We start from the raw sequence: 56722 nt of genomic DNA on the forward strand, positions 1-56722 counted from the left end.
CATGACAACCCCCGTCGCTCGATTGGACGTAGAGCAGGCCGAAGCAAGGATCGCCTGGGTGGCCCAGGCCCGATGCAAGGAAGTGGATCCCGATCAACTATTCGTCCGCGGCGCGGCCCAGCGCAAGGCGGCGACGATCTGCCGGCACTGCCCGGTCCTGATGGAGTGCGGGGCGGACGCTCTGGACAACAGGGTCGAGTTCGGGGTGTGGGGTGGTATGACCGAGCGACAGCGGCGAGCGCTGCTCAAGCAGCATCCCGAGGTGACCTCGTGGTCGGACTTCTTCCACGCGCAGCGCCAGCATCAGGTGGCTATGTAAATCAAATCCCTATTGGACTACCGACCGCCGGGCACTCGAGATTTCGAGTGCCCGGCGGTTTGCCCGGTCGGGGCGAGCGGAGCCGGGCCCGGGCTGCTCAGCGGTCCCCGGCGGTCTGCGTTCCGGCCAATTGCGCCCCGACCGCCCGCAGCGCGGCCAGATCGGTCACATCGAACGGCAGCGCGGTCACCGAGACGATCGGGACCCGGGGATGCGCGCCCGTGAACCGGTGCAGCAGATGCTGTTCACGCCGTGCGGTCGCGACCCGCTGCGCGTGGACTCGCAGCACCCCTGCCGATAGCGGATCCGAATCATCGAGGCGGTCGGCGGCCGTGAGGGCGTGATCCGAGGGCAGCGAGCACAGCACCGGATGGGTCCGATTGAGTACCAGCCCGGCCAGCGGCATCTGCTCGGTGGACAGCCGGTCCACGAAGAACGACGCTTCGCGCAGTGCGTCGGGTTCCGGCGCGGCGACCACCAGGAAATGGGTACCGGGCTTGGCCAGCATGGCGAATGTGCGGTTGGCTCGCTCCTGGAAGCCGCCGAACAGCGATTCCAGCGATTGCAGAAAATTCGAGGCGTCCTTGAGCATCTGGCCGCCCACGATGGTCGACACCCCGCGTACGGCCAAGGCCATGGCGCCCGTGACGAACCGCCCGACGCCCCGGCCGGGAGCCATGATGACCCGGATCATCCGGCCCTCCAAGAAGGTGCCGAGCCGTTTGGGGGCGTCGAGGAAGTCCAGGGCGTTGCGCGAGGGCGGGGTGTCCACGACGACCAGATCCCATTCGCGGCGCCCCGCGAGTTGGCCGAGCTTCTCCATCGCCATGTATTCCTGGGTGCCGCCGAACGAGGAGGCCACCGCTTGATAGAAGGGGTTGGCGAAGATCTGCTCGGCCTTCTCGGCGGTGGTGTGCTCCAGCACCATCTCGTCGAAGGTGCGCCGCATGTTCAGCATCATGGCGTGCAACTCGCCCTTGGCCTCCGGTCCCAGCTCGACCCGCTGCGGACTGTTGTCCAGGTCCCCGACCCCCAGCGACTGGGCCAGTCGGCGAGCCGGGTCGATGGTGAGGACGACGACCTTGCGTCCCTGCTCGGCCGCCCGCAATGCGATCGCCGCCGCCGTGGTGGTCTTACCGACGCCGCCGGAACCGCAGCACACCACGACGCGAGCCGCCGGGTCGGCGAGGATGGTCGAGATGTCGAGGGGGGCCGGACCGGCCGGTCGAGTGCTCATCGGACTCCCTGCTCGCTCAGATGGGCGGCCAGTTCGTAGAGGCCGCCCAGGTCCATACCGTTGGGGAGGGCGGGCAGCAGCAGCCGGGCGACCTCCAGATCGAGGAGTTCGGCCGCACTGGTGTCCTGGGCGCCGAGGGTGGCCGAATGTTCCACTGTCTCGGTGAGCAGCCCCGCGAAGTCGGCGGCGGACAGCGTGATCCCGGCGGATTCCAGGCCGGCGCGGATGGCGTCGGTATCGAGTTCACCCGCGGCCGCGGCCGCCCGCGTCTGTGCGCTGAGCGGGCTGTGTGCGGCGCGATTGACGATCACGCTGCCGATACGCAAATCTTTTCCGCGCAGTTCGGCGATGGCGTCCAGCGTCTCCTGGACGGGCAGCGCTTCGAGCAGTGTCACCAGATGGATCACCGTCTGGTCCGAATGCAGCAGTTTGGACACTCCGTCGGCCTGGGCGGCGATCGGGCCGCCTTTGGCGAGTTCGGCCATGGCCTGGGTGACGTCGAGGAAACCGGCGATCCGGCCGGTCGGCGGTGCGTCGACGACCACCTCGTCGTAGACGGGCCGCCCGGTCCTGTCGGACCGGACCACACATTCCTTGATCTTGCCGGTCAGGATGACATCGCGCAGGCCCGGCGCGATGGTGGTGACGAAATCTATGGCGCCCATCCGGCGCATCGCCCGGCCGGCGAAGCCGAGGTTGTAGAACATATCGAGGTATTCCAGGAACGAGTGCTCGATATCGAGTGCCAGGGCCACCACTTCGCCGCCGCCGTCGGCGGTGGCGATCTTCGTTTCGGTCGGGGGCAGCGGCGGCAGATCGAACAACTGGGCGATCGACTGACGGTTCTCCACCTCGACCAGCAGCACCCGCCGCCCCCCGGCGGCCAACGCCAGGGCCAGAGACGCGGACACCGTGGATTTACCGGTGCCACCCTTACCGGATACGTAGTGCAGGCGGGCGTTCGTCGCGCTGTCGGGCCACCCCGTCTTCAGGCCCGGTTCGGCCGATTCCGACATCGTCGTTGGTTCTGCCACGGTCGCGAGCCTATAACTCGGACTGGACGTATGCCCGCATACTGCGGTAAGTGCGGATGTGGTGTACCAGACACCGGGGCCGGCCCTCTATCACCGCACCCGCGGTCGCGCCGTGGGCCTCGCGGACGGCACCCAGTAGGCTCCGTGCGCATGAGCGATGTGACCCAGTGGGAATACGCGACCGTACCGCTGCTGACGCATGCGACCAAACAGATCCTGGATCAGTGGGGCGCCGACGGGTGGGAGCTGGTGACCGTGCTGCCCGGGCCGACCGGTGAGCAGCATGTCGCCTACCTCAAGCGCCCGAAGCAGTAAGCGCCGTGGCGGAATCCGAAACGAACCGGCCCGTGACCGAATGGCGGGCCAATCTCGACCGCCTGGGCTTGACGGTGCCGCCCGTGGTGGCTCCGGTGGCCGCGTACGTGCCCGCGCTACGCACCGGCAACCACGTCTACACCTCCGGACAGCTGCCGTTCGTGGCGGGTGAACTGTCGGCGGTCGGGAAGGTCGGGGCCGAGGTCTCGCTCGACGAGGCGGTGACCGCCGCCCGCTGGTGCGCGGTGAACGCGCTGGCCGCCGTCCACGACCTGGTCGGTCTCGACGAGGTCGTGCGGATCGTGAAGGTGGTCGGGTTCGTCGCCTCGGCACCGGGATTCACCGATCAGCCGCTGGTGATCAACGGCGCCTCGGAGTTCCTCGGTGAGGTGTTCGGGCCCGCGGGCGCGCACGCGCGCTCGGCGGTCGGCGTCTTCGAACTGCCGAAGAACACCCCGGTGGAGGTCGAACTCATCGCCGAGGTGCGCTGAGCAGGGCGGACGCTCCCGGTTCGGCAGACCCGCCGCGTTGCCCATAGATTCGAACGGGCGACTTTCGAATTGGAGGTGTTGTGGTGACACTCACCCATCCGGCCTATGGGCAACTGCGCGTGGTGACGCCGTCGGCGTCGGTACTGCTCGCGAACAATCCGGGACCGATGACTCTGGACGGCACGAACACCTGGATCCTGCGATCACCCGATCGCGCGGACTGTGTGGTGGTGGACCCGGGCCCCGACGATCCGGCGCATATCGCGGCGATCGCCGAGGTGACCGGTGGTGCGGTGGCGCTCACGCTGATCACCCATCGGCACCCCGACCACACCGGCGGAATCGACGAGTTGGTGCGGCTGACCGGGACACCGGTGCGGGCCATGGATCCGGAGTTTCTGCGTGGCGATGTGGCGACGCTCACCGACGGTGAAGTGGTCGAGGCCGCAGGGGTGCGGATCACAGTGCTGCACACTCCCGGGCACACCGCCGATTCGGTGAGCTTCCTGCTGGAGGACGCGGTCCTGAGCGGGGACACCATTCTCGGCCGCGGCACCACGGTGCTCGACCGCGACGGCACGCTGCGGGACTACCTGGGGTCGATGGACCGGTTGCTCGAAGCCGGGGTCGGACGGGCCCTGCTGCCCGCGCACGGTCCGGATCATCCGGATGTGGAACCGGTAGCGCGGTATTACATCGCGCATCGGCACGAGCGGCTCGCGCAGGTCCGTACGGCCCTGGCCGAACTCGGGGCCGACGCGGACGCCATGGATGTGGTGCGCACGGTGTACTCCGACGTCGACGAGAGCCTGTGGCCGGCCGCGCGCAGCTCGGTGGAATCGCAGCTCACGTATCTGCGGTCGGAGCGGGACACGCAGAACTGAGTCGAGCGAATTCGGCGACGGGCGGCGCTCCGAGAGGCAGATAACCCTCGGAGCGCCGCCCGTTCTACGCAGCAGCGCCGCAGATACCGAGCGCGCCGGCGGGTGATCCGCCCTCCGCAATCGGGCGGACTCCCGAGCCGTTCGTACGGAGGTGTCAGCGAGCCCGGCGGGCCAACCGCTCGGAGTCGGAGATCAGCACGCTCTTGCCTTCGAGGCGCAGCCAGCCGCGGTGCGCGAAATCGGCGAGCGCCTTGTTGACCGTCTCGCGGGAGGCGCCGACGAGCTGGGCGATCTCCTCCTGGGTCAGGTCGTGGGTCACCCGCAGCGCGCCGGCCTCCTGGGTGCCGAACCGCTGCGCGAGCTGCAGCAGCGCCTTGGCGACCCGGCCGGGCACGTCGGTGAAGATCAGGTCCGCGAGGTTGTTGTTGGTCCGGCGCAACCGGCGGGCGAGCACCCGCAGCAGCTGTTCGGCGATCTCGGGGCGCTGATCGATCCACGCCTTGAGCGCCTCCCGGTCCATGGTCACGGCGCGGACCTCGGTCACCGTGGTGGCGGTGGAGGTACGTGGGCCGGGATCGAAGATGGACAGCTCACCGAACATATCCGACGGACCCATGATGGTCAGCAGATTCTCCCGGCCGTCCGGGGAGCGGCGGCCCAGCTTCACCTTGCCGGACGTGATGATGTACAGCCGATCACCCGGTTCGCCCTCGTTGAAGATGACGTGGCCGCGAGGGAAATCCACGGGCTGCAGCTGTTTGGCGAGCGCAGCCACCGCGGTGGGCTCAACGCCTTGGAAGATGCCTGCTCTGGCGAGGGCCTCGTCCACGAATGTGCTCCTTAGGGAAATGGCTGTAGTCGTCGGGCGGACCGATGCGGTTCGGCCGACAGTGCAGTCTACGCGGCCTTATCGACGCGCAGTGACAGACACCACGTAAGGAAGGTTAACCGTGGGCGAGTCGGGGCGGTCCGGCCGCCCGCGCGATCGGCCCGCACGGGCGTTGTCGATCAGCTCGCACGGGCGATGTCGACGGTCTCGCGCGCCTCCTCGCTGCGATTACGGCGGCGGCGCATACGCGCGACCGCCGCCGGTAGTCCGAGCTTTGTCAGCTCGTTGACCTCGGCGTTGCTGGCCTTGTCCAGGTAGGCCTGGACTTCCTCGTCGGGCTCGAGAAGTTTGCGCAGACGGTTCTCCACCCGTTCCATGCCGAGTGCGAACAGCATCAACACCACTGGGAAGAGCACCACAGCGAGTCCTTGCATGCCGGGTAGTTAACACTGTCGAGGTCTCAGATGGAATACGGGAGTAGAACTGAGAAGACAACGTTGTCGGACGGTTCCGTATGGTGGACGGGTGCGTACCTCCCCCTCAGAAACCGTCGGAAGCGACATTTCCGGCACTGTCGAGGCGGCTGTCGTGCGCCCGGCCGCCGGCGGGGCGCGCACCCGTAGATCCAGTACTCGACCGGCGGAAACGCGTTTGGGTCTGGTGCGTCGCGCCCGCCGGATGAACCGGCTTCTGGCGCGCGCATTTCCCGACGCTCATTGCGAGTTGGATTTCGGTACTCCGCTGGAACTCGCGGTGGCCACGATCCTGTCCGCGCAATGCACGGATGTGCGAGTGAATATGACCACTCCAGCTCTGTTCGCCGCCTATCCCGACGCCCGGGCCTATGCCGAGGCCAACCGTGCGGAGCTGGAAGAACTCATCCGTCCCACCGGTTTCTATCGCAACAAGGCGAATTCACTCATCGGCCTCGGACAGGCACTACTCGAACACTACGACGGTGAATTACCTCACACGATGGCGGAACTGGTCCGTTTACCGGGCATCGGCCGAAAAACCGCCAATGTGATTCTCGGTAACGCATTCGGAATTCCGGGTATCACCGTCGATACCCATTTCGGCCGGTTGGTGCGTCGATGGGGGTGGACCACCGAGGAGGACCCGGTAAAAGTCGAACACGCGATCGGTGCGCTGATCGAGCGCAAGGACTGGACGATGCTGTCGCACCGGGTGATCTTCCACGGGCGCCGGGTCTGTCATGCCCGGAAGCCGGCGTGCGGGGTCTGTCTGCTGGCCAAGGACTGCCCCTCGTTCGGGGCCGGACCGACCGGTCCGGAAGCGGCGGCCAAACTCGTGAAGGGACCCGAGGCGCCGCATCTGCTCGAACTGGTGGGCCGTTGAGTCGCGTACCGGTTTTCTGGAAATGGGCATTGACGGCGGTAATCGTGGCATTGGCGGCCGCGATCGCTTTCTGGCCGCGCGGTGGTTCGGAAAACGCCGGAACCGCCCCGCAGCACACCCGGACGATCGATCCCGCGTTGCGAGCGGCGTCGGGGGCCGCCCAATGCCCCACCGCCTCGGCACCGGCGGAGCCACCTGGTCCGCTGACGGATCTGGTGCTGAGCTGTCTGGCCGACGCCGCACCGGCGTACCCGGGCCGCCTCACCGGCCGGCCCGTGGTGCTCAACCTTTGGGCGTACTGGTGCCAGCCGTGCCGCACCGAACTACCGCTCTTCCAGGAATACGCCGACCGCGCGGGCTCCGCGGTGCAGGTCATCACGGTGCACAGTGACCCGGACGAGGCCAAAGCGCTGGCGCTGCTCGCCGCGCTCAACGACGATCTGCGGGCGCAGGGGCGCGCCGAACTGCACCTGCCGGGCCTGCAGGACCCCGATGCCCGGGTCCGCGCCGCCGCGCAGGCGCCGACAGCCCTGCCGATCACCGTTCTGGTCCGCCCGGACGGTTCGATCGCGGACTATGTCGCTCGTCCGTTCCGCGATGCGGACGATATCGCCGCCAGTGTGGCCGCCGCACTAGGAGTCACCGCGTGATGCGTTACCTCCGCCTTCGCTTCAGCCTCCGCGGATCGTATGTAACCCCCTCGAGGGAGGCCCTGTGAGCGAAGATCGAGTACCGCCCTGGCTGAGTGGGGCGGCGGGGCCGGGCCGGCCCGATTTCTCCGACACCCTGGGCCGGACGCGGAGCCTGCGGCGCGTGGTGGCGGGCAAGGTCCGCGAGGCCGCGGTGCTGGTGCTCTTCGCGGGTGATCCGGCCGGCGACCCGGCCGCGCCCGGCGGCCTGCCTGCCGACGCCGAGATCCTGCTCACCCAGCGCGCGTCCACCATGCGGCAGCACCGCGGGCAGGTGGCGTTTCCCGGCGGCGCCGTGGACCCCGGCGACGACGGTCCGGTCGACACCGCGTTACGGGAGGCATGGGAGGAAACCGGCCTGGACCGGGCCGGCGTGCAGCCGGTCACCACACTCCCGAAACTGTTCGTCCCGCCGTCGCGCTTCGATGTGACCCCGGTCGTCTCCTATTGGCGGACGCCGAGTGAGGTGCGGGTGGTGGACCGGGCCGAAACCGATCGCGTGGTGCGGGTTCCGATGGCGGAACTCCTTGATCCGGCCAACCGGTTCCTGGTGCGCAGCGCGCTCGGGTACCGGAGTCCGGCCTTCCAGGTGGACGGAATGTTGGTCTGGGGGCTCACCGGCGGCATACTGGCCGGACTCATGACTTCACTGGGCTGGGAATCGGAATGGGACCGAACCGACGTGCGTGATCTGGAAGAGGCCTTGGCCGCGGTGGGGATGGTGTTGTGAGCTCCTCGGCGTGGCTCGATATAGCGGTTGTCATATTGGCGCTCCTGGCCGCCTCCTCCGGGTGGCGGCAGGGCGCGGTGGCGTCCGCACTGGCTTTTCTCGGGGTGGTGCTCGGCGCGGTTGCCGGAATCCTGATCGCCCCGCACATTCTCGTGCACATCGATGAGGGCCGCAGCCGGGTACTGGCCGGGGTCCTGCTCATCGTGCTGCTGGTGATCGTCGGTGAAGTAGCGGGCATGGTGCTGGGCCGGGCGGCGCGCAGCGGGATGACCCATCCGTTCGCGCGCGGTGTCGACAGTGTGGTGGGCGCGGTGCTGCAGACCGGCGCCGTGCTGGTGACGGCCTGGCTGCTGGCGCTTCCACTGGCGACCTCGTCGCAGCCCGCCATCGCCTCGGCCATCAACAGTTCCCGCGTACTCGCCGACGTCAACCGGGTCGCCCCGGACTGGTTGCGCCAATTGCCCAACGAGTTCTCCAAACTGCTCAACACCTCGGGCCTGCCGGATGTGATCGGCCCGTTCGGGCGTGCGCCCATCGCCGCGGTGGAACCGCCGGATCCCAGCGTGCTGGCCAGTCCGGTCGCCGGCTCCCTGCAGCAGAGCGTGCTGCGTATCCGCGGTGTGGCACCGAGCTGCCAGCGGGCGCTGGAAGGTTCCGGTTTCGTGGTGGCGCCGGAGCGGGTGCTGACCAACGCGCACGTGGTGGCCGGAACCACCAGCGTGACGGTGGATTCCGCGGCCGGGCCGCTGGATGCCACGGTGGTCGAATTCGATCCGTCCATGGATATCGCGGTGCTGTCGGTGCCCGGGTTGGTGGCGCCGGTCATTCCGCAGGCGCCGGAGCCGGCCGTATCGGGTGAGAGCGCGATCGTGCTCGGCTACCCCGGAGGTGGCCGGTACACGGCGAGCGCGGCCCGGGTGCGCGAGACGCTGGACCTGACCGGTCCCACCATCTACCGGGACGGCACGGTGGAGCGTGAGGTGTACACCGTGCGCGGGTCGGTGCGGGCCGGGAATTCGGGTGGACCACTGGTCGATACCGAGGGCAAGGTGCTGGGTGTGGTGTTCGGTGCCGCCGTCACCGACGACGACACCGGTTACGTGCTCACCCTCGACGAGGTCCGGGAGCGTATCGATATGGCGCCCTCGGCCGGTTCGCCGGTGGATACCGGTCCCTGCGTACTGAGCTGATGGCCGGCGGCGGCCCGGCCGGGTGCCCTGCCGCAGCCCGAGTTCCGGTCGCCCGGCTGCGCCGGATTGCGATGGTCCTGCCCGACTGGCGCTCATCCGGAGTACCCCCGACCACGCTCCCGCCATACGCGGGTCCCCGACGGGCGCCTGCCGCGCTCACGTTCTGCCGTGCGTCCGGTCGTGGTTATGCACTGCCGGGCCGCGCGTTTCAGGCAGGGCGGCCCGGTTTTCGCCGGTCCGGCCCGGCGAGCAGTTTCGCGATCTCCGCGGTGACCGCGTCCGGGTTCTCCAGATGCGCGAAATGCGCGGCGTCCCGAATGGTGACCACCCGGCGGTGCGGCGACAGCTCCGGGCCGCGATGCACGGTGGCGGGCAGGATGTAGCGGTCGGACTCGCCGCGCATGGAAACCACCGGGATATCGATCGGCCGGCGCATCACCGCCATGAACCGGCGACCGTCGGCCCGCCACTGGCTGCGGAAGGCCCAGCGCCGGTATTCCAGCCCGCAGTGGGCGGCTCCGGGAATCCGGATGGCCGAACGCATCCGGTTCGCGCTGTCGGCGAATTCCGCGGTCCGGGCCCAGGACCGCGCGCCGCGGTCGGCCAGGATCCGCACGGCTCCGGCACCGTCGTCGCGGGTGAGCCGGTGCTCGGGGTAGCGGGGGAGCTGGTCGCGCAGGAAGTCCGGCAACCACGCTCGCCGCTGGCTGCTGTCCCGCAGCACCGAACTCTTCAGGGCCGCCGGATGCGGCGAGGACACCACCGCGATCGACCGGACCAGCCGTGGGTGCAGGACCGCGGTCGCCCAGCAGACCAGGCCACCGTCGGCATGTCCGACCAGGGTCGCGCCGGTGTGCCCGAGTGCGCGGATCAGCCCGGCGATATCCCCGGCCAGCGTCCAGCCGTCGTAGCCGCGCGGCGGTTTGTCGCTGTCGCCGTAGCCGCGCAGATCGACCGCGACCACATGGTTGCCGAGTTCGGCCAGCGCGGTCAGCTGGTGGCGCCACGACCACCAGAAGTCCGCGAACCCGTGCAGCAGGACGACCAGCGGCGCATCCGGATGCTCCGGCCCGGCACTCGCGATATGCAGCCGTATCCCATTGGCGTGCACATCGCGGTGCGTCCAGGGGCCGCCGAAGCGCACGCTGGACGGGTCCGGTGGAAAGTTCGACGCCACGTCGTCCGAGCGTAGTGAACGCCGGGACATCACCGTGTGGCGGTCCTGCCTACCGCTGCGCGGTCTTCTCCAGCGCGCCGGGCTCGTCGTGGCTGCCGAACCCGGAGGGCAGGACCGTACGGGTCTGCTTGAGCGAATCGATCGTCTTCTCCGGTGCGCGCAGCTTCTTCACCTTGCGGTAGCCGAGGAACGCCAGCAGCGAGGTCACCAGGATCATGAGCGCGAAGACGATCCAGAACGCGGCCCACCGGGTGAGCCAGATATCCAGGGTCTCGGCCACGGCGAAGAAGAAGAAGAAACTGCTGAACAGCAGTACGGTCAGCGCGCCGATGAAGTAGACGCTGCCCTGCACGCCCTTCTTGATCTCACCGGTGACCTCGGCCTTGGCCAGGGCCACCTCGGCGCGGACCAGGGTCGAGACCTGCTCGGAGGCGTCGCGGACCAGACTGCCGAAACTGGCCGATGCGTGCGGGTCGATCTCGGACAGCGGAATCGAGGTGACCGTGCCGCCTCGTACACCGTCTCCGTTACCGCCCTGTGTGACACTCACGTGGTCGACCCTCTCCCTGTCCCGATCCTGCTCGGTCTTACTGTTCTGGTTCTAGCGCATCCGCGTCGCGCCGTGCTCGGTGGACACGCCCACGCCGCAACAGTAGCGCCGAACCGGCCAACGATGCGGCCATGGACGTCACCAAAACCGCGGCCTTGGCGAGTTCGGCGGAATCGGGATAGTTCTCCAGTGCCAGTTCCGCCACCAGCAGGCTAACGGTGAACCCGATCGCGCCCAGCACCGACAGGGCGAACATGTCCCGATAACCCAGATGCGCCGGGCGTTCGGCGATTCCGGTGCGGACGGCCAACCAGCTGATCCCGAAGATGCCGGTGGTCTTGCCGATGAGCAGACCGAGGATGATCGCCAGCGACAGCCGGTCGGTGAACAGATCGCCGAAAACTTCCGCGTTGATCGGTACTCCGGCCGCGAAGAGCGCGAACAGCGGCACGCACAGCCCGGCCGAAACGGGTTGGAAACGGTGTTCCCAGCGGGTGGCGGGGGCTTCGGCTTCGCCCTCGTCCGGGCGGACCCGGGTGAGCAGACCACAGGCCACCCCCGCCAGCGTCGGATGGATATGCGCTTCGTGCAGCGCGTACCAGCAGATCAGGGCCAGCGGGAGGTAGATCAGCGGGGAGGTCCACCGTTTGTGCTGCGCGAACCACCAGCCCGCGCAACAGGCCAGTGCGGCGGCCAGCCAGGTGAAGGCCAAGCCGGTGGTGAACAGTACCGCGATGAGCACGATCGCCATCAGATCGTCGACCACGGCCAGGCTCAGTAGAAAAACTCGTGCGCTGGCCGGGATCCGGGAACCGGTCATGGCCAGCACCGCGAGGGCGAAGGCGATATCCGTGGCGACCGGAATCGCCCAGCCGCGGTCCATTCCGTCGACCCCGAAACCCACCGTGTAGGCGATGATCGCCGGTGTCACCACCCCGCCGGCGGCCGCGATGATGGGGAGCGCCGCACGTTTGGGGTCGGCGAGTTCGCCCACGACGAGTTCGCGTTTGAGTTCGAGACCGGCCACGAAGAAGAAGACCGCGAGCAGTCCGTCCTTCACCCAGTCGGCCAGGGTGAGATCCAGATGCAACAGCGGGACGGCCAGATGGGTTTCGGTGAGCGTGAGGTAGCTCTGGCCCCACGGCGAGTTCACCCAGAGCAACGCGACCGCGGCCGCGATGAGCAGCAGTGCGCCACCGACGGTTTCGGTCCGCAGATATCGGGCGAGTTCCAACCGGGGGTTGGTGACCACGGGGAAACCTTTCGGTCGCATGGACGTTACCGCGCCCGCCGTGAAAGTTTCCTTCCATAGACGCGCGCCCATCTCGCCGACCAGACTTCCCGGCACACCTTCGGTAATTCTATTGGCGGCGCCCCCGCGCCGCGAGTCGGGCCCGCCCACGCAAGCCGGCCGGCGAAGGCCGTGGGTTCGCGTGGGCGGGCGCCCGGTTCCGGTCAGTCGGCCCGACCGGCCCGGATGGATTCGAAGACCTGCGGATCGACCAGGGTCGAGGTATCGCCGAGTTCCCGGCCCTCGGCCACATCGCGCAGCAACCGGCGCATGATCTTGCCGCTACGGGTCTTCGGCAGTTCGGGCACCACGTGGATCTCCCGCGGGCGGGCGATCGGACTGATTTCGCGGGCCACCTCGGCCTTGAGTTCGTCGACCATCGTGGCCCCGGTGTCGGTGGCCTCGGCGGTGAGGATCACGAAGGCCACGATGCCCTGACCGGTCGTCTCGTCGGTGGCGCCGACCACCGCCGCTTCCGCCACACCGGAATGCCCGACCAGCGCCGATTCCACTTCGGCGGTGGAGATACGGTGACCGGAAACATTCATCACGTCGTCGACCCGGCCCAGCACCCAGAGGTCGCCGTTGACATCGAGTTTGGCGCCGTCTCCAGCGAAGTACCAGCCCTGCTCGCCGAAACGGTCCCAGTAGGTGGCCCGGTACCGCTCCATATCGCCCCAGATACCCCGCAGCATCGACGGCCACGGCTGGTCCAGGACCAGATAGCCGTTGGCCTCGGTCTCGCCGCGCCGCACGGCCTTGCCCTCTTCGTCGACCACCGCGGCCGAGATACCGGGCACGGGCGTCATGGCGGCACCCGGTTTGGTCGCGGTGATACCGGGCAGCGGCGAGATCATGATGGCGCCGGTCTCGGTCTGCCACCAGGTGTCCACGATCGGGGCGGTGCCGGAGCCGATCACGTCCCGGTACCAGCGCCATGCCTCCGGGTTGATGGGTTCGCCGACCGACCCGAGTACGCGGATGCTGGACAGATCGTGCGCGTCGGGGATCTGGCGGCCCCATTTCATGAAGGTGCGCACCAGCGTCGGCGCCGTGTAGTAGATCGTGACGCCGTATTTCTCGATGATCTGCCAGTGCCGGTGCTCGTCGGGGAAATTCGGCGTGCCCTCGTAGAGCACCTGGGTGGCGCCGTTGGCCAGCGGGCCGTAGACGATATAGCTGTGCCCGGTCACCCAGCCCACATCGGCGGTGCACCAGTACACATCGGTTTCGGGTTTGTGGTCGAAGACCACTCGGTGGGTGTAGCTGGTCTGGGTGAGGTAGCCGCCGCTGGTGTGCAGGATGCCCTTGGGCTTTCCCGTGGTCCCCGAGGTGTACAGGATGAACAGGGGATGTTCGGCGTCGAAGGCCTGCGCCTCGTGGACCGGATCGGCCTGCGCGACTGTCTCGTGCCACCAGAGGTCGCGGCCCTCGGTCCACTCGACCTCGGTGCCGACCCGGCGGACCACCAGGACGTGCTCGACGCTGGAGGGCACATCGCCCTTGGCGTACAGCGCCTCGTCGACGGCTTCTTTCAGCGGCGCGGGATTACCGCGTCGCCACTGACCGTCGACGGTGATGACCAGCCGTGCTTCGGCGTCGTCGATCCGCTGGCGCAGCGCGGTCGGCGAGAAACCGGCGAAGACCAGTGAATGCGGCAGCCCGAGACGGGCGCAGGCCAGCATTGCCACAATGGTCTCGGGGATCATCGGCATATAGATCGCCACCCGGTCGCCCGCGGTCAGCCCGAGTTCGGTCAGGTAATTGGCGGCCCGGCTCACCTCGGCGAGCAGATCGGAATAGGTGATGGTGCGGGAATCGCCCGGTTCGCCCTCCCAGTGCAGCGCGACCTTGTCACCGCGCCCCTCCAGCACATGGCGGTCCACGCAGTTGTAGGCGACATTGAGCCGGCCGCCGACGAACCATTTCGCGACCGGTGCGTCGGTCCAGTCGAGTACCCGGCTCCACCGCTCGTGCCAGTGCAGGTGATCGGCCTGCTCGGTCCAGAACGCCTCGCGGTCCTGCGTGGCACGCTCGTAGATACCGGCATCGACATTCGCCGCGGCAGCGAACTCCGCACTCGGCGGGTAGGCGTCCGGGTGATCGGCGGTTTCGGTCATCTGAGTCACTTCCTTCGCGTTACCTGCACCATAAGGGGCCATCTGTGACCCTAGACTCTCGCTCCGGCCCGCCGGGGTGATCCCGGGACGAATGGTCGCCGGTACCCGGTGAGCGGCAGGCGGCGGCCGACGAACGGCCAACCCGCGGCACGGTCGCGGCGGCCCGGCAGTCGCTCCGAGAGTCCACGAACCCGGCAGGATCGCGCAACGGGCCCTATAGTCTGCTGACAACTCTGCGGGGTGCCGAGGCCGTGGTCGTGACGAGCCGGGAGGGTGTGTGAGGGGATCGTCGTGGGTGCTGCGGACGGCCGCACTGGTACTGGTCCTGGTCGGCGCGACGGTACTGCCGTCCTGCACGGTGACGCCGGCCCTCGGCGAATCGATCGCGGTCAACGGTTCCGAACCGCAGAACCCGCTGGTCCCGTCGAATACCAACGAGAACGGCGGCGGGCGCATCGTGGACCGGTTGTTCGCCGGATTGCGCCGCATCGCGGCGGACGGCAGCCTCCACGACGAGGTCGCCGAATCCATCGAGACCACCGATCAGCAGTTCTACCGGGTCCGGCTGAAACGCGGCTGGACGTTCTCCGACGGTTCCCCGGTGACCGCGCATTCGTTCGTCGACGCCTGGAACTACGGCGCCCTGGTCACCAACGCGCAGCTGCAGAGCTATACCTATGCGCCGATCACCGGGTTCGAGGACGTGCAGGCCGACCCGCCTCGGGCACAGACCATGTCGGGGCTGCGGGTGCTCGACGATCTCACCTTCACCGTCGCGCTGAAAGAACCCACCATCGACTTCCGGACGAGGCTGGCCTATGCCCCGTTCTATCCGCTGCCCGCGGCGGCGTACGCGGATATGGAGGCGTTCGGGCAGCGACCGATCGGTAACGGCCCGTACCGCTTCGCGACCGCCGACGCCTGGCGGCACGATGTGAAACTGGACCTGGTGCCCAACGACAGCTACCGGGGTGGGCGTCCGGCCCGTAACAAAGGCCTGACCTTCGTGTTCTATTCGGACTTCGATGCCGCCTACGCCGATCTGCTGGCCGGCAATCTCGATGTGCTGGATACGGTCCCCGCCAGCGCGCTGACCGTGGTGGACGACGATCTGGGGGAGCGGGCGGTCTCGGCGCCGACCGCGCAGAACCAGTGGATCGGTACCCAGCCCGGCCTGCCGCATTTCGGCGGCGAGGAAGGCCGGCTGCGCCGACACGCGATCTCGATGGCCATCCAGCGGCAGGCCATCGGCGACAAGATCTTCCGGGGCACCCGGGCCGCCGCCCGCGACTACACCTCGCGGGTGCTCCCGGGCTACGACGGCGATCTGCCGGGCGCGCAGGTGCTGGACTACAACCCCGACGAGGCGCGCCGGCTGTGGGCGAAGGCCGACGAGATCTCGCCGTGGTCCGGGCGTTTCGAGATCGCCTACAACGCCGACGGCGACCATCAGGCATGGGTGGACGCGGTAGCCAACAGCATCAAGAACACCCTCGGTATCGAGGCCGTGGGCGCGGCCCTGCCGACGTTCAAACAACTGCGCGATCAGATCACCGGCCGGAGCGTCGGCAAAGCGTTCCGGTCGGGCTGGCAGGGCGACTATCCGACCATGCTCCAGTTCCTGGAGCCGGGTTTCCTGAGCAACTCCGAGACCAATGATTTCGACTACCACAACCCGGAATTCGACGCGCTCGTCGCGGCGGCCGAGGCGGCGTCGACCGAGGCCGAATCATGGGCGCTGGTGGGCCGCGCGCAGGCGCTGCTGCTGCGCGATATGCCGACAATCCCGATCTTCGACTACGTCAACTCGGCCGGGTACTCCGAGCGGGTGCGCGGTGTTGTCTTCGGCTGGAACGGCCTGGCCGATTTCGAGAACATCGAGCTGATATGACCGCCGCCCGCGAATCCTCGCCCCGACCGCAGGAGTGCCCATGGCGTGGTATGTAGTGCGGCGTCTGCTGCAGATGATCCCGGTGTTCTTCGGCGCGACCCTGCTCATCTACTTCCTGATCTACAAGATCTCCGGCGGCTCGGTCGCGGCTCTGGCCGGTGACCGCACCCTCACGCCCGCGCTGGAGGCGCAGCTGAAGGCGCGTTACCACCTCGACCGCTCCTTCCTGGTGCAGTACCTCTACTACCTGAAGGGCATCTTCACCTTCGATCTCGGCACCACATTCTCCGGACGGTCGGTGAAAGATGAACTGGCCCGTGCCTTTCCTATCACCCTCCGGCTCGCGGTACTGGCGCTGGTATTCGAGGCGGTGTTCGGGCTCCTGTTCGGCACGCTGGCCGGATTGCGCAAGGGCAAGCTGTTCGACACCACCATGCTCGTGCTGAGCCTGGTGGTGATCGCGGTGCCGGTGTTCGTCCTCGGTTTCCTCGCGCAGTACCTGCTGGGCGTCGAATGGGGGATCGCGCCGGTCACCGTCGGCGCCGATGCGAGCTGGGGTCGCTTGATCGTGCCCGCCCTGGTGCTCGGCTCGCTGTCCTTCGCCTATGTACTGCGGCTGACCCGCAACGCCGTGGCCGAGAACCGGGACGCCGACTATGTGCGTACCGCCACCGCCAAGGGGCTGCCGCGACGCCGGGTGGTCCGGGTGCACATCCTGCGCAATTCGCTCATTCCGGTGGTCACCTTCCTGGGCGCCGATCTGGGCGCGCTGATGGGCGGTGCGATCGTGACCGAGGGCATCTTCAACATTCCGGGTGTCGGCGGCACGCTCTATCAGGCGGTCGTCCGGGGAGAGGCCCCGACGGTGGTCTCGTTCGTCACGGTCCTGATCGTGGTGTTCCTGCTCGCCAACCTGCTGGTGGACCTGTTGTACGCCGTGCTCGATCCGCGGATTCGCTATGCCTGAACAGGAGTGCGGTCATGTCCGATGAGAAGCCGGCCCGCCCCATCAGGCCCGACCGGCAACGCTGGGTCGCCGCCCCGGACGCGGTGACCGTCGAAACCACCGATCGAGTGCACGTGGCGGGCGCACCGCTGGGGTTCTGGGGGCAGGCCTGGCGCGGCCTGCGGCGCAACCCACTCTTCCTGATCGCGATGGCGATCATCGCCCTGGTCCTGGTGGTCGCGGCCTTCCCGGGGCTGTTCACCGATCAGGACCCGCGCTACTGCGTGGTCGACAACAGTCTGCTGCCGCCCAGTTCGGCGCACTGGTTCGGGTTCGACCTGCAGGGTTGCGATATCTATGCCCGCACCGTCTACGGGGCGCGGGCCTCGGTCCTCGTCGGCGTCGGTGCGGCCCTGCTGTTCGTGCTGATCGGCGCGACGCTCGGCGCGCTGGCCGGTTACTACGGTGGGTTGCTCGATTCGGTGATATCGAGGATCTCCGAAATCGTCTATGCCGTACCGCTGATGCTCGCCGCCATCGTGCTCATGCAGCTGTCGACCACGCGCACGGTCGGGCTGGTGATCGTCACCCTCGCCGGTTTCACCTGGCCGCAGGCGGCCCGGATCGCCCGTGGCGCGGTGATCGCCGCGAAGAACAGCGAATACGCGCTCGCGGCCCGGGCGCTCGGCGTCTCCCGGCTCGGCATCCTGGCCCGGCATGTGCTGCCGAACTCGCTGGGCCCGGTGATCGTGGTGACAGCGATCTGGCTCGGGGTTTTCATCGTCACCGAGGCCACACTGTCGTTCCTGGGTGTCGGCCTGCCGCCCACCGAGGTGTCCTGGGGCGCCGATATCGCCACCGGTCAGCAGCAGTTGCGCGGCGGTTCGCTGATCCTGTTCTATCCGTCCACCGCGCTGGCGCTGACGGTGCTCGGTTTCATCATGCTCGGTGACGCACTCGGCGACTCCCTGGATCCGAAAGGGCGGGCGGCGAGGTGATCACCACGGACCGGGGAGCGGATATGACCGACGTGCAGAAGGAGCGGCCACTGCTGCGGATCCGGGAGCTGCGGATCGCGTTCGGGGAGGGCGACGACAGGGTGGACGCGGTCCGCGGTGCCGACCTCACGGTGTACCCCGGGGAGACGGTGGCGATCGTCGGCGAGAGCGGGTCGGGGAAATCGACCACCGCGCACGCGATCATCGGCCTGCTCCCGCGCGCCGGTCGGATCGTCGGGGGCAGTATCGAATTCGACGGGACGGAACTGACCGGCGCGGCCGAATCGCGCCTGGTGGAACTGCGGGGCAAGCGAATCGGTTTCGTTCCGCAGGACCCGATGTCGAACCTCGACCCGGTGCACAAGATCGGATTCCAGATCCGGGAAACCCTCGCGGCCAACGGTATCGCCCGTGGCCGCGCTGCCCGGGACCGGGCGGTGGAACTGCTGCGCTCCGCGGGGATACCCGATCCGGAGCAACGGGCCGACCAGTACCCGCACGAATTGTCCGGTGGCCTACGGCAGCGTGCGTTGATCGCGATGGCGTTGTCGGGGCGTCCCGGGTTACTGATCGCCGACGAACCGACCTCCGCTCTCGATGTCACCGTGCAGCGCCGGATCCTCGACCATATCGAGAGCCTCACCGCCGAATTCGGCACGGCGATGCTGCTCATCACCCATGATCTCGGCCTGGCCGCCGAACGCGCCGAACATCTGGTGGTGATGTATCGCGGCCGGGTGGTGGAATCGGGGCCTGCGCTGGAACTGTTGCGCGATCCGCGGCACGAGTACACCCGCAAACTGGTCGAATCGGCGCCCTCGCTGGCGGCCGCCCGGCGCCCGGAACGCGTTCGTGAACTCGCCACCCGGGATGCCGTGCTGGTGGCCGACCGGCTCACCAAGAAATATCGGACCCGCGGTTCGGTGCCGTGGCGATCCGGGGAAGCCGTTGCCGTCGAGGATGTGTCGTTCACGCTGCACCGCGGGCGCACCACCGCGCTGGTCGGGGAGTCCGGGTCCGGCAAGTCCACGGTCGCGCAGCTGGTGCTCGGTCTGCTGGAACCCAGCTCCGGGTCGGTCGTGTTCGACGGCGGGGATATCGGTCGCCTGAAGGGGCGCGAGCAGATACGGTTCCGACGCCGGGTGCAGCCGATCTTCCAGAACCCGTACGCCTCGCTGGACCCCCTGTACTCGATCCATCGTTGTATCGATGAACCGCTGCGCACCCATGGGATCGGCACCCGCAACGAGCGGGAGAGCCGGGTCCGCGAACTGCTGGAACACGTCGCGCTACCCAGCAGCGTGCTTTCCCGCTATCCCGACGAACTCTCCGGCGGCCAGCGGCAGCGCGTCGCCATCGCACGCGCCCTGGCTCTGGAACCCGAACTGCTGGTCTGCGACGAAGCGGTTTCGGCGCTCGACGTCCTGGTCCAGCAGAACATCCTCGATCTGCTCACCCGGCTCCAGGACGAACTGGACCTTACCTATCTGTTCATCACCCATGATCTGGCGGTGGTCCGTCAGCTCGCCGACGAGGTCCTGGTGATGCATCGGGGCCGGATCGTCGAAGCGGCACCGGTAGGGAAGATCTTCGATTCGCCGCGCGAGGAATACACCCGCCGCCTGCTCGAGGCCATCCCCGGCCGCGACCTGCTCACCGGCTGAACCGGCCGCAACCGTCGTCGGCGGCGGGGGTCGGGTCCTGCCTGCGGGGCTGGCGCTCGCGCCGGGATCCGGCGGCGGTAGCGTGCTGATCCGTGACCGATCCGCTCGCGCCGCTCATCGAACTGCCCGGGGTCCGGGCCGCCGCCGACAAGGCCCGCGACGCACTGGCCGAGGTCCACCGGCACCGGGCGAACCGTCGCGGCTGGGCAACCACCGCCGCCGAGGCCTCGGTGCGTGCCGCCCGGTCGTCGGCGGCGCTGGAGGGCGGTAGTACGGAGTTGCCGGCCGACGGCGCGATCACCGACCCGATCCTGGCCGGTGCGCTGCGGGTGGGCCAGGCGCTCGACGGCGACGCGCTGCGCAACCTGGTCGGCATCTGGGAACGCGCACCGCTGCAGGCACTGGCCCGGCTACATCTGCTGGCGGCCGCCGACCTGGTCGCCGAGGAGAACGAATTGGGTCGTCCCCGCGCCGACGCCGGCGTCGCGGACCGCCTGGACATGCTGGCGCAGACGCTGCTCACCACCTCCGCTCCCGCCCCGGTCACCGCGGCTGTGGTGCACGGTGAGCTGCTCACCCTGAAACCGTTCGGTTCGGCCGACGGACTGGTCGCGCGGGCCGCCTTTCGGCTGGTGACGGTGGCCAGCGGGCTCGATGTCCGGTCGCTCGGCGTGCCTGAAGTCTTCTGGCTGCGCCGACGACAGGCCTACCTCGACGCGGCGGCGGGGTTCGGGTCCGGGACCGCCGACGGTATCGGCGGGTGGGTGCTGTTCTGTTGTGGTGCGCTCGAGGACGGCGCGCGGGAAGCGACATCGATAGCGGACGCTGCCGGCTGAATCAGCGAGCGCCGGCGGGCGATTTCCCCCGGAACGTCAAAGCGGGCGGCGTGGTCGTGAGACCTCACCGCCCGCGAGCACGGACTACCTGGTTACCATGCGTGCTGGTTTGGGTTGTGTTCTCCGGCCTCGGCGTTCCTCCGGGCTCCGCAGCAGCTCATCCCCGCGGCTATGCGAGGCCATCGCCGGCAACGGACCGGATTTCGCAGGCCCACAACGCTTCTGCCCTTGTCGCGGCGAGCTCCGCGTGGGTACCGGGTGTCCGTACTGGGAAGGGTGGGTTGGGAGACTGAGCCTTCTCTTCCGGCTCCGCCTTGGCCTTCCTTCCTTCCGTGCCTCCATCTTTACACTGTGACCGCACTCACATCAAGGGCTGGCGCAACTTCGTGGAACAAATGGAAAACGGGCACATCGGTCGGAGTCATATGCTATAAGTCCAGTTCGGAATGGTATTCATCGTCGTCGCAGCAGTCGGTAGGTCACTGCTCCCGCAACGAACGCACCGACCGCGACGGCGAGTCCGGTGGCCATGGTTTTCGACGGTGCCTGAAAGCGTGACCACAGTGAGACCGGGTTGGAGAAAGCGAGCACGGGCCAGCCCTGGCTCGTTGCCTCGCGGCGTAGACCGCGGTCGGGATTGACCGCGGTGGGGTGGCCGACCGCGGTGAGCATCGGCAGATCGGTGATCGAATCGGAATACGCGTAGCAGCGCGCGAGATCGTAACCCTCTGCCGCGGCGAGCTTCTCGATCGCGGTGACTTTCCCTTCGCCGTAGCAGTAGAAGTCGACCGCCCCGGTGTACTTGCCGTCCACGACCTCCATCCGGGTCGCGGCCGTATGGGTGGCGCCCAGCGCTTCGGCGATCGGGGCCACCACCTCCTCGCCCGAGGCGGAGACGATCACCACATCGTGTCCGCGAATACGATGGTCGGCGATGAGGTCGACGGCCTCCGCGTAGATCAGTGGATCCACCAGCTCGTGCAGGGTGTCCGCCACGATCGACCGGATCTGGGCGACATCCCAGCCGGCGACCATATCGGTGAGGTGCGCCCGCATCCGCTCCATCTGATCGTGGTCGGCCCCGGCGAGCAGGAACATGAAGTGCGCGTAACTGCCCTCCAGGACGGCACGCCGGTTGATCAGCCCCTGATCGAAGAAAGGTTTGCTGAACACGTAGGTGCTCGATCTGGCTATCACCGTCTTGTCCAGATCGAAGAAGGCGGCGACGCGGCCGTTCTCGTGGTGCCGATCGCCGGGAGGCGGTGTCGTTTTACCGGAGCCCGTCACCGTTCCAGGATAGGCATCAGCGCGACGCGTGTCGTGCCCGCTACGCGCCCGCATACATGCTGACCAGTGGTTTTCCCATCAGAAGGGGAGTGAGGGTGACCTGTGGAACTTCTTTGCCGCCGGGCTTGCGTTCCGGCCCGTTCTTGGGTGTAGTATTGCTGGCACCTGGACATGTTCCAGGCGTGTTCAGCCCGACCCCCCGGGGCTGAACCCCGACGGCCCCAGCCTCCTCCCCCCCCGGCTGGGGCCGTCCTCTATCCAGGGGACGGTCGCCGGCTTCGAAAAGTTCTCCACAGCCCGCGAGTTGTCCACAATCGCCGCAGTCACCGGTTCCGGCAGGTCCGGACGGGCGACGCTGGGTCCATGGATCACGACGCGACACCCACCACCGGGGAGCCACCCGCGGTGCTGGTGCTCATTCGGGACGAGCGGTTACGCGAGGAAGTTCGCCGGGTCGCCGCCGCGGCCGGCCGGCGAATCGATGAAGCCGAGGCGCCGGCCGGCAGGCACCCCTGGTCGGCGGCACCACTCGTGGTGCTCGACACCGAGGCCGCCGTGGTGTCCGCGAGCACGGCGCCCCCGCGGCGCAGCGGCGTGGTGACCGTCACCGACGGTGAACCCGGATTGGCCGATTGGCAGGCGGCCGCGGTGATCGGAGCCGAACGGGTGATCGCGCTCCCGGCAGCCGCGGTCGACCTCATCGAGAAATTCGCCGAATACGGGGAGCAGCGCACCGACGGCGGAGTAGTGATCGCCCTGGCCGGTGCGGGCGGCGGTGCCGGGGCGTCCGTTCTCGCCGCCGCGACCGCGCTGCGCTCGGCCACCGCCGGGTTCCGGCCGCATACGGTGCTGGTCGACGGCGCCCCCCGTGGCGGCGGCCTCGATCTGCTGCTCGGTATCGAGGGCGCACCCGGCCTACGCTGGCCGGATCTGGTCGTGGACGACGGCCGGGTCGCCGCCGCGGAACTGCGCAATGCGCTCCCCGCCGCGGGCGGCGGCCTGTCGGTGCTGTCCAGCGGCCGGGGCAGGGGCCGGACCGGCCCCATCGGTGCGGCCGCCGTACACGCGGTAGTCGAAGCCGCGCGCGGCGCGGGCGATCTCGTGGTCTGTGATATCTCCAGCGAGCGCGGACCGCATACGGACCGGATACTCGACGCCGCCGATCTCGTGGTGCTCGTCGTACCCGCGCAGCTGCGCGCGGTGGCGGCAGCCGGTGCCGTGGCGGAATGGATCGCGCAGCGCAACCCCAACCGTGGCCTGGTGGTGCGCGGTCCGGCGCCCGGAAATCTGCGCGGCCACGATATCGCCGCCGTGCTGGAACTGCCGCTGCTGGCGGCGGTCCGGGCACAACCAGGCTTGGCCGCGCGGCTCGAACGCCGGGGTCTGCGGCTACGGCGCGGGCCCCTGCGGGACGCCTGCGACGCGGTACTGGCGGTGCTGAGCCCACCCGACCCGCGGCGGGCCGGATGAGCCCGGGCACCGGACACTCCGGGGTGGTGACGACCGAACTGCTGGAGCGGGTCCGGGAACGGCTGGCCGGAGACCGCGCGGAGCCCGAACCCGCACGGGTCGCGGCGGCCATCCGTGCCGAAGCCGGGGGAATGCTGGGGGATACCGATCTGCTGCGGGCCCTGCGGTTGCTGCAGACCGAACTCACCGGAGCCGGCGTCCTCGAACCGCTGCTGCACGATCCCGCGGTCGCCGATGTTCTGGTCACCGCCCCGGACGCGGTGTGGATCGACCGGGGCCGCGGGGTCGAACGAACCCCGACGACCTTTCCGGACGAGGCCGCCGTCCGGCGGCTGGCGCAGCGCCTGGCCCTCTCGGCGGGCCGCCGCCTCGACGATGCCCAGCCCTGGGTGGACGGGCAATTGTCCGGCCGGGAGCTGGTACTGGGCCACAGCTTCGGCGTCCGGCTGCACGCCGTGCTCGCCCCCATCGCTCGCGGTGGCACCTGCCTGTCGCTCCGGATACTCCGTCCGGCGACCCAGGGGCTGGATGCGCTCGCCCGATCCGGCGCGGTGCCATCCGACGCGAAAGCCCTACTGCAACAGATTGTTCGCGCTCGATTGGCCTTCCTCGTGGTCGGGGGCACCGGCGCGGGGAAGACCACCTTGCTCTCCGCGCTACTCGCCGAGGTCGCCCCGGTTGAGCGCATCATCTGTGTCGAGGACGCGGCCGAACTCGCACCTCCGCATCCACATGTGGTCCGGCTGGTGGCACGGCCGCCCAATATCGAAGGGGCGGGGGAGATCACATTGCGTGATCTGGTCCGGCAGGCGCTGCGTATGCGTCCCGATCGCATAGTGGTCGGCGAAGTGCGCGGTGCGGAGGTCGTCGACCTGCTCACCGCGTTGAACACCGGGCACGACGGCGGCGCGGGAACGATCCACGCCAACTCGATCCGGGAGGTGACCGCACGGCTCGAGGCATTGGCCGGGCTGGGCGGAATGGACCGGCCGACGCTACACAGTCAAGTGGCCGCTGCCGTGCACGTGGTACTGCACGTCCGGCGGCGCGCCGACGGGTTCCGGTATCTCGCGGAAATCGGGGTGGTGCAGCGGGACAACGCCGGCTGGGTGGAGATCCGCCCGGCCTGGCGCGCGACCGGCCCGGCGCCCGCCGCCGAGTTGCTCCAGGCCGTGCTGGCGGAACGGGCCGGGTGATGACCCCGATGGTGACAGCAGTCGGCCCTGTCGCGACGGCCCTGGGATGCACGGCTCTGGCCCTGGTGCTCACACCGGGGCCTGCGGGCAGGCGGCGATTCGGCAGGGTGTTCGAAGTCCGGACGGCACAGTTTCTTCCGACGCGGTGGGTGATACGCGGGGCGGGCGGTATCGGGTGTGCGTTGGCGTTGGCGCTGGGGAGCGGCGGCACGATGGCCGCGCTGCTCGTCGCGGGCACTGTGGCGGTGCGGCTGCGCCGTTCCCGCCGGGCTCGTCTGCACCGCGTCGAATGCGGACACCTCCTCGACTGTCTCGAGGCGGTGGTCTCCGAACTCCGGGTGGGCGCGCACCCGAGTGCCGCGGCCGCGGTCGCCGCCCGGGAGAGCGGCGGTATCGCGGCGGCGGCCTTCGCGGTCGGTTCGGCGCGCAGCAGGCTGGGCGGGTCCGGTGCGGAGGGATTGCTCCGTCCCGACTCGGTGATCGCCGCCGAACTGGGCCGAGTGGCCGATGCCTGGCAGGTCGCCGAGCTGCACGGGCTGGCGCTGGCCGAACTCCTGGCGGCGGCCCGCGCCGACCTCGCCGCCCGAATCAAATTCCGGTCCCGGACCGACGCTTCGCTGGCCGGTGCTCGCGCTACCGCGGCGATTCTGGCAGTACTGCCGATGCTGGGAGTGGGTCTGGGGCAGTTGATGGGTGCCCATCCACTCCAGGTGCTGTTCGTCTCCCCGGCGGGTCGCTTTCTGCTGCCGCTCGGCGCCGGCCTGGCCTGTGTCGGGTTGCTGTGGGCAGACGAGATAACCCGCCGGGTGGCTCCGCGATGACCCCGCATATACCGCGCGACAACCCTGCATATACCCGCCGACGCCGGCCGCCGTGCCGCCGCGGAACGGGGACACCCGGCACGCGTAGCGACGCCCCGGACAGACCCGCCGACCCTGTTACGGCAGCCGCCGCCTGCACCGGATCGGTGCCCATCGGTTCGGTTACCTCGAACAATGCCGAAAGGACACGCGATGGCGATCCACGGCTGGCCGTTCCTCCTGCTCTCGGCAGCAATACTGCTGGTACCGGCCCCGGCGCCGGCGGTCGCCCGATTGAGCCAGGCCACGGCTCACCGGCGGGTGCGGTCCCGGAAACCCACCGCGGTCGCCGACCCGGTCGCGCTCGCGACGCTGTTCGATCTACTGGCCGCCTGCCTGCGGGCCGGTTTGCCGACCGCCGCCGCGCTGCGTGCGGTCGCGCCGGCCGCACCCGATTCGCTATCGGATCGGCTGCAGCGGGCAGCCGATCTGCTCGCCCTCGGTGCCGATCCGGCTGTGGCGTGGGCTCCCACCGAAGCCGGCGGCCCCTACGCTCCCGAATTCGACGCGCTCGCCCGGCTGGCGCGGCGCTCGGCCCGCTCGGGCTCGTCGCTGGCCGCGGCTATCGGCGATCTGGCCGAGGAGCGTCGCACCCAGGTGGAGGAAGCGGCGACCGCGCGGGCCGAACGGGCCGGCGTCCTGATCGGCGGCCCCTTGGGGCTGTGCTTCCTACCGGCGTTCATCTGCCTCGGCATAGTGCCGGTGATCATCGGCCTGGCGGGTGGGGTGCTCGGCGAGGGCCTGCTGTGACTCCGCGGCCGGCGGCGGATACCGAGATGTGCTCGTACGGAACGGCTGTGCGAGCCCAAAAGAGAGGGGGTCGGGGTGCCGATGAGCCGAACGACGACGTGGAATGCATCGAAGCTGATGCGGGGAGCACGGCGAAGCGCGAACACTCGGCTGCTGCGCGTGGTGGCGGGGGAGGAGGGGATGAGCACGGTCGAGTACGCGATCGGAACCATAGCCGCGGCTGCTTTCGGCGCGGTGTTGTACACCGTGGTGACCGGCGAGAGCATTCCCGACGCGCTGACCGGGATCATCGAGAAGGCGCTGAACACCGGCGTTTGAGGTCGCCGGTCGGGTCGTCGGGCGCCGGCGCCGCGGACGGCGAGGATGCTGTCGGTGTGTTCCGGCGCCCGGTCGGCGGTGAGACCGGGTCGGTGACCGTCGAAGCGGCGATCGCCCTCGCCGCCCTCGCCGCTACTGCCGCGCTGTGTGTGGGCGCGGTGCTCGCCGCGGTGACCCAGGTGCGGTGTGTGGACGCCGCGCGTGAGGCGGCCCGGCTGGCGGCCCGTGGTGATCGCGGCGCCGCGGAGGTCGCCGCTCGCCGGGTGGCACCGGCGGGGGCGGATATCTCGGTGCGCTACGAGGGCGGTCGGGTGATCGCCGTCGTAGCTTCCGATACTCCACTGTTACCCGTGCTCCGGCTGGAAGCCGAGGCCGTGGCGGCAGCCGAGCCGGATACGGACGCATGAGTCACCGAAGCCGAACGCCGCCGGGAGGTCCGCGGTACCCGCGTCCGGTCGCGGTGGCTCGGTCTCTCGGACCGATCCGGGAACGGGCACGGCATCCGAGGAGAGATGAGGGGGCGGCGACGGTCACGGCATGTCTGGCGCTGGCGGGTCTGATCGTGGTGACCGTGCTCGTCGTCCAGTTGGGTGGGGTGGTCGTGGCGCGGCACCGGGCCCAGGCCGCGGCGGACCTCGCCGCCTTGGCGGCCGCGGGTGAACTATGGCACGGCGCGGAGGCCGGATGTGCGGCGGCCGAATCACTCGGACGACGCATGGTTGCTCATGTCGCGCGCTGCGAGATAGACGGCTGGGATGCCGTGATCACGATCGAAGGAAAAGTACCGTTGGGTCCGTTCGGGACACGGAGTATACGAGCGGTCGCGCGAGCCGGGCCGGTCGGAGAAGCAAGGTGATCTGCCTATAGGGAATTTTGTTAACGACGAATACTGTATTCGCTTAGCGGCGGCAATTAATGGCCTTGTTGGCCGCATTCGTCATATGTTTTGGAATTGATAAGAAAAGAGACTCTGTAGCTACCGACCGGTCCTTTAGCAACAATTCAGTTAATATGATGCTTATCCTCTTAATTCTGTGGTCCGGTAGGCGTACGGTCGCCGCTCCGGCTCACCCGGCAACGCTGTGACCATCGGGTTGCTCCATAGCAGGGGCGCATCGATGCGTCGGGCCCGTCAGCTCGGCGAGAACCGCGGTCAATAGTCGGATCGCCGCGGTCTTGTCGAGGGGATCGTTGCCGTTCCCGCACTTGGGTGACTGCACACAGGATGGACACCCGCTCCGGCACGAGCACGCCTGGACCGCCGCAAGGGTCGCACCGAGCCAGCGCCGCAGCATCGTGTAGCCGCGCTCGGCGAAGCCCGCCCCGCCGGGCTGCCCGTCGTACACGAAAACCGTGGGCAGGCCGGTATCGGCGTGTTGAGCTGTGGAAACCCCGCCGATATCCCATCGGTCGCAGGTCGCCACCAGCGGCAACAGGCCTATCGCCGCGTGTTCGGCAGCATGCAGGGCGCCGGGCAGCGCGGCGGCGTCGATCCCGGCTCGGTCCAGCAGGTCCGGCGTCACGGTGTAGAGCACGGCGGTGGTGGGGAGGGTCTGCTCCGGCAGGTCGAGTTCGACCAGGTCGAGGACCTCTCCGGTGACCAGCGTGCGCAGATAGCCCACCACCTGGCTGCGCACCGTCACGTCCGCGAAAGCCGCGGTGACCTCGCCGAAGGCTGCGCTCTCGCGCACGGTGTCCAGCGTGAGGGAGGTGACTCGGCGGGCGCTGGTGGTCCAGCCGGGGGTATCGGCGCGGACGAGTGCGACACCGCCCTCGAGGTCCAGTTCCTCGACCAGATAACTTTCGCCCTGGTGCAGGTGGACGGCGCCTTCGTGCAGGGTGGCCGGGGCCCTTCCGGCATCCGCCGTGCCGAGTAGCCGTCCCGTCTCGGTGACCACGATCGCGACCTGGGTCCCGATACCGCCGCGGACGTCGACCTCGTCGTGTGGCGGTTCGGCGCCCGTATAGAACCAATGGCTGCCGCCCTCGGCTTCGCGTCGCCGGACGAGCCCCTGACCTGCTAGTTCCGTGAGCACTCCAGGGGCGTCGAACGCTCGGGCCTCCGCGTCGGTGATGGGCAGTTCCATGGCCGCGCAGAGCAGTTGCGGACCGAGTACATACGGGTTCGCGGGATCGATGATCCCGGCTTCCACCGGGCGGTCGAGCAAGGCTTCGGGATGGTGCACGAGGTAGGTGTCCAGTGGGTCGTCACGCGCCACCAGTACGGCCAGTGCTCCCTGTGTCCGGCGCCCGGCCCGGCCGATCTGCTGACGGAACGAGGCGACCGTACCGGGAAATCCGGCCAGGACGACGGCGTCCAGGCCGGCGATGTCCACCCCGAGTTCCAGGGCGTTCGTGGTCGCCGCGGCCAGCAGGGACCCGTTCGATAGTCCCCCTTCCAGGGCCCGCCGGTCCTCGGGTAGGTATCCACCGCGGTAGGCGGCGACGCGTTCTGCCAGTTCGGGGTCGATTTCGGTGAGGCGCTGCCGGGTGTGGACGGCGATCAGCTCGGCCGCCCGGCGCGACCGGGCGAAGGTCAGTGTCCGGGCTCCTTCCAGGACCAGGTCGGCGGTGATCCGGGCTGCCTCCGTGGTGGCGCCGAGCCGGACGGGCGCACCGTTCTCACCGGTCACCGCGGTGAGCAACGGCGGCTCCCAGAACGCGATGGTGCGCGGACCGCGGGGCGATTCGTCCTCGGTCACCGCCACGCAGTCGGCGCCGACCAGCCGGGACGCTGCCGCGGCCGGATCGGCGGCCGTCGCGGAGCAGAGGACGAATACCGGATCGGCGCCGTAGTGCGCCGCCAGCCGGCGCAGGCGACGTAGGACCAGCGCCACATGGGAACCGAACAGCCCCCGGTAGGTGTGGCACTCGTCGACCACCACGTAGCGCAGGCGGCGAAAGAAGCGTGACCAGCTGCGATGCGAGCGCAGCAGGCTCAGGTGCAGCATATCCGGGTTGGTGAACAGCCAGCGGGCCTCCGCGCGTACCCACTGCCGGATCTCGGTGGGGGTGTCGCCGTCGTAGGCGGCGACGGGGATCCGACGCAGGGGTTCGTGCCGGGTGAGTTCGCCGACCATCCGGAGCTGATCGGCGCCCAATGCCTTGGTCGGGGCGAGATACAGCGCGGTGGCCCGCTGGTCCTCGTGCAGTGCGGTGAGAACGGGGAGCTGGTAGCCGAGCGATTTTCCGGACGCCGTCCCGGTCGCCACCACCACATGCTGTCCGCGGGCGGCATGGTCGGCGGTGGCCGCCTGATGCCCCCACGGCGCCTCGATACCTTCCGCACGCAGCGCGTTCACCACCTCCGGCGCCGACCAGACGGGCCAATCGGCCGGTGCGGCGGCCCGGCCCGGTATCTCGGCGATATGGGTCAGACGCGAATCAGTGGCCGGAACGCCGTCGAGGACACGATTCAGCAACGATCGCCCATAGGACAGATCGGGCTGGATCTCTCGAGTCATGTCTGGGCGCCTTCCGGGTCTTCGAACAATGTGAAATATCGCCGTCCGCCTCGCGTCACCTGCAAGTTCGATACCCAATAGCGATCTGGGTCACAGCCGAGTACGCGGTCCGGACGCTGGTTATCGGAAGGCAAACATACCGGAGGTTCAGATTCGAGCGGACTAACCCTTACCCCCGCATTCGCGAGATCATTTTTTTTGCAAATTGTCGGTAACTCCGCTGTTGAATTTCCCAAAGACATGGTTCACTGGTTCTCGGTCGCAAGCTTCTGTGTTCGAGGGACGGATGCAAAGTCCTAACCCTGGCAGGATCGATGTTGTGAACGGCATACGTTGGCCCCCATGGGGGTCCAGAGTAGCGTCGATCGCAACAGGCCCGGTGGACGAAACCCAGTTGTCCGCCGTTCCGAGTAAGAAAAGAGAAGGAACAGAATGGCACAGGGAACTGTGAAGTGGTTCAACGCGGAGAAGGGCTTCGGCTTCATCGCGCCCGAAGACGGCTCTGCGGACGTCTTCGTCCACTATTCCGAGATCCAGGGTTCGGGTTTCCGCACCCTCGAAGAAAATCAGAAGGTCGAGTTCGAGGTCGGCCAGGGCACCAAGGGCCCGCAGGCCACCGGAGTTCGCGCGCTCAGCTGAGCGAGTCCCCTCCCAGTACGTCCCTCGCCTCCCGTAACGGGAGCGAGGGACGAACTATATGTGGGGTATGCGTACCCCCGCATTCGCTCCGGCCATGCGCACTTCGCATGCTCGGACATTCGCCTCGGCACGATGCCCTGTGTGTACCCGGGCTTCTGTTCCGGGCGTGAGTTCTTCGCGTACCTCCTCGTCCGCTTCGGCCACGCACTTCTTGCGTACCCCGGCGCCCGCCCTTGTCATGACCTATTCGCGCATCCGGGCCATCGCTCCGGCCGAGCGCCCTGGTCGTGCTCGGGCATCGGCTTCGGTCATATGCCCGAAGCCCGGTCGAATATCCGTGCCGGCCGCCCCCTCGCGTCCGGCTCCGGCGTACCTGTCTGCCGCACCGACCGGGCTCGGCCGGGTATCCGCTCCGGCGGTGTGCGTTCGGCACAGTCGGGCATCGGCTCCGGCCCTGTGGTCGCGGCGCACCGGAGCGTCCGCTCGACCCGTGCTTTCGCGGGCTTCGGCTGCCGTCGTGCGCCCGACCGGCCCTCGGTCGGATGTGTCGTTCGTCGGTCCGGGCGGTTTCCGGCCGCACTCTTCGCCCGTGCGTCTATCGCATAGCGGAGCGTCCGCCATACGCGTTCGGCATTTCGGCGCCGCCGGGCCGTGGAGACGTTCGCGCGACGGTGTGTCCGCCGGGCCCGTGTCCTCCGCGCGCAGCGGTCCGGATACGGTGTGTTCATCGCGGAGTTCCGTATCCATTGCGGACGCGAGCTTTCCGGAATCGTCCCCCGCCGAACGCTCGGCGGGTAGTGTGGCGCCGACCGGGGCCGGAGGGTGGCGGGCCGCCCTGAGCCGAGGCACGCCGATCGCCCGTCGCTCGTACCCGTCGAACGTGCTCCGCGCCACGCGCGGACCGGAGGCGGATCGGCCTCCGCGCACGCCGGTCAACTCGATACTGCGTGGATTCGTGATGCACCGTGCGTGCCGGCTGTCGGCGCGGCCCTGCATACTGAACGGCATCGACGCGCCATCGCCCGATGGTCGCAACCGTTCGACCACGCGCGGCGTCAAGGTATAAACGTGACTGGTGGTGATGTAAGGCGTCACCGTCTGCTCAATCAACCGCGTCCTGCCGTACCGAGCAGTGTTCAGCGGGTCGAGAAGGAAAGGGATTCGCCGGTGGCAACACGAGACCGAAACGCAGCCGAGGCGGGTCGTCCCGTGCGTCGTCTCGTCATCGTCGAATCCCCGACGAAGGCCCGTAAAATCGCGCCCTACCTGGGGCGGGACTATACGGTCGAGGCATCGGTCGGCCATATCCGGGATCTGCCGCGCGGTGCGGCCGATGTCCCGGCCAAGTACAAGGGCCAGGACTGGGCGCGGCTCGGGGTGGACGTCAACAACGACTTCGAACCCATCTATGTCGTCAGCCCGGAGAAGAAGGGCAAGGTCACCGAACTCAAGGGTCTGCTGGCCGACGCCGACGAACTGTATCTGGCCACCGACCCCGACCGTGAGGGCGAGGCCATCGCCTGGCATCTGCTGGAGACGCTGAAGCCGAAGGTGCCGGTCCGGCGGATGGTCTTCCACGAGATCACCGAGCCGGCGATCCGCGCGGCCGCCGCTGACACCCGCGACCTGGACAACGACCTGGTCGACGCGCAGGAAACCCGGCGCATCCTGGACCGCCTGTACGGCTACGAGGTCAGTCCGGTGCTGTGGAAGAAGGTCATGCCGAGGTTGTCGGCGGGTCGGGTGCAGTCCGTGGCCACCCGGGTGATCGTGCAGCGTGAGCGGGAACGGATGGCGTTCCGGTCGGCGGAGTACTGGGATATCGCCGCGAGGCTGGATGCCGGCGGCGAAGCCGACTCCGCCAATCCGCGGGTCTTCTCCGCCCGCCTCGTCGATGTGGACGGCTCGCGGGTCGCCACCGGCCGTGATTTCGGGTCCGACGGCCGGCTCAAGGCCGATTCGCGGGCGCTGGTGCTGGACGAGGCCTGGGCCCGCCGCCTGGCCGAGGCCCTGCACGGCGCCGATCTGGTGGTGACCTCCGCCGAGTCCAAGCCCTACACCCGCAAACCGTATGCGCCGTTCATGACCTCCACGCTGCAGCAGGAGGCGGGCCGCAAGCTGCGGTTCACCTCGGAACGCACCATGCGCACCGCGCAGCGGCTGTACGAGAACGGCTACATCACCTATATGCGTACCGACTCGACCACGCTGTCGGATTCGGCGATCAATGCCGCGCGCACCCAGGCCACCCAGCTCTACGGTGCCGAATTCGTGCACCCCACCGCCCGGCAGTACACCCGGAAGGTGAAGAACGCGCAGGAGGCGCACGAGGCCATCCGTCCCGCGGGCGACACCTTCGCCACCCCGGGCCAGTTGCACGCCCGGCTGGACAACGACGAGTTCCGGCTCTACGAGCTGATCTGGCAGCGCACCGTCGCCTCGCAGATGGCCGACGCCCGGGGCACCACCCTCACCCTGCGGATCACCGGCACCGCCGGCACCGGCGAGGCATGCGTGTTCTCCGCCTCGGGCCGCACCATCACCTTCCCGGGCTTCCTGAAGGCCTATGTGGAAAGTGTCGACGAAGAGGCCGGTGGCCAGTCCGACGACGCCGAAACCCGGTTGCCGCAGCTCGCCGAGGGCGAGGGCGTCACCGCCGTGGAATTGAACCCCGACGGCCACAGCACCAACCCGCCCGCCCGCTACACCGAGGCCTCGCTGATCAAATCGCTGGAGGAACTCGGGATCGGGCGGCCGTCCACCTATTCGTCGATCATCAAGACCATCCTGGACCGCGGCTACGTCTACAAACGCGGTAGTGCGCTGGTGCCGTCCTGGGTGGCCTTCTCGGTGACCGGGCTGCTCGAGCAGTACTTCGGCCGCCTGGTCGATTTCGATTTCACCGCCGCCATGGAAGACGACCTGGACGCCATAGCCGGCGGCCGGGCGCAGCGCGGAAACTGGTTGTCCAGCTTCTACTTCGGCGGTGACGACGGTGCCGAGGGTTCGGTCGCGCGGTCCGGCGGTCTGAAGCGGATGGTCGGGGAGCGGCTCGACGATATCGATGCCCGCCTGATCAACTCCATCAAACTCTTCAGCGACGACGCCGGTCGCGATGTGGTGGTGCGAGTGGGCCGGTACGGGCCGTATCTGGAGCGTATGGTTGCCGATCCCGACAAACCGGATGCCGAACCGACTTCCCAGCGCGCCAATCTCCCCGATGATCTGCCGCCCGACGAGCTCACCCCGGAGGTGGCGGAGAAGCTCTTCTCCACTCCGCAGGAGGGCCGCACCCTGGGCAACGACCCGGACAACGGTCACGAAATCGTGGTGAAGGAAGGACGTTTCGGCCCCTACGTCACCGAGATCCTGCCGGAGACCGACGAGGACCAGGCGGCCAAGAAGACCGCGAAGAAGAACGCGCCGAAACCGCGCACCGGGTCACTGTTCAAATCCATGGACCCGGCCACGGTCACTCTCGAGGACGCGTTGCAACTGCTGTCGCTGCCGCGCGTGGTCGGCAACGACCCGGCCTCCGGCGAAGAGATCACCGCGCAGAACGGCCGGTACGGGCCCTATCTGAAGAAGGGCACCGATTCGCGGTCGCTGGCCACCGAGGACCAGATCTTCACGGTGACCCTCGACGAGGCCCTCAAGCTCTATGCCGAACCCAAACGCAGAGGTAGACAGGCCGCGGCAGCCGCGCCGCTCCGGGAACTCGGCAACGATTCCGCCACCGGGAAGCCGATGGTCATCAAGGACGGGCGCTTCGGGCCCTACGTGACCGACGGTGAGACCAACGCCAGCCTGCGTAAGGGCGACGAAGTGGAATCCATCACCGACGAACGCGCCTCCGAACTGCTGGCCGACCGGCGGGCGCGCGGTCCGGTGAAGAAGGCGGCGAAGAAGGCTCCCGCCAAGAAGGCCCCGGCCAAAAAGGCCGCCGCCAAGAAGACCGCCACCGCGGCGAAGAAGACGACCACCGCGAAAGCGGCCGCGAAGAAGACGGCGGCGAAGAAGGCTCCGGCGAAGAAGGCTCCGGCGAAGCAGTCCGCGGGCCGGTCGGCCGCCGCGAACGACGATTAGGCCCAGGGTTTCTGTCGGACCGTCGCAGTAACGTCGCGCGCGAATATCGTCCAAGACAAGGAGCGCCGATGCCCGGTAGCCGGGAACGCGAAGATCTGGTCCAACTACTCGACGAACAGCGTGAGATGTTCCGGATAACGCTGCGGGGTATCGACGACGAGCAGGCGCGGCAGCGGACCACCGCGAGCGAACTGACCCTCGGCGGGCTGCTGCACCATATCGTCCGCTGTGAGCGGGATTGGACGAAAGTGCTGGTCGAGCGGGACGAGAACGCCGAAACGAAACTCGAGGACTACGAGGGCGAATACCTCATCGCCGACGATGAGACAGTGGCCGGTCTGCTCGCCGAATGGGAGCGCGTCGCCGCGAACACCGCCGAGCTCGTGCGCTCGGTGGACGATCTGGATGCCTCGATTCCCACCCCTACCAATCCGTGGGTACCGGGCCGCGTGTGGTGGTCCGCGCGTTTCCTGATCCTGCACATCCTCCGTGAGATCGCCCACCACAGCGGGCACGCCGATATCCTCCGCGAGCAGTTGGACGGGGCGAACACCACCGCGCAGCGCGCCGGGTGACGCGGCCGGCGAGTTCTGGCGATCGGGAGCAATACGGCGACGAGCCGTGCCCGCTACGCAACATGCGTCTTTCGAGGCTCCGCGTGCGTCGCCACCTGAGCTGATCGGCTCGCCCAATGCTGCTTCGAACAGGTTCGAGCCGGCGTCCGCGGCGAAGGCCGGCTACTCGGTGTTCGCGGGGGTCGGGTCTCGGCCGACGCACTCAGGGGATTCGTCCGGTCCGGCCCCGGGAGAGTCGTGTCCGGTGCCGCGCTATCCGTCCGGCGTGGCGCGCCGAGGAGTATTCGCGAGGGGGCCCGGTTGTGGTCGGTCGGGCGTATTAGGGTGTGAGCGTGGTGGGTGTCTTCGAGCGTCTCGTGGGTCAGAGTTCGGTGACCGCCGATCTGACCGCTGCCGCGGTCGCCGGCCGATCCGGTGTGGCCGAGGGCGCTATGACGCATTCATGGCTGTTCACGGGCCCGCCGGGGGCCGGCCGCGAGGTCGCCGCGCTGTGCTTCGCGGCCGCGCTGCAGTGCACCGATCCCGGACAGCCCGGCTGCGGCCGCTGCCACGCCTGTACCACCACGATGGCCGGAACCCACGGTGACGTCCGCCGGGTGGTGCCCGAAGGGTTGAGTATCTCCACCAAGGAAATGCGTGGCATCGTGCAGATCGCGGCCCGGCGCCCGAGTACCGGCCGCTGGCAGGTGGTGGTGATCGAGGACGCCGACCGGCTCACCGAGGCCGCCGGCAACGTACTGCTCAAAGTGGTGGAAGAGCCACCCGAGCGGACCGTGTTCCTGCTGTGCGCCCCTTCGGTGGATCCAGAGGACATCTCCGTCACCCTGCGCTCCCGCTGCCGGCACATCCACCTGATCACCCCGCCGGCTCCGGCGATAGCCCGGGTCCTGCGCGAACACGACGGCCTCGATCCGGAAACAGCCGACTGGGCGGCCGCCGTGAGCGGCGGTCATATCGGCCGCGCCCGCCGCCTCGCCACCGACGACGAGAGCCGCGCCCGCCGCCGCCGCGCCCTGGACCTAGTGACCGCCGTGGCCCGCGGCACCGCTTACCTCGCCGCCGACGAGCTGGTGAAGGCCGCCGAGGACGAGGCGAAACAACTCAGCGCCGAACGCGACGAACGCGAACGCGAAGAACTCGCCACCGCCCTCGGCGCCGGCGGCACCGGTAAAGGCGCCGCAAGCGCCACCCGCGGTTCGGCCGGCGTCCTCAAGGACCTCGAACGCCGCCAGAAATCCCGCGCCACCCGCACCGGCCGCGACGCCCTCGACCGCGCCCTTCTCGATATCGCCGGCCTCTACCGCGACGCCCTCGCCATCGCCTTCGGCGACCCCGCCGGTATCACCATGACCCACCCCGATATGGCCGACCGCGCCCGCGAGCTGGCCGCGCGAGTCCGCCCCGAGGGCTTGCTCCGCTCCATCGACGCCGTCCTCGCCTGCCGTGAAGCCCTCGACCGGAACGTCAAGCCCCGTTTCGCGGTAGCCGCCATGGCCGCCACCCTGATCGCGCAAACCTCCTGACCAGCCGTTTTCGCGTTCCCAGGTGGGAGACGATAGACTCGCCACGCCGAAAGGCACGCCGCCTTAGCTCAGTCGGTAGAGCGCTTCACTCGTAATGAAAAGGTCAGGAGTTCGATTCTCCTAGGCGGCTCCAGGCCAGAGGCCCTTTCCGGATCATAGGGAAGGGCCTTTCGTCTTCGGTCCATGTCGGCTACCCCAGGGGCTTCGGAGGGTGTTCGGCGGATCGGATCCGGTGATGGTTGTCCACGGAGTTCTCAGCCGAGCTGTTCGGCCAGTCCGACGATGATGTTCTCGGGGCCACGGAGGTAACAGAGCCGGTAGATGTTCTCGTACTGCACCACTTCACCGACGAGTTCGGCGCCGTGGTCACGCAGGCGGGCGATGACGTCGTCGAGGTTGTCCACGGCGAACATCATGCGACGGATACCCAGCGTGTTCGCCGGTGCGTCTTTCGGTTCGGGGGTGATCGCCTTCGGTCTATGAAATTTGGCCAGCTCGATTCGGCCGGGACCGTCCGGGATCCGCAGCATGGCGACATCCTGCCGGACATCGTCGAGTCCGATGACGCGTTCAGCCCCACGCCACTCGAGTGGGCCTTTGCCTTCCAGTTCCATGCCGAGTTCGACGAAGAACGCGATGACAGCGTCCAGATCCTCAACGACTATCAGCACGTTGTCCATACGCTGAATCGCCATGCCAGGCCTCCTTTGTGTTGTGCGGCCGAGTGCCCGCGTCTGCCCCGGGGCGGAGCCGACAAGCCATTATCGACATCTCCGCTGTATCGGCTTCGACAATATGGGAGTGCTCTTCGTCGTGGCGGTGTCGACGGTGACCCGCAACGATGGATGCCCAACCCGTAGGCGGCCAACGGAAGTGGATGCTCTGCCTATGTCCTCGATACTGGACGACCGGTGCCATCCGTCCGTTTCGGGCGGGCGGCACCGGTCGTCACTCGTGTTCATGCGGTGCGGTCGAAGCCTGCCTATCGGACTGCCGTGGCGAACGCGTCTCGGTGGACCGGTTCCGTGGCGGTGATGGTGACCAGGCCTCCGGCCACATCCACATCGACTGTAGCGTCGCCGAGTCGCACGGGGCCGATTGTGGCGGCCTCGTGCAGGTGGGTCAGGACCTCCTGATCGTGGCGCTGCCACCACCGCAGTGCCGCGGCGAATCCGGTGGCACCGAGAACCGCGAGGACCAACCAGGTCGTGGTGAACCGGTAGCGGTCGTCAGCTGTCCGGCGATCGGGTAGGTGAGCAGCCACGCCAGGTGCGAGAGCGGGAACTGGGCCGCGAACAGCGCGGGGCGGTCGGCCGGTCGGGACGAGCGGCGCGGGACCTGCCCGGTGGGTGTCAGTTTCGCCGCGGTCCCTACACCGATATCGGCCCATACCGCGATGGCGGCGGCCGCGCGCCGGTCACCGGAGTCGGCCAACGACAGGGCGAGGGCCGATCCGAGTGCGGCGAGCAGGGGTACCGCACCGGTGAGCATGACCGGTCGGGCACCGAGGCGATCGAGGACTCGGGGAAGCGCGAGGGCGACGAACGTACGCGTGGAAGCCCGCTACTAGCGGCACACCCACGCCTACGAACGCCTACGTCATCGACGCCGAACACCCGCGGTGGCCCACGACACCGCCGAGGCTCGTCGAAACCGTGGCAGCCCCGAACACCCACCGAACCGAATGATCGCCAACTGAAATGCCAGGTGGCTCAACGGAGTCGGACACCGGGAGGTATCAGAAAACCGCCTCCGAAGCAGAACTGTATCCGCGGAGGGGCAAGCCGAGGTGCCGTACCGACTGCCCTACAGGGCAGTTGACACGCGCGTATCGGCAGCGTTGGCATGGCTGTGGGTAGTGATATCCGGTTGTCCGCTGCAACGGCGCCGCACTCTCGCGCGCCGACGAGTCCTCGCAACCACTCGGCGCGGAGCATGTTCACACTGCCGACGCCCCCAGTCGCCGGGATCTCGAGCCGCCGCCAGGGCTGGCGGGGCCGGGAGGTCGGCAAACTCCGCGGCAGGGTGGAGGCGCTGGAGGCCCAGGCCGTCGAGGATAAGTAACGCATCGCGGAGCGCTCGCGGCGTCGGTTTTCGTGCGTGCCCGCCGCCATCAGTCAACGAACTCGACAGGCGGTTCCGCAGCGATAACCACAGGTCGGAGTGGTCTGTCGACTAGTGTCGGTGCTCGTGCTCATCGCTATCGCAGTGTTCGCGGCGGTTTCGGCGCTACTCCATGTCTACATCTGGTATTTGGAGTCGTTCGCGTGGACCGGTGCGGCGCGGGGTGTGTTCGGCATCAGTGCCGAGGAAGCTGCAGCGACCCGGGAGCTGGCCTTCAATCAGGGTTTCTACAACCTGTTCTTGGCGATCATCGCGGCGGTGGGGATCGTGGTGGCGGCAACGGGGGATCGGGGTGTCGGGGTGGCGTTGATCTTCGCCGGTATCGGGGCGATGCTGGGTGCCGCGCTGGTGCTGTTGCTCTCGTCGCCGGACAAGCGCGCATCGGCGGTCAAGCAGGGGGCTGCGCCGCTGGTGACCGTTGCGCTCGGGGTGATCTGGGCGCTCACCGGTTGAGCGGACGGTCCCGGCGGGTTACGAGTGCGGCGCGGAGCCGGCCTGCTCCAATAACCGGCTGAGGATTTCCACCCGGTTTTCGCGCAGGCCCGGGCGTAGGCGCTGGCCGCGTTCGAGGGTGGCCAGCCCGTGCAGTGCGCTCCAGCCGGTTTCGGTGAAGGTTTCCACGTCGTGGTCGCCGGCGAAGGGGGCCAGTGCGGCGACCAGTTCGGCGAACGCGTCGCGGAGGACCTGGGTGGCCTCGGGGCCGAACTTCAAATCGGTGGACATGGCGAACATGGCGTCGTAGACGGCGGGATGCTCGATGGCGAATTCGATATAGGCGCGGGCGAGGGCCGCCAGTGCGTCGGACTCCGACTCGGCGGTGGCCCGGGCGCGGTGCAGGGCCGCGGCGAGTTCGGCGATCCCGTCCTCGGCGACGGCCGTGACGATGGCGCGTTTGCCGGCGAAATGGCTGTAGAGGACGGGTTGGCTGTATTCGATCCGGTCGGCCAGCTTGCGGACGGTCACCGCGTCCCAGCCCTCGGTCTCCGCCAGTTCGCGCGCGGTATCGATGATCAGCCGGTGGCGTTCCGCCCGCTCCCGTTCCCGCCTTTTCTGAATGCTCATGCTCGAAATCCTAGCATCGCTAGACAAGAGGACCGAGGTGCGTTACTGTCGCTCTACAACATAGCGACGCTAGATATCGGAGCAACCATGATCACCACTCGGCGTATCGCCACCGCACTGTCGCTGATCGGGGCGGCGTTCATCCTCTACATCGGGATCAGCTACCTGATCACCCCCGAGTCGATCGCCACCGGATTCGGCCTGCCCGCGTGGCCTACCGGTGACGCCGCGGCATTCATGAATCTGAAGGGCGTACGCGACACGGTCAGCGGAATCCTCATCCTCGCGCTGCTGGCGCTCGGGCAGCGCTTCGCGCTGGGGGTCGCCATGCTCGTCATCGCGCTGATCCCGATTGGTGATATGGCCACCGTGCTGGCCTACGACGGCTCCACGGCGACCGCATTCGGAGTCCACGGCCTCACGGCAGTGCTCGTGGGCATCACCGGGCTGCTGCTCATCCGCGAGCCCGCAGCGTCCGCCTCCACTCCGACGTAACCGTCGAAACGTCCACCAGCAGCCGAAATTCGCAACACTCGGGAGCCTGTCATGACCGTGTCCATTCAGATCCTCGCCGCCGTCGCGGTTCTCGCCAATGCTGTCGTCTACGGCACCGACGTCTTGGGAGCGCTGGTCATGCGGTCGGTGCATCGCCGGCTCGACGACGCCGCCATGACCGTCAGTGCGGGCTGGGGGCACTACTACGCGGATTCGCGTATGCCGCCGATCGGTATCACCGGAGTGGTAGCGGCGTTGGGGGCCGCGGTCGTCGCCGCCCTGAGCGGCGCCGCCGGTGCCGCCGTTTCCGCGGGGCTGGCGGTGCTCGCCCTCGTGGTGTGGCTCGTTCTCTACGCGCGCATCGCCAAGCCGATCAACGCGGCGCAGAAGGCCGCCGCTCGATCGGGCGTGATTCCGCCGAATGCCCGTGCGCTGCAGGACCGGTGGGACAGCATTCTCTACCCGCGGGTGATCCTGCAGGCCCTCGCTCTGGTCGGATTGCTCGTCACCTCGGCCATTGTCTGAGTGCGCCGTTTCCGGGTGGCCGGGCGGGACTGATGTCCACCCGGTCACCCGATGCTTGTCGGCAGCATCGGCCGGGGCCGGTCACTCGCCGGCCGGCTTGATTCCCTCGAGTGCCAGCTCGACGAATTCCCGCATCGGGATCTCCAGGGCGATGCACAGCGCGTGCAGCTGCTGCATATCCGGTGAGCGCTGGCCGTTTTCGAACCGCTGGATAGTGCTGACGGCGAGGCCGGTCAGCGCCGCGAGTTGCTGTCGCGTGAAGTCGCGCCGCGCCCGGGCGGCCCGGAGCTCGGCCCCCACTGCCCGGTTGATCGCTGAAGCCGCCTCTTTCGAACCCATACGGACCATTCTGAGGTCCGAACGGCCGTGCTACAAATGCCTGGTCGGAGGCATATCGACCGCTCTCGCGGTGGTGGCCGCTGTCCTATCCCACCGGCTTGCCGTACGGGCTCGTGCCGACGGCGTCAGAGCACGATGACGTTTTTGCCGCGGGTATGGCCTGTCTGGCCCGCGGTGAAGGCATCGGCGACTTCCTCCAGAGAGAAGGTCGCGGCGACCGGGACCACGAGGTCGCCCTTGGTGGCGAGGTCGGCCAGACGCTGGGTCTGGAGGCCGTCCGGGCGCACCCAGACCGCGTGGCCGCCGTGTTCGGTCACGGAGCCGTCAGCGATCGAGGCATGGCGCCCGTTTTTCGCCAGAACGGCCAGGGTGGTGTCGAGCTGGCCACCGACGAAATCGGCCACCGCCTGCACACCGTCCGGGGCGAGTTCGCGGATACGTTCGATCACGCCCTCCCCGTAGGCCACCGGTTCGGCGCCGAGTTCACGCAGGAAATCGTGGTTGCGTTCGGAAGCGGTACCCAGGACCCGGGCACCGCGCGCCCGGGCGATCTGGACACCCAGGCTGCCCACCCCGCCGGCCGCGGCGTGGATGAGCACGGTGTCCTCGGCGGTCACCTGGAGAAGATCGAGCGCGCGCAGGGCGGTACCGCCGGCCAGGGGCAGCGCGCCGGCCTGCTCCCAGGGCAGATCCGCCGGTTTGCGGGCCACCCGCGCCGCGGGGACGGCGACCAGTTCGGCGAAGGTGCCGTCCTTGAGGACGTCCTTGCGCGCGTAGGCCAGAACTTCGTCCCCGACCTCGAATTCCGGGGTATCGGTGCCCTTGCCGACCACGATCCCGGCGACATCCCAGCCCGGGATCACCGGAAAGGTCGCATCGATCAGACCGTCCAGCGCACCCGACATCAGTTTCCAATCGACCGGGTTGACCCCGGCCGCGCGCACCTCGATCAGTACCGAACCCGGGAAGACTTTGGGTTTCGGCAGGTCACGTACCTGGATATCGCTGTTGTCGGTGGTGTAGCGGTCGTAGGTCGCTGCGCGCATAGTCCAGTCCTATCGGTTGCGGTTGTCATTGCGTGCAACGACGCGCCGCAAGCGATATTCCGGAGCCCGGACGGCGGGGCCGACCGGTGCGGAGGGTCCGCCGAGCCGGGCGACACTGACCGGACTCGGGGACTTCCCGCTCAGCCCGCGGCCGCGGACCGGGGGCTGGTGCGGTCCAGAACGGCGGTCAGCTCATTGTTGAAATGGTCGATCCGCTCGATATTGCCCAGGTGGCCGGTGGGCCAGACCTGGTAGTCGGGCCGGTGGCCGGCCTCGACCATGGTGTCGGCGATGAGGCGCGACATCCGTTCCGGCAGCAGCCGGTCGTAGCGGCCGGCGATGATCGTGGTGGGCACCGTCAGATTCGCCGCGGCCGCCCCGAGCTGCAGATCCGCCAGGATCGCGGCATGCCGGCCGCGCGCCAGCGGACGGCACGAACGCACGATGTTCAGGGCGAACTCGGCCTGCTCGTTGGTGGCGCCGCGGGCCATGATGCGTTCTTTCAGTATCTCGCGGGCCGCCCAGCCGCCGGGCAGGGGCAGGGGTGTGGTGAGGATGGACTCCGCGACGATCATCGGTAGGCGGAGGGGCGACCCGAGCAGGCTCAGCGGCTGGCTTCCCAGGCTGAGCGGCTTGTTCAACAGCGGCAGCAGATCGGTGTCGTAGCGGATATTGCCCGAGGTGGTGTTGGCCAGCACGACCGCGCGGGCCCGCCGGTTCACCTGTTCGGGATGGCGAGCGGCCCAGGCCTGCAGGGTGATACCGCCCATGCTGTGCCCGACCAGCAGGGCCTGCTGACCCGGGCGCAGGGTCGCGTCGAGGACGGCGGCGAGATCGTCGGCGAGGGTGCGGTCGCCCAACGGTGTGCGCCCGAGGGTGCTGTCGCCGTGGCCGCGCTGGTCGTAGGCGATCACGCGGTAGCGGTCCGCGAAGGCGTTGATCTGGGGGTGCCAGTATTCGATGCAGCAGCTCCAGCCGTGGATGAGCACGATCGGCTCGGCATCGGCGGGGCCGTAGGAGTGCACGCGCAGGCGGGCGCCGTCCACGGTGGTGACGGGAACGACCTCGGGATGGGCGGCCGGCGCGTTGTAGTGGGCCGTCCGGAATCGGCGCGCGCGCAAGGTAGCTCGGTACGGGGCGGTCAGAGCGCCTTGATGCGCCTGCGACAGCGCCGTTATCGATTTCACCAGCATCAGAACACTCCTTTGTGCCTGCTGACACGGTAACCCTGCAAGCTGGGTGCTTACAAGAGCAAGCGCCGTTCCGGTTCGCTTCATCCGGGATGTCGTTGTTTTCCCGAATATCGGGCCGGTGCAGGGCTCTGTTAACTCCAGGTTGCCCAGCCCGCCGGCGTTCTATGCCTCATCCGATGCATCCATGGCTTGTTTCGATGCAACCGGAGCAAGCACCTCCGGAGGTTGTGGCGTCAACCCGCGGGCCGCGACTACCGTGGATGTCGTGAACGACTCGGACGCAGCAGACCCGCGCGAGCTGGTGGGCCCAGGGGTTCCGGAAGCGGCCGCGTCGGATGGTGGTGGCGCCGAGTCGTCCGGGTGGCGCGGATTGTTGCTGCCCGGGGCGGCGGCGGCCGCGGGGGCGGCGGCGGTGCTGTTGTTGCACGTCCGCGACCCGCATATCGAGGGCTCGTACGGGCTGTGCCCGGTCTATGCCCTGTTCGGTGTGTACTGCCCGGGTTGCGGGGGTATGCGCGCAGTACACAACCTGACCGAGGGAAATATCGTCGACTCCCTGCACAGCAACCTGCTGGCGCTGCCGGTGTTGACGCTCTACGTGTTGTGGGTGGGCGATTGGGCGATCCGCGCATGGCGAGGTGAAGGACCCCGCGTGCCCGGGATCGGCAGCTTCACGATGTGGGCGATGCTCGGCTCGATCGCGGTCTACACGGTGGTGCGCAATACCCCCTGGGGCACCTGGCTGACGCCGGTCTGACAGACGAGGTACAGATGCGCGATTCACTCAAGGACCGGGTACGCGACAAATTGCTGCGGCAACTGACCGAGGACGGCCCGGAGGGTGCCGAACCGGAGGATCCACGCCTCATCTCGGTGGTCGCCGACCTCGATGCGCTGAACAGCGTCGCCGAGGACGATCCGCTCATCGAACAGCTCGCCGGACGCTACCTGGTTTTCTGACCCGCGCTCCCACCGATCGGCGGCAGTTGCGGTAGCGGTTCGGCATAGAGCCATTCCTGCCACAGGGGCTGCATGGGCGTCACGCTGTAGTGGCCGACCAGGTCGGTGAACTCCTCGGTGGAGACCGAGGCGTGCCGGTGCCGTGCGGTCCAATCGCGGATGAGCCGGAAGAACGCGGTATCACCCAGCTCCAGCCGCAGTGCGTGGAGCGTGAGGGCACCGCGTTTGTAGACCCGGTCGTCGAACATCAACTCGGGTCCCGGATCACCGACCAGGATGTTCTGCGGTTCCCGGCGCAGGGTGTGCCAGGCCGCACGGGCGAGCTGATCGGCGCTGGGCCCATGCGCGGCCTCCGACCAGATCCACTCCGCGTAGCAGGCGAAACCCTCATGCAACCAGATATCGCACCAGTGCTGGATGGTGAGGCTGTTGCCGAACCATTGGTGGGCGAGTTCGTGCGCAACCAGGCGTTCGGCGCCACGGCGGCCGTCACAGTGGTTGGCGCCGAATATGGAGATGCCCTGCGCCTCGATCGGGATCTCGAGTTCGTCCTCGGTGACCACGACCGAGTAGCTCCGGAACGGATACGGGCCGAACAGTTCGCTGAAGACCGACATCATCTCGGGTTGCCGGGCGAAATCGTGATCGAAGGCCGCGCGTAGCGGCGTGGGTATCACCGCGTGGATCGGGACGGGCGTGCGCCGGTCGGTGAGCTGGTGCCTGCGGTAGCGCCCGATCTGGACGGTGGCCAGGTAGGTCGCCATCGGCTCGGTCTGTTCATAGACCCAGGTGGTCTGACCGGCTTTGGTCTGCTTACCGATCAGTTCACCGTTGGCGAGGGTGAAGTACGGGGTATCGGTGGTGACGGCGATCCGGTAGCTCGCCTTGGAACTGGGATGGTCGTCGCAGGGGAACCAGGACGCGGCGCCGTTGGGCTGGCTGGCCACCAGTGCCCCCTCGGTGAGCTCTTCCCAGCCGACCTCACCCCAGGGCCCACGGACCGGTTTCGGCGCGCCGGCGTACTGCACGACCAGTTGCAGGATTCCGCCGGCGGGTATCCGCTCGCGCGGGGTGACGGTGAGTTTGCCGCGCTGATGGGTGTACTTACCGGCTTTGCCACCGTTGATCAGAACCTTCGACACCGCCAGCGCCTGGGACAGGTCGAGCGAGAAGCGTGGGCGTTCGGCGGTGGCGACGGCGGTGATCACCGCCCGCCCGGCGAGCCGGTTACTGGCCACCTTGTAGTTCAGGTCCAGTTCGTACCGTGATACCCGATAGCCCCTGTTCCCGTTCTGCGGGAGATAGTCGTCGATGGGCGCGTCGTAGAACCTGCTCCCCATCAGCTGTCCGTGTCCTCGTCGGATTCGGGGTCGGCCGCCGGGCCGGCCCAGGGTGCGATGGGGTTGCCCCACCATCTGGTGGAGGCCGGTACGGTATCGCCGCGCATCACCAGGGAGGCCGGGCCCACTGTGGCGGCAGCGCCGAGGGTGGCGGCGGGCAGGGCGACGCAGTGCGGCCCGAGGGTGGCGCCGGGCTTCAGGGTCACGGTGTCCATGGCCATGATGCGGTCGTGGAACAGGTGGGTCTGCACGACGCAGCCGCGTTCCACGGTCGCGCCGTCACCGAGTGTCACCAGATCTGCCTCCGGAAGCCAATAGGACTCGCACCATACCCCGCGACCGATCGTCGCGCCGAGCGCGCGCAACCAGAGGTTCAGTACGGGCGTACCGGTCGCCGCGCGCGCGAACCAGGGCGCCGCGACGGTTTCCACGAACGCGTCCGATACCTCGTTACGCCAGACGAACGAACTCCACAGCGGATGCTCACCGGTGCGGATCCGCCCGACCAGCACCCATTTCGCGGTGACCGCGCTCGCGCAGGCCACCGCGCCCGCGACCATCAGCACCACCCCGGACAGCAGCGCCGCCGCCGGATAGCCGAAACGGTCGGCCAGCCGGGCCAGCGCCAGCAGGACACCGAGGCCGATGGCGAAGGTCACCACGACCGCGGCGAGGCGGCAGGTCTCGAACGCGGCCCGGAAGACGCGCAGCCGCAGTGGCGGATCGAAGGTGCGGTCGGTATCTGCGGTACCCGCGGCCCGGCGCAACCGGACCGGCGGGCTGCCCAGCCAGGACGAGCCGGCCTTCGCCTTGGTCGGCGCCGCCGACAGCACCGCGACCAGCCCGTTCTTCGGCACCCGCCGGCCGGGCGCGGCCATACCGGAGTTGCCGAGGAACGCGCGTTTGCCCACCTTCGCCTCGCCGATGCGCAACCAGCCGCCGCCGAGCTCGTAACCGGCGACCATGGTGTCGTCGGCCAGGAAGGCACCGTCGGCGACGGTGGTGAACTTGGGCAGCAGCAGCACCGTGGACGCCTCGACCCGTTTGCCGACCTTCGCGCCGAGCAGGCGCAGCCAGATCGGGGTGAGCAGCGAGGCGTAGAGGGGGAACAGGAAGGTGCGAGCGGAGTCCAGCAGGCGTTCGGTGGCCCAGACCTGCCAGCCGACCCGGCTGCGTACCGGGTGGTAGCCCTCCGTGAGTCCGATACTGAGCAGCCGGACGGCCACGACGGTCGTGACGGCGTAGACCACCAGACTGAACATGGTGGCGACGGGTAGCCAGAGGAAGGCGGGCAGCAGGGCGTCCGCGAAATCCGTGGTGTCCCGGATACCCCAGGCGATCACGGCCAGGCCCGCCGCGAGCCCGAACAGCGGCAGCGCCCCCAGGGCCAGCGATCCGATCCCGAAGGCCGGTACCCAGTGCACCGCTCGCTCCGGCGTCTCCGCGGGCCAGCGGTGCCGGGCCTTCCCGACCTTCACCGCCGGTGACCCCGCCCATTCCTGACCGGCCTTCACCTTCCCGGACACCGCCGACCCCGCGGCGATCTCGGCGTCGCGGCCGATCCGGGTTCCGGGCAGCAGCACCGAGCGGGCACCCACCACCGCGCCCCGGCCGACCACGATCGAACCGATGAGCACGGTATCGCCGTCGATCCAGTAGCCGGACAGATCTACCTCGGGTTCGACACTGCACCCGTCACGCAGTTCGAGCATGCCGGTCACCGGGGGCAGCGTGTGCAGATCGACGCCCTTACCCACCTTCGCGCCGAGGGCGCGCGCGAACGGCACCATCCACGGTGCTCCAGAGAGGTTCTCCGCGCCGCTGGCCTCCGCCAGCCGGACCGCCGCCCACAGTCGCAGATGTACCGAACCGCCGCGCGGGTAACTGCCCGGCCGCACACCCGCGAGCAGGGTCCGGGCGCCCCCCACACAGATCGCCATCCGGCCTAGCGGAGTGATGAAGATTCCGAACAGCAGTGCGGTCCACCACCACGACAGGCGCGGAAGCCAGGGCAGCAGTTCGAACCACGCGGCCACCCCCGAGGCGACGGCCAGCCAGGTGATCCATTGCAGGCCGGTGAGCGTCGCCAGGGCCACGGTGGCCAGTACCTGGATCCACTGGGCCGACAGTGGGGTGGGGCGGACCGGGCGCATCTGCGCGGCGGCGGCCGGGGCGCTCTGGTCGAGTAGTTCGGTGAGCGCGCCGAGGCGAGGGTGGTCGTATACATCGGCCACCGTGACCAGCGGGTATCGCACCCGCAGCCCGGTGACAAGTTGCGCCGCCGACAGTGAACCGCCGCCGAGCGCGAAGAAATCGGCATCGGCGCCGGTGATCTCGGCGCCCAGGACATCGGTCCACAGCTGCGCGACCCAGGCGGCGGTACCGGTGAGTCCGTGATCGATTCCGCTGCCGACGTCGGCGAGGGGCCAGGGCAGCGCGTTCCGGTCGACCTTGCCCGAGGTGCGGGTCGGCAACTCCGGCACGACCACCAGCCGGGGGATCAGCGGGGCCGGCAGCTGCCCGGCGAGCCGGGCGCGGGCCGCGGCCAGGTCGTAGTCCGCGGGGACTCCGGTGAGATAGCCGATCAGGACCGGCGCACCGGTCGCTGTGGCCCGCACCGCGGCGGCCGCCCCACCGACTCCGGGGAGATGCTGGAGCGCGTTGTCGATCTCGCCGAGTTCGATGCGGCGGCCGCCGATCTTCACCTGATCATCGGCCCGGCCGAGGAAGATCAGCCCCGCCTCCTCGTTACGGACCAGGTCGCCGCTGCGGTAGGCGCGGTCCCAGCCCAGCGTGGGCAGGGGCGCGTACTTCTCGGCGTCCTTCGCCGGATCGAGATAGCGGGCCAGTCCGACGCCGCCGATCACCAATTCACCGGTCTCGCCCTCGCCGACCGGTACACCGTCGACGTCGACCACGACCAGATCCCACCCGTCCAGCGGGAGACCGATACGCACCGGCCCGGTGCCGTCCAGCAGTGCGGCGCAGGCGACCACGGTGGCCTCGGTGGGGCCGTAGGTGTTCCACACCTCACGGTCGGGGTCGGCGAGACGTTCGGCCAGTTCCGGGGGCACCGCCTCGCCGCCGAAGATGAACAACCGGACCGATTCCAGGGCCTCGGCGGGCCAGGTCGCGGCCAGGGTCGGGACGGTGGACACCACGGTGATGCCCTGCCGGACCAGCCACGGGCCGAGATCGGCGCCGGTGCGGACCAGCGCGCGCGGTGCGGGCACCAGACAGGCGCCGTGTCGCCAGGCCAGCCACATCTCCTCACAGGAGGCGTCGAAAGCGACCGAGAGTCCGGCCAGGACGCGGTCGCCGGGCCCGAGCGGCGCGTTCTGGAGGAACATGCGGGCCTCGGCATCGACGAAAGCGGCCGCGTTGCGATGGGTCACCGCGACACCCTTGGGAGTGCCCGTGGAACCCGAGGTGAAGATGATCCAGGCATCGTCGTCGACCGTGGGTGCCGGCTCGACGGCCTCGCCGCCTTCCGCCGGGTCCGGGCGCCCGGGTACCGGCCGGATGCCGTCGGCCGTCACCACGGCCGTCACCCGGGCCTCGGTGAAGACCAGATCGGCCCGCTCCTCGGGATCGTCGGCGTCCACCGGGACGTAGGCGGCACCTGCGTGCAACACCGCCAGGATGGTGAGGTAGAGCTCCCAGGTGCCCGAGGGCATCCGCACACCCACCCGGTCGCCCCGGCGCACCCCGGCGGCGGCCAGGTCCCGGACCGAGTTCTCGATCTCGGTGCGCACTTCCGCGTAGGTGAGGGTGCGGTCCGCCGTGGCGATGGCGGGGGCATCGGGATACGCGGCGGCCGTCTCGGTGACGATATCGACCAGGGTGCGCGCCGGCGGCGCCGCCTCGGCCCGCCGTAGCGCGCTCTCCGCGTCCACCTGCGTCCGCATCAGTCCGGCCCACCTTCCATCGCCCAGCCGACGGACTGGTTCTCTCATACGAGGGTTACCGCACGGCAAACAGCGGTCGACCGGGTGAACAGATTACTCGGCCACGGATAACACCCGATGTCAGCGGGCGGGCGGGGCCGCTATTCCACGTCGTCGGCGAGCAGGGTCGGCCGGTAGTACCGGCCGTTGTAATAGAGCAGGGGAGCCGCGGCCGCTTCGTCGCCGGTGTCGTCGTGCACCCGGACCACCCGGCCGACCACGAAGGTGTGATCGCCGATCGGGATGAGCTGCTCCACGGTGGTGCGCAACCACAGCGGGGTGCCGTGCAGAACCGGTTCGCCGGTGTCCAGCGCACTCCACAGGCCGGGATCGGTGAACCGGTGCGCGGCGGTCCGGGCGAAACGCTGGGCCAGGTGGCGCTGGTGTTCGCCGAGGAAATGGATCACCACGGACTCGGCGGCGGTCAGCGCCTCCAGGCTGGACGACGTGTGGCTGATGTTGAACGAGACGAGTGGCGGGTCGAGGGACAGCGAGGCGAACGAGGTCGCCGTGAAACCGACCGGACCGGTGGCCGAGCCGAGCGTCACGATGGTGACGCCGGACGGATAGTGGCGCATCGAGGCGCGGTACTGCTCGGCGGTGATACCGCTGAGGTCGTCGGGGATCCGGATTCCGGTATCGGGCCGTGGTGCTTCGGTCACCTCGCCGACGCTACGCCCGGAACAGCACGGCGCGGCGAGCTGGTCCACTGTCCGGGAAGGTGGTGAGCGAGGTCAATCCAGGTCGAGGGACAGTCCCGCGGTGATCCGCAACAGTTCGGTGTACGAGGTACGGAAGACGGTCCCCGGGCTGCCACCGGCGGCCCACAGTTCGCGATGACCGGATAGTCGCGAATCCACCCAGGTGGGCAGATTCGCCGGATGACCGACGGGCGCCACACTGCCCGGCAGCTGGCCGGTGTAGCGCATCACCAGGTGGGGTGGCGCGGGAATGAGCGCGCCCTCGAGGCGCACGCCGGTACGTTCCGGATCCACCCGGTGCGCGGCCGAGACCAGCAGCAGGATCGGCTCGTCACCCAGTAGGAAGACCTCCGAATGCACGAGCGCTCCGAGGCCCACCTCCATCGCCTCGGCGGTCTCCGCGGGACCGGTCGCCGATTCCGGCGCGGTGACGATCAGCCCGTGGTGGCCACGGGCGATCAGAGTATCCGAGACCCGGCAGGTTATCTGTGGAAGCGACCTGCGCATGGGCACAGGGTAGAGCGAGACGCAGCGTCCCGCGTGGCTTTCCGCCAGTCACCGGACGAGGCCGTTCGCCGGCCGGGACGATCTCGTGCACCGGAGCCGGTCCGGTGGGCGGCGCCCGCCGCCCGCTGTGCCCCCTTAGGCTGGGCAGATGACAGATTGGCAGGCTTTCACCGTCGAGACCGACGATCACGTCGCCCGGGTGACCCTCACCGGACCGGGTAAGGGCAATGCGATGGGCCCGGATTTCTGGCGGGAGCTGCCGGAGATCTTCCACGGCCTCGATGCCGACCCCGAGATCCGCGCCGTCGTGCTCACCGGCTCCGGGAAACACTTCTCCTACGGCCTGGATCTGCCCGCGATGAGTGGCACCTTCGGCCCGCTGATGGCCGACCGCGCGCTCGCCGCCCCGCGGACCGATTTCCTCGCCGATATCCGGCGCCTGCAGGCCTCGATCACCGCCGTCGCCGAATGCCGCAAACCGGTGATCGCCGCGGTTTCCGGCTGGTGCATCGGCGGCGGCCTGGACCTGATCGCCGCCGCCGATATCCGCTACGCCAGCGCGGAAGCCAAATTCAGTCTGCGGGAGGCGAAGGTCGCCATCGTCGCCGACGTGGGTTCGCTCCAGCGGTTGCCCGGGATCATCTCGGAGGGCCACCTGCGTGAACTGGCCTTCACGGCCAAGGACATCGACGCGACCCGGGCGGAGAAGATCGGCCTGGTCAACGATGTCTTCGCCGATCAGGAGGCGGTACTGGAAGCAGCCCACGCCACCGCCCGCGAAATCGCCGCCAACCCGCCGCTGGTGGTGCAGGGCGTGAAGGATGTACTGGGACAACGGAACTCCGCCGCGGTAGCCGAGGGCCTGCGCTACGTCTCGGCCTGGAACGCCGCCTTCCTGCCGTCCGAGGACCTGACCGAAGCCATCCAGGCGGTCTTCGAGAAGCGGACCCCGGAGTACAAGGGGCGCTGAACGCCGCGACACGGCGGGCCTCGAACCGAGGTCCGTCGTATCCGGCATATACCGGGTCAAGAGCGGGCGAAGGGCCCCGGAGCGGTGAATACCCGTTCGGCGAAGCGTTCGCCGATGCGGAGATGGGTGGCGGCATCGGGGTGTAGCCGATCGGGGAGTGGCCGCTCGGCGAAATCCGCCGCGCCGTACAGGTCCAGTCCGTCGAGGTAATGCAGGTTCGGATCCTCGACGGCCCGCTGTTCCACGATGCGCGCGAGTTCGGTACGCATCCGGACCAGCGTCAGCCGGGTGGGATCGTCCGGGTCGCCGTCGGCGCGGAACAGCACTCTGCCGTCGACGATTTCCGGAGAGCAGGGGCCGGGGGTGCGCTCGTGGATGGGGCACAGAACCGCCGAGACGACCAACAGCGGCGTGGTGAGGTGACCGTCGCGGACGGTGTCGAGGAAACCATGCACCGCGGAGGTGAACGCGCGCGACCGCATGGCGTCGGCGTTGACCAGGTTGATGCCGATCGCCAGGCTGATCACATCGGCCGGGACGTCGCGGATGGTGCGGGCGGCGAACTGGTCGAGCAGGGCGTTACCGCGGAGACCGAGGTTGAGTACGTCCACGTCGGCGGCGCGGGCGGCGGTGGCGACCCAGGTCCCGGTGGGGCGTTCGGCATTGGAGCCGTGGCTGATCGAGCTGCCGTAGTGCACCCAGGTGTGGTCCCGTGCCGGTGCGGGTTCGATCGGCGCGTCGGTGCGCAGCGCGATCAGTTCGAGGGACTCGGTGTGCGGCAACCAGATCTCGACGGTCTTCGGCCCCGCGGGGAGGTTCGCGAAACGCACCGTGCCCGCCGGACCGTGGTCGGTATCGATGGCTCCGCTGGTGGCGTCGATCCGATGCGTGATGCCGGTGGGAATGCTCGCCGCCCCGGACAGTCGGCCGTCCACCAGGATCTCGAATACCCCGTGCGGCAGCGCGAGCCCATTGGTGAAGGCGACGCGGGTAGGCAGGGCCTCCAGTTCGACGACCGTGGCCTCGCTGCGGAACACTACGCGCGCGCCGGTGGGTTGGGCCTCTACCATCGTCAAGAAGGAGTCCTCGAACCGGCGGCGCGCGGAGGCGGGAAACCGGTGCGGTACGACGCCGTGCGCGGCCGGGTCGAGCTCGAGTGCGCCGCGCACCAGGCGGTGGTCGATCGGGGTGATCATCAGCTCGCCGTGTCCGGACTCATCCATGCGAGTGAGCCTCTCATCGCCGCCCGGACGCCGTCCAATGAACTCGGCCAAGACCAAGAACCTACGCGGGCAAGCCCCACCCCACCCCAGCCGAGACAGCTCGAGTCTCGAGTCGAGTCGGCATGCGAGCCCGACATCGGATGCCGACGCAACCGCATGTGTCGAGTGTTGCGAGACACCTCAAAGGGTTGAGGCCCGTCTCGCCGTTTCGGCCTCGAAAGCGCATGAGCCGAAGGCTCGAGTCTCGAGGCCGAAACGGCGAGACCGAGGGGGCCTCAACCCCGCGCGCGCCAGCGCGCCAAAAACACAGCACCTTCGCGAGCAAGCTCACTTCCCCACCTTCGCGAGTGAGCCTGCCTCCAGCCTCCACGGACAGCTCCGTCCTCGCCACGGATGTGCCACCTCGCCTTTCGCGAGCGAGCGTGCCACCCCACCCCTGATGGGGCGTGCCGCTCACCCCGTGAGCAGAACCCCTGTGCCGACAGGGCATCACCGACCTCATGATCCAAGCCGGCTCGCAGGAGTTCCGCCCGCTGAAGCCTCAGTGGCCTTGTTCTTCCAAACGCTTGAAGGACGCCTGGATCTCGGCCTCCGCTTCCGCCCGGCCCACCCACTCGGAACCCTTGACGAACTTGCCGGGCTCGAGGTCCTTGTACCGCTCGAAGAAATGCTTGATGGCGGCCAATTCGAACTCGGGGACGTCGCCGAGGTCCTGGATGTGGTCCCAGCGCGGGTCACCGGCCGGGACACAGAGGATCTTGTCGTCGCCGCCGGCTTCGTCGGTCATCTTGTACATGGCGACGGGGCGCGCCTCGACGATGACGCCCGGGAACACCGAATCGGGCAGTAGGACGAGCGCGTCCAGCGGGTCGCCGTCCTCTCCGAGGGTGTTCTCGATGTAGCCGTAATCGGCCGGGTAGGCCATGGAGGTGAACAGGAACCGGTCGAGGCGCACACGCCCGGTTTCGTGATCGACCTCGTATTTGTTGCGTGAACCCTTGGGGATCTCGATGGTGACGTCGAACTCCACGCCAACTCCTTTCGCTGCTCTCACGATGCGCCGTGGTGGCCGGCGTCGCCGACGCACCCGGTTGTTCGCCGAGAACGGTAACCGAACACCGATATTGTTGTCGGCGGGCACATGGGTTCAGTGGGGGCTCGGGTGTGATAGTCGCCGGACATGGGAGAAGACGGGCAACGTGGTGGTGCAGGGCGGCAGCGGTATGTATGGTTCGGCCACGCGCCGGCGCCGCGGCGTACGGACTTGGTCGATCATCGTGCTGGTGGTGCTGGCGGGGGCGGTGGCGGTGGCCGCGGTGATCCTGAAACCGTGGACGCCGGAGTTCCGGCACGGTGGGCTCACCATCGCCGCGCCGCCCGCACCGGCCATCGTTTCGCCCGAGGTGGCGCCGGCCCCGGATACCGCGCCCGCGCCGAGCGCGGCGGGTGTCGCGGCGGCGCTCGGCCCGGTGGTCGCCAGTCCCGATCTGGGTGGTTTCGCCGGATCGGTCACCGATGCGGCCAGTGGCACCGTGTTGTGGAGTGAGCGCGCCGACGAGCCGCGCGTGCCCTCGTCGACGGCCAAGATCATGACCACCGCGGCGGCATTGCTCACTCTGCCCGCCGATCAGCGAGTGCACACCAAGGTCGTGGCGGGTTCGTCGCCCGATGAGATCGTCCTGGTGGCCGCCGGTGATCCGACGCTCACCGCGCAGCCGGGCGGGCAGGGGTACTACCCGGGTGCGGGCAGTCTGTTGGATCTGGCCGCTCAGGTGCGCAACGCGGATATCCGGGCCGGCACGATCGTGGTGGATACCTCCGTCTATACGGGCGAGACCATGGCCCGCGGCTGGGATCCGGTCGATATCCCCGGCGGCTCGATCGCACCACTGGAATCGGTGATGCTCGACGGTGGCCGACTCGATCCCGCCGGCGAGTATTCGCCGCGGTCGGGGAGTCCGGCGCTGGATGTGGGCCGGCGGCTGGCTACCGAGCTCGGTCTCGACCCGGCCGAAGTGCGGATCGGCACGGCACCGCTGGGTACCAAACGACTGGGCGAGGTCGCTTCGGCGCCGCTACGCGACCGGCTGCGCGACATGATGGTGTACTCGGACAATGTCCTGGCCGAGACCATCGGCCGGGAGGTCGCCCAGGCCACCGGGCGGCCGATGTCGTTCGAGGGGGCGGCGGCCGCGGTGGCGGCGGTGCTGGCCGAGCACGGTTTCGATATGACCGGTGTGACGATGTTCGACTGCAGCGGGCTCTCGGTGGACGACCGGATCCCCGCCCGGCTGCTGAACCAGATCATCAATACCGCGGCCGGTCCCGAACGGGACGCCGAGCCCACCACCAGCGCGCCCGCGCCGCTCGCGCCGCCGCTGGGTGCGGGGGCGGGCCGCCGGGCGCAGCCGGAACCGGCCGCCACCACGCTCACGAGCCGGTTGGTGCCGATGCTGGACTATTTGCCGGTCGCGGGCGGTACCGGCTCGCTGAGCAGCCGATATGTCACGCAGAATCAGGGCGGTGCCGGCTGGGTGCGTGCCAAGACCGGAACATTGTCGGTCGCCAGTACGTTGGCTGGTTACGTGCTTGATCGTGACGGCCGGGTCCTGACCTTCACACTGATGTCGAGCGATCGGCCCCCGGAGGTCAGTCGGCCCGCTCTGGACGCCGTCGCGACCACTCTGCGCAACTGTGGATGTTCCTGACGGCTGGAGGGCGCATGACGATTCGACAAGGTCCCGATGGGCCCGGCGCCCGGACAGTGGCCGAGAACGGCGGCTCCGGTGACGAGCGGCGCACTTTCTCGGGCTCGGTGGACTGGCGCTGGGCGGCCCGTACCGGCGCCGCGCTGGTACCGGCCGGGCCCCGTACTTCCCGGCCGGCCGCGGAGCAGGCGGTGGCCGAGCTGAGCGAGGCCTCGGTGCGGGCCGAGGCGCCCGTGCGGGCGGTGACCGGCCTGCTCGACGACCAGCCCGTACCCGCGGCCCGGGTCGTGGACCGGCCCGGCTGGATCGGGGCGGCGGCCGATTCCATGGCCCAGCTGACCGGTACCGGAACCACGGACCGGTCCGGCCTGTTCACCGGTAAACCGGCCGGAGTGCAGGTGGGCGCCATGCTGGCGTTCCTGTCCACGGCGATCTTGGGCCAATACGACCCGTTCACCGGCCCGGACGGCACGCTGCTGCTGGTGGCGCCGAATATCGTGGGGGTCGAGCGCGCGCTCGCGGTGCCGTCGGCGGATTTCCGACTGTGGGTCTGCCTGCACGAGGTGTGCCACCGGGTGCAGTTCTCGGCGTCGCCGTGGCTGGCCGGGTATATGCGCGACAACGTCGAGGTGCTCGGCGAGATCGGTGACGAGGCGACCTCGGAGATGCTGTCCCGATTGCTCACCGAGGTGAAACTGCGGCGCAGCGGCCAGGTTTCCGACGATCCGGCCTCGCGCGGCGTGGTGGGACTGCTGCGGGCCACCCAGCCTCCGGAACAGCGGGCGGCACTGGACCGGTTGCTGCTGCTCGGCACTTTGCTGGAAGGTCACGCCGACCATGTGATGGACGCGGTCGGCCCGAGTG

Annotated in this window: 54 protein-coding genes and 1 tRNA gene (2 of these 55 running past the window's edge); 33 read left to right on the forward strand and 22 right to left on the reverse strand. The window is 68.7% G+C overall.

Going from position 1 to position 56722, the window contains the following annotated elements:
• A protein-coding gene (locus tag ACQPYS_RS01265) for a WhiB family transcriptional regulator (protein ID WP_030524217.1) crosses the window boundary here: on the forward strand, positions 1-319 show its 3' portion. 5 nt of this gene lie to the left of the window's left edge; the window shows 319 of its 324 coding nt (coding positions 6-324); the start codon falls outside the window, past its left edge; its stop codon occupies positions 317-319.
• A gap of 97 nt (positions 320-416) precedes the next feature.
• Here ACQPYS_RS01265 and ACQPYS_RS01270 read toward each other — a convergent pair whose 3' ends face one another.
• Complete coding sequence (locus ACQPYS_RS01270) at positions 417-1556, reverse strand: ArsA family ATPase (protein WP_063035252.1); 1140 nt, start codon at positions 1554-1556, stop codon at positions 417-419.
• Positions 1553-2572: an ArsA-related P-loop ATPase gene (locus ACQPYS_RS01275; protein ID WP_431939593.1), complete on the reverse strand. Its 1020-nt coding sequence runs from the start codon at positions 2570-2572 to the stop codon at positions 1553-1555. Before ACQPYS_RS01275 ends, ACQPYS_RS01270 begins: the two co-directional genes overlap by 4 nt.
• A 168-nt stretch (positions 2573-2740) precedes the next feature.
• Here ACQPYS_RS01275 and ACQPYS_RS01280 point away from each other — a divergent pair, with 168 nt between their 5' ends.
• The 3 genes from ACQPYS_RS01280 (at position 2741) to ACQPYS_RS01290 (ending at position 4280) form a co-directional block, all read left to right on the forward strand.
• Complete coding sequence (locus ACQPYS_RS01280; protein WP_085995322.1) at positions 2741-2905, forward strand: DUF4177 domain-containing protein; 165 nt, start codon at positions 2741-2743, stop codon at positions 2903-2905.
• A 32-nt stretch (positions 2906-2937) separates the two neighbouring features.
• Complete coding sequence (locus ACQPYS_RS01285) at positions 2938-3396, forward strand: RidA family protein (RefSeq protein ID WP_157107150.1); 459 nt, start codon at positions 2938-2940, stop codon at positions 3394-3396.
• A 68-nt stretch (positions 3397-3464) separates the two neighbouring features.
• Positions 3465-4280: an MBL fold metallo-hydrolase gene (locus ACQPYS_RS01290; RefSeq protein ID WP_431939592.1), complete on the forward strand. Its 816-nt coding sequence runs from the start codon at positions 3465-3467 to the stop codon at positions 4278-4280.
• Positions 4281-4434: 154 nt separating this feature from the next.
• Here ACQPYS_RS01290 and ACQPYS_RS01295 read toward each other — a convergent pair whose 3' ends face one another.
• On the reverse strand, positions 4435-5109 hold the full coding sequence (locus ACQPYS_RS01295) for a Crp/Fnr family transcriptional regulator (protein ID WP_063035255.1): 675 nt from the start codon (positions 5107-5109) through the stop codon (positions 4435-4437).
• Positions 5110-5288: 179 nt separating this feature from the next.
• Complete coding sequence (locus ACQPYS_RS01300; protein ID WP_081877169.1) at positions 5289-5528, reverse strand: hypothetical protein; 240 nt, start codon at positions 5526-5528, stop codon at positions 5289-5291.
• A gap of 169 nt (positions 5529-5697) precedes the next feature.
• Between ACQPYS_RS01300 and nth the strand changes: the two genes are divergently transcribed.
• The 4 genes from nth to ACQPYS_RS01320 all read left to right on the forward strand — a co-directional run bounded on the left by nth (position 5698) and on the right by ACQPYS_RS01320 (position 9077).
• Positions 5698-6468, forward strand: a complete 771-nt coding sequence (gene nth, locus ACQPYS_RS01305) for an endonuclease III (protein ID WP_433492943.1) — start codon at positions 5698-5700, stop codon at positions 6466-6468.
• Positions 6465-7118 carry a TlpA family protein disulfide reductase gene (locus tag ACQPYS_RS01310; protein ID WP_433491489.1) on the forward strand — a complete coding sequence of 218 codons (654 nt, stop codon included), beginning with the start codon at positions 6465-6467 and terminating at the stop codon, positions 7116-7118. Before nth ends, ACQPYS_RS01310 begins: the two co-directional genes overlap by 4 nt.
• A gap of 64 nt (positions 7119-7182) precedes the next feature.
• Positions 7183-7887 carry an NUDIX hydrolase gene (locus ACQPYS_RS01315; RefSeq protein WP_433491490.1) on the forward strand — a complete coding sequence of 235 codons (705 nt, stop codon included), beginning with the start codon at positions 7183-7185 and terminating at the stop codon, positions 7885-7887.
• Complete coding sequence (locus ACQPYS_RS01320) at positions 7884-9077, forward strand: MarP family serine protease (RefSeq protein WP_063035259.1); 1194 nt, start codon at positions 7884-7886, stop codon at positions 9075-9077. Before ACQPYS_RS01315 ends, ACQPYS_RS01320 begins: the two co-directional genes overlap by 4 nt.
• Positions 9078-9285: 208 nt before the next feature.
• On the opposite strand, the gene ACQPYS_RS01325 is transcribed toward ACQPYS_RS01320, so the two are convergent.
• The 4 genes from ACQPYS_RS01325 to acs all read right to left on the reverse strand — a co-directional run bounded on the left by ACQPYS_RS01325 (position 9286) and on the right by acs (position 14215).
• Positions 9286-10254 carry an alpha/beta fold hydrolase gene (locus tag ACQPYS_RS01325; RefSeq protein ID WP_431939427.1) on the reverse strand — a complete coding sequence of 323 codons (969 nt, stop codon included), beginning with the start codon at positions 10252-10254 and terminating at the stop codon, positions 9286-9288.
• Between the two features lie 49 nt (positions 10255-10303).
• Positions 10304-10804: a phage holin family protein gene (locus tag ACQPYS_RS01330; RefSeq protein ID WP_063035261.1), complete on the reverse strand. Its 501-nt coding sequence runs from the start codon at positions 10802-10804 to the stop codon at positions 10304-10306.
• Positions 10805-10841: 37 nt separating this feature from the next.
• Complete coding sequence (gene nhaA / locus ACQPYS_RS01335; protein ID WP_433491491.1) at positions 10842-12077, reverse strand: Na+/H+ antiporter NhaA; 1236 nt, start codon at positions 12075-12077, stop codon at positions 10842-10844.
• Positions 12078-12259: 182 nt separating this feature from the next.
• Positions 12260-14215 (reverse strand): acetate--CoA ligase, encoded by a 1956-nt coding sequence (gene acs / locus ACQPYS_RS01340; RefSeq protein ID WP_433491492.1) that lies wholly within the window; start codon positions 14213-14215, stop codon positions 12260-12262.
• Positions 14216-14492: 277 nt separating this feature from the next.
• Here acs and ACQPYS_RS01345 point away from each other — a divergent pair, with 277 nt between their 5' ends.
• The 5 genes from ACQPYS_RS01345 (at position 14493) to ACQPYS_RS01365 (ending at position 20550) form a co-directional block, all read left to right on the forward strand.
• Entirely contained in the window at positions 14493-16106 is a 1614-nt protein-coding gene (locus ACQPYS_RS01345) for a peptide ABC transporter substrate-binding protein (RefSeq protein ID WP_431939425.1), read from the forward strand.
• A gap of 40 nt (positions 16107-16146) precedes the next feature.
• Positions 16147-17073: an ABC transporter permease gene (locus tag ACQPYS_RS01350; protein ID WP_063035264.1), complete on the forward strand. Its 927-nt coding sequence runs from the start codon at positions 16147-16149 to the stop codon at positions 17071-17073.
• A gap of 14 nt (positions 17074-17087) precedes the next feature.
• Complete coding sequence (locus tag ACQPYS_RS01355; RefSeq protein ID WP_433491493.1) at positions 17088-18050, forward strand: ABC transporter permease; 963 nt, start codon at positions 17088-17090, stop codon at positions 18048-18050.
• A 23-nt stretch (positions 18051-18073) separates the two neighbouring features.
• On the forward strand, positions 18074-19714 hold the full coding sequence (locus ACQPYS_RS01360; protein ID WP_433491494.1) for a dipeptide ABC transporter ATP-binding protein: 1641 nt from the start codon (positions 18074-18076) through the stop codon (positions 19712-19714).
• Positions 19715-19806: 92 nt separating this feature from the next.
• Positions 19807-20550, forward strand: a complete 744-nt coding sequence (locus ACQPYS_RS01365; protein ID WP_431939421.1) for an oxidoreductase — start codon at positions 19807-19809, stop codon at positions 20548-20550.
• 453 nt (positions 20551-21003) lie between these two features.
• Here ACQPYS_RS01365 and ACQPYS_RS01370 read toward each other — a convergent pair whose 3' ends face one another.
• Positions 21004-21891 carry an HAD family hydrolase gene (locus tag ACQPYS_RS01370; RefSeq protein ID WP_431939420.1) on the reverse strand — a complete coding sequence of 296 codons (888 nt, stop codon included), beginning with the start codon at positions 21889-21891 and terminating at the stop codon, positions 21004-21006.
• Positions 21892-22200: 309 nt separating this feature from the next.
• Between ACQPYS_RS01370 and ssd the strand changes: the two genes are divergently transcribed.
• The 7 genes from ssd to ACQPYS_RS01405 all read left to right on the forward strand — a co-directional run bounded on the left by ssd (position 22201) and on the right by ACQPYS_RS01405 (position 27287).
• Positions 22201-23307, forward strand: coding sequence for a septum site-determining protein Ssd (gene ssd / locus ACQPYS_RS01375; RefSeq protein ID WP_431939419.1), 1107 nt, complete (start codon positions 22201-22203; stop codon positions 23305-23307).
• A complete protein-coding gene (locus tag ACQPYS_RS01380; protein WP_433491495.1) occupies positions 23304-24503 on the forward strand; it encodes a TadA family conjugal transfer-associated ATPase in 1200 nt (399 codons plus the stop codon). The genes ssd and ACQPYS_RS01380 overlap by 4 nt, the downstream gene beginning before the upstream one ends.
• 212 nt (positions 24504-24715) lie before the next feature.
• Entirely contained in the window at positions 24716-25324 is a 609-nt protein-coding gene (locus ACQPYS_RS01385; protein ID WP_433491496.1) for a type II secretion system F family protein, read from the forward strand.
• Between the two features lie 192 nt (positions 25325-25516).
• Positions 25517-26113, forward strand: coding sequence for a type II secretion system F family protein (locus tag ACQPYS_RS01390; RefSeq protein ID WP_433491497.1), 597 nt, complete (start codon positions 25517-25519; stop codon positions 26111-26113).
• A gap of 117 nt (positions 26114-26230) precedes the next feature.
• A complete protein-coding gene (locus ACQPYS_RS01395; protein ID WP_433491498.1) occupies positions 26231-26431 on the forward strand; it encodes a DUF4244 domain-containing protein in 201 nt (66 codons plus the stop codon).
• Between the two features lie 56 nt (positions 26432-26487).
• Positions 26488-26838 (forward strand): TadE family type IV pilus minor pilin, encoded by a 351-nt coding sequence (locus ACQPYS_RS01400; RefSeq protein ID WP_063035331.1) that lies wholly within the window; start codon positions 26488-26490, stop codon positions 26836-26838.
• Positions 26839-26891: 53 nt separating this feature from the next.
• Positions 26892-27287, forward strand: coding sequence for an Rv3654c family TadE-like protein (locus ACQPYS_RS01405; protein WP_433491499.1), 396 nt, complete (start codon positions 26892-26894; stop codon positions 27285-27287).
• 211 nt (positions 27288-27498) lie between these two features.
• On the opposite strand, the gene ACQPYS_RS01410 is transcribed toward ACQPYS_RS01405, so the two are convergent.
• Positions 27499-29895 (reverse strand): DEAD/DEAH box helicase, encoded by a 2397-nt coding sequence (locus ACQPYS_RS01410; RefSeq protein ID WP_431939403.1) that lies wholly within the window; start codon positions 29893-29895, stop codon positions 27499-27501.
• Positions 29896-30327: 432 nt separating this feature from the next.
• Here ACQPYS_RS01410 and ACQPYS_RS01415 point away from each other — a divergent pair, with 432 nt between their 5' ends.
• The 5 genes from ACQPYS_RS01415 to ACQPYS_RS01435 all read left to right on the forward strand — a co-directional run bounded on the left by ACQPYS_RS01415 (position 30328) and on the right by ACQPYS_RS01435 (position 36851).
• Positions 30328-30534, forward strand: coding sequence for a cold-shock protein (locus ACQPYS_RS01415; RefSeq protein WP_011206895.1), 207 nt, complete (start codon positions 30328-30330; stop codon positions 30532-30534).
• 1167 nt (positions 30535-31701) lie between these two features.
• The gene (gene topA, locus ACQPYS_RS01420) at positions 31702-34620 is read left to right on the forward strand and encodes a type I DNA topoisomerase (RefSeq protein WP_433491500.1); all 2919 of its coding nucleotides are present in this window, start codon (positions 31702-31704) and stop codon (positions 34618-34620) included.
• Between the two features lie 68 nt (positions 34621-34688).
• Positions 34689-35195: a DinB family protein gene (locus ACQPYS_RS01425; protein WP_063035274.1), complete on the forward strand. Its 507-nt coding sequence runs from the start codon at positions 34689-34691 to the stop codon at positions 35193-35195.
• Between the two features lie 332 nt (positions 35196-35527).
• Positions 35528-36718 (forward strand): DNA polymerase III subunit delta', encoded by a 1191-nt coding sequence (locus tag ACQPYS_RS01430; RefSeq protein WP_063035332.1) that lies wholly within the window; start codon positions 35528-35530, stop codon positions 36716-36718.
• A 57-nt stretch (positions 36719-36775) separates the two neighbouring features.
• A tRNA-Thr gene (locus ACQPYS_RS01435) sits at positions 36776-36851 on the forward strand.
• A 121-nt stretch (positions 36852-36972) separates the two neighbouring features.
• On the opposite strand, the gene ACQPYS_RS01440 is transcribed toward ACQPYS_RS01435, so the two are convergent.
• On the reverse strand, positions 36973-37413 hold the full coding sequence (locus ACQPYS_RS01440; RefSeq protein ID WP_063035275.1) for a VOC family protein: 441 nt from the start codon (positions 37411-37413) through the stop codon (positions 36973-36975).
• Positions 37414-37840: 427 nt separating this feature from the next.
• A complete protein-coding gene (locus tag ACQPYS_RS01445) occupies positions 37841-38209 on the reverse strand; it encodes a hypothetical protein (protein ID WP_433491501.1) in 369 nt (122 codons plus the stop codon).
• Positions 38210-38908: 699 nt separating this feature from the next.
• On the opposite strand from ACQPYS_RS01445, the gene ACQPYS_RS01450 reads away from it, so the two are divergent.
• On the forward strand, positions 38909-39295 hold the full coding sequence (locus ACQPYS_RS01450) for a DUF1304 domain-containing protein (protein ID WP_063035333.1): 387 nt from the start codon (positions 38909-38911) through the stop codon (positions 39293-39295).
• A gap of 18 nt (positions 39296-39313) precedes the next feature.
• Here the strand turns inward: ACQPYS_RS01450 and ACQPYS_RS01455 are convergent, their stop codons facing one another.
• On the reverse strand, positions 39314-39904 hold the full coding sequence (locus ACQPYS_RS01455; protein ID WP_063035278.1) for a TetR/AcrR family transcriptional regulator: 591 nt from the start codon (positions 39902-39904) through the stop codon (positions 39314-39316).
• Positions 39905-39991: 87 nt separating this feature from the next.
• Between ACQPYS_RS01455 and ACQPYS_RS01460 the strand changes: the two genes are divergently transcribed.
• Both ACQPYS_RS01460 and ACQPYS_RS01465 read left to right on the forward strand, forming a co-directional pair.
• Positions 39992-40399 (forward strand): DUF4267 domain-containing protein, encoded by a 408-nt coding sequence (locus ACQPYS_RS01460; RefSeq protein ID WP_433491502.1) that lies wholly within the window; start codon positions 39992-39994, stop codon positions 40397-40399.
• 51 nt (positions 40400-40450) lie between these two features.
• Entirely contained in the window at positions 40451-40924 is a 474-nt protein-coding gene (locus tag ACQPYS_RS01465) for a DUF1772 domain-containing protein (protein ID WP_431939397.1), read from the forward strand.
• Between the two features lie 81 nt (positions 40925-41005).
• Here the strand turns inward: ACQPYS_RS01465 and ACQPYS_RS01470 are convergent, their stop codons facing one another.
• From ACQPYS_RS01470 to ACQPYS_RS01480, 3 genes are all read right to left on the reverse strand, one after another.
• Entirely contained in the window at positions 41006-41263 is a 258-nt protein-coding gene (locus ACQPYS_RS01470) for a helix-turn-helix domain-containing protein (protein WP_433491503.1), read from the reverse strand.
• 125 nt (positions 41264-41388) lie between these two features.
• The gene (locus ACQPYS_RS01475) at positions 41389-42309 is read right to left on the reverse strand and encodes an NADP-dependent oxidoreductase (protein WP_433491504.1); all 921 of its coding nucleotides are present in this window, start codon (positions 42307-42309) and stop codon (positions 41389-41391) included.
• Between the two features lie 140 nt (positions 42310-42449).
• Complete coding sequence (locus ACQPYS_RS01480; RefSeq protein WP_063035282.1) at positions 42450-43502, reverse strand: alpha/beta fold hydrolase; 1053 nt, start codon at positions 43500-43502, stop codon at positions 42450-42452.
• 265 nt (positions 43503-43767) lie between these two features.
• Between ACQPYS_RS01480 and ACQPYS_RS01485 the strand changes: the two genes are divergently transcribed.
• Both ACQPYS_RS01485 and ACQPYS_RS01490 read left to right on the forward strand, forming a co-directional pair.
• Entirely contained in the window at positions 43768-44259 is a 492-nt protein-coding gene (locus ACQPYS_RS01485) for a DUF2752 domain-containing protein (protein ID WP_431939394.1), read from the forward strand.
• Between the two features lie 14 nt (positions 44260-44273).
• On the forward strand, positions 44274-44462 hold the full coding sequence (locus tag ACQPYS_RS01490; RefSeq protein ID WP_063035283.1) for a hypothetical protein: 189 nt from the start codon (positions 44274-44276) through the stop codon (positions 44460-44462).
• Here the strand turns inward: ACQPYS_RS01490 and ACQPYS_RS01495 are convergent.
• The 4 genes from ACQPYS_RS01495 to ACQPYS_RS01510 form a co-directional block, all read right to left on the reverse strand.
• Positions 44447-45802 carry a M1 family metallopeptidase gene (locus ACQPYS_RS01495; RefSeq protein ID WP_063035284.1) on the reverse strand — a complete coding sequence of 452 codons (1356 nt, stop codon included), beginning with the start codon at positions 45800-45802 and terminating at the stop codon, positions 44447-44449. The genes ACQPYS_RS01490 and ACQPYS_RS01495 overlap by 16 nt on opposite strands.
• Entirely contained in the window at positions 45802-49710 is a 3909-nt protein-coding gene (locus ACQPYS_RS01500) for a Pls/PosA family non-ribosomal peptide synthetase (RefSeq protein ID WP_433491505.1), read from the reverse strand. Before ACQPYS_RS01500 ends, ACQPYS_RS01495 begins: the two co-directional genes overlap by 1 nt.
• 140 nt (positions 49711-49850) lie before the next feature.
• A complete protein-coding gene (locus ACQPYS_RS01505) occupies positions 49851-50411 on the reverse strand; it encodes a flavin reductase family protein (protein WP_063035336.1) in 561 nt (186 codons plus the stop codon).
• A 72-nt stretch (positions 50412-50483) separates the two neighbouring features.
• Positions 50484-50957, reverse strand: coding sequence for a YbaK/EbsC family protein (locus ACQPYS_RS01510; RefSeq protein WP_433491506.1), 474 nt, complete (start codon positions 50955-50957; stop codon positions 50484-50486).
• Positions 50958-51105: 148 nt separating this feature from the next.
• Between ACQPYS_RS01510 and ACQPYS_RS01515 the strand changes: the two genes are divergently transcribed.
• Positions 51106-51927, forward strand: a complete 822-nt coding sequence (locus ACQPYS_RS01515) for a crotonase/enoyl-CoA hydratase family protein (protein WP_063035287.1) — start codon at positions 51106-51108, stop codon at positions 51925-51927.
• A gap of 56 nt (positions 51928-51983) precedes the next feature.
• Here ACQPYS_RS01515 and ACQPYS_RS01520 read toward each other — a convergent pair whose 3' ends face one another.
• Positions 51984-53150 (reverse strand): SGNH/GDSL hydrolase family protein, encoded by a 1167-nt coding sequence (locus tag ACQPYS_RS01520; protein WP_433491507.1) that lies wholly within the window; start codon positions 53148-53150, stop codon positions 51984-51986.
• Positions 53151-53691: 541 nt separating this feature from the next.
• Complete coding sequence (locus ACQPYS_RS01525; protein WP_030524167.1) at positions 53692-54180, reverse strand: inorganic diphosphatase; 489 nt, start codon at positions 54178-54180, stop codon at positions 53692-53694.
• A gap of 193 nt (positions 54181-54373) precedes the next feature.
• Here ACQPYS_RS01525 and ACQPYS_RS01530 point away from each other — a divergent pair, with 193 nt between their 5' ends.
• Positions 54374-55858 carry a D-alanyl-D-alanine carboxypeptidase/D-alanyl-D-alanine-endopeptidase gene (locus ACQPYS_RS01530; protein ID WP_433492944.1) on the forward strand — a complete coding sequence of 495 codons (1485 nt, stop codon included), beginning with the start codon at positions 54374-54376 and terminating at the stop codon, positions 55856-55858.
• Positions 55859-55872: 14 nt separating this feature from the next.
• Positions 55873-56722, forward strand: partial view of a zinc-dependent metalloprotease gene (locus ACQPYS_RS01535; protein ID WP_433491508.1) — the 5' portion only. The gene runs 263 nt beyond the window's last position; the window shows 850 of its 1113 coding nt (coding positions 1-850); the start codon lies at positions 55873-55875; its stop codon lies beyond the right edge, outside the window.

Source organism: Nocardia grenadensis (assembly GCF_050942415.1).
In the GTDB taxonomy this organism is placed as follows: Bacteria; Actinomycetota; Actinomycetes; order Mycobacteriales; family Mycobacteriaceae; genus Nocardia; species Nocardia grenadensis.

Coding starts and splice junctions, on each gene's coding strand:
- ACQPYS_RS01270 (WP_063035252.1), bottom strand. CDS start 1,556: ATGAGCACTCGACCGGCCGGTCCGGCCCCCCTCGACATCTCGACCATC.
- ACQPYS_RS01275 (WP_431939593.1), bottom strand. CDS start 2,572: ATGTCGGAATCGGCCGAACCGGGCCTGAAGACGGGGTGGCCCGACAGC.
- ACQPYS_RS01280 (WP_085995322.1), top strand. CDS start 2,741: ATGAGCGATGTGACCCAGTGGGAATACGCGACCGTACCGCTGCTGACG.
- nhaA (WP_433491491.1), bottom strand. CDS start 12,077: ATGCGACCGAAAGGTTTCCCCGTGGTCACCAACCCCCGGTTGGAACTC.
- acs (WP_433491492.1), bottom strand. CDS start 14,215: ATGACCGAAACCGCCGATCACCCGGACGCCTACCCGCCGAGTGCGGAG.
- ACQPYS_RS01350 (WP_063035264.1), top strand. CDS start 16,147: ATGGCGTGGTATGTAGTGCGGCGTCTGCTGCAGATGATCCCGGTGTTC.
- ACQPYS_RS01355 (WP_433491493.1), top strand. CDS start 17,088: ATGTCCGATGAGAAGCCGGCCCGCCCCATCAGGCCCGACCGGCAACGC.
- ACQPYS_RS01360 (WP_433491494.1), top strand. CDS start 18,074: ATGACCGACGTGCAGAAGGAGCGGCCACTGCTGCGGATCCGGGAGCTG.
- ACQPYS_RS01370 (WP_431939420.1), bottom strand. CDS start 21,891: ATGCGGGCGCGTAGCGGGCACGACACGCGTCGCGCTGATGCCTATCCT.
- ssd (WP_431939419.1), top strand. CDS start 22,201: ATGGATCACGACGCGACACCCACCACCGGGGAGCCACCCGCGGTGCTG.
- ACQPYS_RS01380 (WP_433491495.1), top strand. CDS start 23,304: ATGAGCCCGGGCACCGGACACTCCGGGGTGGTGACGACCGAACTGCTG.
- ACQPYS_RS01385 (WP_433491496.1), top strand. CDS start 24,716: ATGGCCGCGCTGCTCGTCGCGGGCACTGTGGCGGTGCGGCTGCGCCGT.
- ACQPYS_RS01390 (WP_433491497.1), top strand. CDS start 25,517: ATGGCGATCCACGGCTGGCCGTTCCTCCTGCTCTCGGCAGCAATACTG.
- ACQPYS_RS01395 (WP_433491498.1), top strand. CDS start 26,231: ATGCGGGGAGCACGGCGAAGCGCGAACACTCGGCTGCTGCGCGTGGTG.
- ACQPYS_RS01410 (WP_431939403.1), bottom strand. CDS start 29,895: ATGACTCGAGAGATCCAGCCCGATCTGTCCTATGGGCGATCGTTGCTG.
- ACQPYS_RS01415 (WP_011206895.1), top strand. CDS start 30,328: ATGGCACAGGGAACTGTGAAGTGGTTCAACGCGGAGAAGGGCTTCGGC.
- ACQPYS_RS01425 (WP_063035274.1), top strand. CDS start 34,689: ATGCCCGGTAGCCGGGAACGCGAAGATCTGGTCCAACTACTCGACGAA.
- ACQPYS_RS01440 (WP_063035275.1), bottom strand. CDS start 37,413: ATGGCGATTCAGCGTATGGACAACGTGCTGATAGTCGTTGAGGATCTG.
- ACQPYS_RS01445 (WP_433491501.1), bottom strand. CDS start 38,209: ATGCTCACCGGTGCGGTACCCCTGCTCGCCGCACTCGGATCGGCCCTC.
- ACQPYS_RS01455 (WP_063035278.1), bottom strand. CDS start 39,904: ATGAGCATTCAGAAAAGGCGGGAACGGGAGCGGGCGGAACGCCACCGG.
- ACQPYS_RS01460 (WP_433491502.1), top strand. CDS start 39,992: ATGATCACCACTCGGCGTATCGCCACCGCACTGTCGCTGATCGGGGCG.
- ACQPYS_RS01465 (WP_431939397.1), top strand. CDS start 40,451: ATGACCGTGTCCATTCAGATCCTCGCCGCCGTCGCGGTTCTCGCCAAT.
- ACQPYS_RS01470 (WP_433491503.1), bottom strand. CDS start 41,263: ATGGGTTCGAAAGAGGCGGCTTCAGCGATCAACCGGGCAGTGGGGGCC.
- ACQPYS_RS01475 (WP_433491504.1), bottom strand. CDS start 42,309: ATGCGCGCAGCGACCTACGACCGCTACACCACCGACAACAGCGATATC.
- ACQPYS_RS01480 (WP_063035282.1), bottom strand. CDS start 43,502: ATGCTGGTGAAATCGATAACGGCGCTGTCGCAGGCGCATCAAGGCGCT.
- ACQPYS_RS01490 (WP_063035283.1), top strand. CDS start 44,274: ATGCGCGATTCACTCAAGGACCGGGTACGCGACAAATTGCTGCGGCAA.
- ACQPYS_RS01495 (WP_063035284.1), bottom strand. CDS start 45,802: ATGGGGAGCAGGTTCTACGACGCGCCCATCGACGACTATCTCCCGCAG.
- ACQPYS_RS01500 (WP_433491505.1), bottom strand. CDS start 49,710: ATGCGGACGCAGGTGGACGCGGAGAGCGCGCTACGGCGGGCCGAGGCG.
- ACQPYS_RS01510 (WP_433491506.1), bottom strand. CDS start 50,957: ATGCGCAGGTCGCTTCCACAGATAACCTGCCGGGTCTCGGATACTCTG.
- ACQPYS_RS01515 (WP_063035287.1), top strand. CDS start 51,106: ATGACAGATTGGCAGGCTTTCACCGTCGAGACCGACGATCACGTCGCC.
- ACQPYS_RS01520 (WP_433491507.1), bottom strand. CDS start 53,150: ATGGATGAGTCCGGACACGGCGAGCTGATGATCACCCCGATCGACCAC.
- ACQPYS_RS01530 (WP_433492944.1), top strand. CDS start 54,374: ATGTATGGTTCGGCCACGCGCCGGCGCCGCGGCGTACGGACTTGGTCG.